The organism is Paraburkholderia aspalathi (genome assembly GCF_900116445.1).
GTDB lineage: Bacteria > Pseudomonadota > Gammaproteobacteria > Burkholderiales > Burkholderiaceae > Paraburkholderia > Paraburkholderia aspalathi.
The window spans coordinates 115344-172769 of record NZ_FPBH01000011.1; the positions used below are offsets into that span (position 1 = coordinate 115344).

Genomic DNA, 57426 nt, shown 5'->3' on the forward strand with positions numbered 1-57426 from the left:
CCGCGCGCCCTGACCGAGCCCCATGCCGCCACCCATCGAGATACCGTCGAGCAAGGCGACCACCGGCTTCGGAAACTTGTGCAACGCGTAGTCGAGCCGGTATTCATCGGCGAAGAACGCAAGCCACCGGCTGTCGTCATTCTTTGCGAGCCGGTACACCTCTCGCACGTCGCCGCCGGCGCAAAAGCCCTTGGCGCCCGCTCCTTTCAGCACGAGTGCAACGATACCGTCGTCGGTACGGCAATGTTCGACCAGTACGGCAAGCTCGCGCACCATCGCGTGCGATAGCGCATTGAGCACGGCCGGCCGGTTCAGCGTGATGATCGCCACGCGGTTGACGACCCGAAACAGAATTTCGCGCTCCGCTTCGACACCCGTGTCGACCGCGACGCTCTGCAAAGCGCTCATCGATGCGTCTCCTGCCCGGCGTTCGCGGCCGGCTCAGTTTGCGTCACCTGCCAGCGTGGCGCGCGCTTCTCGAGAAACGCATTGACGCCTTCGCGCTGATCGGCGCCGTCGAACAGATCGACAAAGCGCTCCCGCTCCACCGCCAACGCCGCCGCACGCGGCACGCCGTTGCGACCCTGGTGAATCAGCGTCTTGCTGAAGCTGACCGCTTGCGGGCTGAGGCTCGCGACACGCGCCGCCATCGTCAGCGCAGCCTCGCGCGCGGCGCCTTTTTCCACTACTTCTTCGACGAGACCGATACGCAATGCGGTCGCAGCGTCGACGCGTTCGCCGGTCAGAATCATCCGCTTGGCCCAGCCTTCACCGACCAGCCACGGCAGTGTCTGCGTGCCGCAGCCGCACGGCAGTAAACCCACTGCCGTTTCGGGCAAAGCCATCAACGCGTGTTGCTCGGCGATGCGGATATCACAGGCCAGCGCGCATTCGAGCCCACCGCCCATCGCGTACCCGTTGATCGCGGCGATCACCACCGGTCGCGCTTTCTGCAGAGTCTCGAACGCCGCGCCGAAGCGCGTTGCCGCCGTACGCGCGACTTCGCGATTACCGTCAGCAAACGTATTCAGATCGGCGCCTGCGCTGAAGAACTTCGGGCCGTCGCCCGTGATCACGATGGCCCGCACGCCCGCTTGGCCGTTCAGACGCTCCACCGTCTGCTGCAATAGCAGCAAACCGTCCGGCGTGAACGCGTTCGCTGGCGGCCGTTTGAGCGTCAGCAGCGCGACGGCGCCGTCGTGTGCGTAGTCGAGTTCGATCATTACGCGTCTCCGTCCTTGCTTTCCTTACGATAGAGCTTGATCACCGCCGAGAAGTCCAGACGGCCTGCGCCCTTCGTGCTCATCGTCTGATAAAGCTGTTGGGCCAAAGCGCCGAGGTACACCGGTTGACGCGCGAATTTCGCGGCGTCGGTGGCGAGGCCCAGGTCCTTCAGCATCAGATCGGTGCCGAAGCCACCAGAATAGCCGCGCGTGGACGGCGCGGTTTCGATCACGCCGGGCATCGGGTTATACGTGTCCGAACTCCAGCAGCGGCCCGTCGAGGTGTTGATGATGCCGCCCAGCACTTTCGCGTCGATGCCGAGCGCCTCTCCCAGCGACATCGCCTCGGCCACGCCCGCCATCGTGATGCCGAGCACGAGGTTGTTGCAGATCTTCGCGACCTGACCGGTGCCGGTGTCGCCGCAATGCACGATGTTCTTGCCCATCGCCGACAACACCGGCTTGACCTGCTCATACACATCCGCACTGCCGCCGACCATGAAGGTCAGCGTGCCTGCCGCCGCGCCGCCGGTGCCGCCCGAGACGGGCGCGTCGACAAAGGTATTGCCGCGTTGCTCGGCCAGTTCGGCAAACGCCTTCACACTCGCCGGATCGATGGTGCTCGAATCGATGATCGTCACGCCTTCGGCGATGCCAGCGAAAACACCGTCATCCGCGATCAGCACGCTGCGCACGTGAGTGGCAGCGGGCAACATCGTCACCACACATTCGGCGTCGGTCACTGCGGCTTTCGGCGAACTTGCGGCTTTGGCGCCCGCATCGACGAGTGCCTGCACCGCTTGAGCGTTGAGATCGAATACGTTGACCGCGTGGCCCGCCTTCAGCAGGTTGAGCGCCATCGGCGCGCCCATGTTGCCGAGTCCGATAAAGCCTATTTTCATGGTCGTCTCTCCAATAGACTGAATGGCTCAGCGCAGGCTGATGGTCGTGTTGACGCCGTCGTTGACGGTGTCGTCGTCGAACCAGCGGGCGGTAACCGTCTTGGTCTGCGTGTAGAACTGCACGACCTGTTTACCGTACGGCCCGAGGTCGCCGAGTTTCGAGCCGCGCGAGCCGGTGAAACTGAAGAACGGCACGGGCACCGGAATCGGAATGTTGATGCCGACCTGACCGATATCGATCTCGCTCTGGAATTTGCGCGCCGCCGCGCCGCTTTGCGTGAAAAGACCCACGCCGTTGCCGAACGGATTGCTATTGACGAGCGCGATCGCGTCATCGAGCGTGGCGGCATTCAGCACCACCAGCACCGGGCCGAAGATTTCCTGTTTGTAGATTTCCATTTCCGTGGTGACGTCCGTGAACACCGTCGGGCCGATGAAGTTGCCTTGCTCGTAGCCCGGCACCTTCACGTCGCGGCCGTCGAGTGCCAGCGTTGCACCCTCTTTCACGCCCGTTTCGATCAGGCCGAGAATGCGCTGCTTCGCAGCGCGCGAGACGACCGGGCCGACATCCGTGCCCGACTCATTACCCGCGTTGACCTTCAGCGTCTTTGCCTTCGCGACCAGATCGGGCAGCCATTGCTGCGCCGCGCCGACCAGCACGACCACCGAGGTCGCCATGCAACGCTGTCCCGCTGCGCCGAACCCTGCGCCAGCGAGGGCATTCAAGGTCTGCTCGCGATTCGCATCCGGCAGCACCACCGCGTGATTCTTTGCGCCCATCATCGATTGCACGCGTTTGCCGTGTTCGCTGCCGAGGCGATAAACGTGCGTGCCCACCGCCGTCGAGCCGACGAAAGAAATCGCCTTCACCAGATCGTGCGTGCAGAGCGCGTCAACCACGTCCTTGCCGCCATGCACGACATTCAGCACGCCCTTCGGCACACCGGCTTCGAGCGCCAGTTCGACCAGTTGCATCGTCGACATGGGGTCCTGCTCCGAAGGCTTCAGCACGAACGTATTGCCGCAGACGATCGCCATCGGGAACATCCACAAGGGGATCATCGCGGGGAAATTGAACGGCGTGATGCCGGCACATACGCCGATCGGCTGACGCAACGTGTAAGTGTCCACACCACCGGCCACGTTCTCGGCGAACTCCCCTTGCTGCAAGGTGCCGATCGAGCAGGCGTGCTCGACCACTTCGAGTCCGCGGAAAATATCGCCTTCCGCGTCGGGGATCGTCTTGCCCTGTTCGGCGCTCAAGGTTTTGGCGATACGCGGCGAATGCTCGCGAATCAGCGCCTGGAACTTCAGCATGATGCGCATCCGCGCACCGATCGGCGTGTCCTTCCATGTCTTGAACGCGGTGTGCGCGGAGCGGATCGCTTCGTTCACTTCATCGGCGGTGGCGAACGGCACGCGTGCGAGCACCTCTTGCGTGGCCGGGTTGACGATATCGCGCCATTCGGTGGTTTTGGATTCGACGAATTCACCGTTGATCAGCAGCTTGACGGTGGCGACCTTGTTCGATGCAGTTGCGCTCATGCTGAAACTCCTGTGCGGTGGCCGTGTATCGGCCGGCCAGTGACTGGAAATAAAAATAATCAACGCAGATCCGGGAAGTCTTCTTCCCAATACTCGCCCGGCAGGCGCGCGGGTTCGGCTTCGCGCTCCATTTCGCGGCGCCGCAATTCGACGCGGCGGATCTTGCCGGAGATGGTTTTCGGCAGCTCGCTGAATTGCAGGCGGCGAATCCGCTTGTACGGTGCGAGTTTTTCGCGCGAGAACGCGAAGACGGCACGCGCGAGTTCGGGGCTCGCTTCATAGCCCTGGCGCACGGTGACAAACGCTTTGGGCACCGCGAGGCGCAACGCATCGGCGCTCGGCACCACGGCGGCTTCGCCGATCGCTTCGTGTTCGATCAGCACGCTTTCGAGTTCGAAGGGGCTCAACCGGTAATCGGAGGATTTGAAAACGTCATCGGCGCGGCCGACGTAGACGTAGTAACCGTCATCACGGCGCAACGCGACGTCGGAGGTGTGGTAGAAGCCGTTGCGCATGGCTTGCGCCGTGGCGTTGGCATTGTTCGCGTAGCCGGTCATCAAACCGAGCGGACGTTCGGCCAGAGGCAACGAGATTTCGCCTTCGGTGACGGGTTGATCGTCCGCATCGAGGAGCTCGATTTTGTAGCCCGGCAGCGGACGGCCCATCGAACCCGGCACAACCGGTTGGCCCGGCGGGTTGCCGATCTGGCAGGTTGTTTCGGTCTGGCCGAAACCGTCGCGTATCGTGATACCCCACGCATGCCTGACGCGTTCAATGATCTCCGGATTCAACGGCTCGCCCGCGCCGACGATCTCGCGCAGCTTCACCGGATAGTCCGCGAGATGCTCCTGCACGAGCATGCGCCACACAGTAGGCGGTGCGCACAGCGTGGTGACATTGAAACGCACCAGCACGTCGAGCGTGTCTTTCGGCACGAAGCGCGGAAAGTTGAAAACGAACACGCAGGCCTGCGCATTCCACGGCGCGTAGAAGCAGCTCCACGCGTGCTTGGCCCAGCCCGGCGAACTGATGTTCCAATGGATGTCGTTCGGTTGCAGGCCGATCCAATACATCGTCGACAGATGGCCGATCGGGTAGCTCTGATGCGTATGCTCGACCAACTTCGGCTTGGAGGTCGTGCCCGAGGTGAAGTACAGCAGCATCGGATCGGTGGCGTGCGTGACGCCGTCGGGCGTGAATTGCGGCGCTGCGTCATAGGCCGCGGCAAGATCGATCCAGCCGTCGCGCGGCGTGCCAACCGAGATGCGTGTGAGCGGCACGTCGAGTGCGTCGAACTTGGCGAGCTCCGCGCTATCGACCACCACGAACTGCGCGCCGCCGATCTGCACGCGATCGCGCACGTCGTCGGCGGAAAGCTGGGTGGTGGCCGGCAGCACGATCGCGCCGAGCTTCATGGCGGCGAGCATCACGTCCCAGAGTTCGACGCGGTTCGGCAGCATCAGCAGCAAGCGGTCGCCGCGCCCCACGCCGAGACCGCGCAGGAAGTTCGCCATGCGCGACGAGCGCTCCGACATCTGCGCGTAGGAGAGGCGCAGGCCGTCGCTGGCCGGATCGTCGACGATCCACAGCGCCGGGTTGTCGTTGTCGCGCGCGATCACGTCGAAGTAGTCGAGCGCCCAGTTGAACTGGCCCGGCGTCGGCCACGCGAATTCGCGGTAGGCGCGGTCGTAGTCGGTTCGATGGCGCAATAACAGGTCGCGCGCTTCGAGAAAGCCCTTCGCTGCAGTCATCGTCGTCTCCAATTCCATGCTGGTGGCGCGGTATGCGCTCTGATTTTTGCCTGTGCATTTGCCCTGCCGGCAGGCTATTTTGCGCTCAAACGCCGTTTAATTTGCGTTTAGACGTGGCGCGCAATAACCATCCGCTGCACTTCGCTGGTTCCTTCGTAAATCTGCGTGATGCGAGCGTCGCGATAGTGGCGTTCCACCGCGTAGTCCTCGAGATAGCCGTAACCGCCGTGAATCTGGATCGCATTCGAACAGATCTCTTCGGCGAGTTCCGACGCAAACAGCTTGGCCTGTGACGCCTCGGACAAACACGGCTTGCCTTCCGTGCGCAGACGCGCCGCGTGGTGCACGAGCAGACGCGCGGCGTTCAGCCGAGTCGCCATGTCGGCGAGCATATTGGCGATGGTTTGGTGCTCCTTCAGCGCCTTGCCGAACTGCACGCGTTCGTTGGCGTAGAGGCGCGCAGCATCGAATGCGGCCCGCGCAATGCCGACCGCCTGTGCCGCAATTCCGATGCGCCCGCCCTCGAGATTCGACAAGGCGATGCGCAGGCCTTCGCCAGGTTCGCCGAGCAGATTGGCTTCGGGCACCGCGCAATCGTCGAACGAGATCGGGCAGGTATCCGAGGCACGAATGCCGAGCTTGTGCTCGGGCTTGCCGACGTTGAAGCCCGGCGTATCGGTCGGCACGATAAAGGCCGACAGGCCGCGTTTGCCGCGATCGGGATCGGTGACGGCAAACACGATCGCGATGTTCGCGCGTGCCCCGTTGGTCACGAACTGCTTGTTGCCGTTGAGAATCCATTTGCCGTCGCGCAGCACCGCACGGGTGCGCAGATTGTTCGCCTCAGAGCCGGCTTGCGGCTCGGTCAGGCAGAACGCGCCGATGCGCCGGCCCGTGGCGAGGTCTTGCAGATAGCGGTCCTTTTGCGCGTCCGTGCCGAAGTTCAGAATCGGCCCGCAGCCGACCGAGTTGTGCACGCTCATCAGCGTGGCGCAGGCGGCGCAGCCCGCGGCGATCTCCTCGAGGGCGAGCGCATAGGCCACGTAGTCCGTATAGGAACCACCCCACTCGGACGGCACGATCATCCCAAGAAAGCCCAGCTCACCCATTTGCGTCACGACTTCAGAGGGCAGTTTCGCGTCGCGATCCCACTGTCCGGCGTAGGGCGCGAGACGTTCGGTGGCGAAGTCGCGGGCGGCGTCGCGGATCATCCGCTGTTCGTCGGTGTAGAAGCTATCCATGGCTCGATCCTGTTGTATGCATCGCGTCGCAGCGACGAGGCGCTGCTCGTCATTTGCGGCTCATCGCGGGGGGATGACCGGCTTCGCCGTTGTGTCTCCGGGGCGAGGCGTCCCGCGATGGGTTCAGGCCAAGTGTAGGGAAGCTACTGGACAGGTTCGATGCTCAGCCCGATCATTCTGACTGAGCGCATTTGCCATACCGGTATCATACAAACCCGATTCCAACCGCGTTTTCAAAGCCTTAGCGAAGCGCCCCAAGGAAAATGTTGAGCGCATTTGCCAGATAACCATGAAAAACGTGAAAAACGCCAGGGACGACAAGGGCACGATTTCCGTCAGTCTCGTCGAGGAGGCCCTGACGCTGGCGCGAGCGCGCGGGTTCGAGGCGCTGCCGCTCGCCGAAGCCGCCGGCATCGCGGCAACCATGCTGGCGTCGCCGAAAAGCCGGGTCTCGTCGGCGCAGTACGGCGCCCTGTGGGCCGGCATCGCCCGCGCGCTGGACGACGAGTTCTTCGGCCAGGACTCGCACCGCATGAAGAGCGGCAGTTTCATCGCAATGACGCAGACGGCACTGAGCGCGCGCAACGGCGCGCAGGCGCTCGCGCGGGCGATCGGCTTCATGCGGCTCGTGCTGGACGACCTCGGCGCAGAGATCGAAACGGATGCGCGGCGCGTGCGCTTGCGGTTTGTCGAACGCGAAGGTGCAAGACCGCCCGCCATGTTCGCTTATGCGACCTACTTCATCGTGGTTTATGGCCTGCTGTGCTGGCTGGTCGGGCGGCGCATTCCGCTGATCGAGGCGCGCTTTCGCTGCGCCGAACCGCCCGCCGCGCATGAATACCGTCTGATGTTCTGCGACGACATGGCGTTCGATCAAACCGAGTCATACGTCGATCTATCGCCGGCGTTTCTCGAACTGCCTGTGATCCAGACCACGAAGTCGGTCAAGCCGTTCCTGCGCGATGCGCCCGGCAGCTTCATCGTCAAATACCGCAATCCCGGCTCGCTTGCCGCGCGCGTGCGCAAGATGCTGCGCGCGCTGCCGATGGCCGGTTGGCCGGCCGCCGACCAGATGGCGCTGCGCCTGCACGTCGCCGAAGCGACCATGCGGCGGCGTTTGAAACAGGAAGGCTATACCTATCAGTCGATCAAGGACGACTTGCGGCGTGACATCGCAATCGGCGAACTGCAGGACACCGATCGCACGATCGCCGACATCGCCACCGCCGTGGGTTTTGCCGAACCGAGCGCGTTTCATCGCGCGTTTCGCAAGTGGACCGGGATGCGGCCGACCGACTACCGGCCGGCGCGCGCGGATTTCACGCGCCGCGCGGAATCGGACTAAGCTGTAAGGAGCAGGCCAGCCTTTTTGGGGTATCGGCCCGCGCCGGTCGATACCCATCGGCATGGCGCGGCAGCCGTCAGCGATGAGCACGTATCCGCGCCTCCCGTTCCGGCAGTCTGGTCCGCGCTTTGCGCATATCCGTGGCGGAGTCGTGGGCCGGTTGATGCGCGGCATGACCGCGTTCGGCGCCCTGTTGGCGCTCGGGTTTGCATTGTGCGAAAACGCGCCGCGGGTTGGAGTCGCCGAGGCCGCCGTCGCGCCGAATAGCGTTGTCGTGATCCCGGTGAACGGCGCGATCAGTCCGGCCAGCGCCGACTTCATCGTGCGCAGCCTGCAGCGCGCCGCCGACGAACGCGCGCAACTCGCCGTGCTGCAACTCGATACGCCCGGCGGACTCGATACGTCGATGCGGCAGATCATCAAGGCGATTCTCGGCTCGCCGGTGCCGGTCGCGACCTTTATCGCCCCGAGTGGCGCGCGAGCGGCGAGCGCAGGTACCTATATCGTCTACGCCAGCCATATTGCGGCGATGGCGCCGGGCACCAATCTCGGTGCGGCTACGCCGATTCAGATGGGTATCGGTGGCGCGGAGCCGCCTGCGGGCGGCGGCGGGATGCCCGGTTTGCCCGGCACTGGAGGCGGCGCCGGCGCGCCAAAGAACGCGCCCGGAACGCAGGCCTCTGGGGATTCGGCGAACCCGGCGTCGCCAGCGAACTCTGCCAACTCAGCGAGTGCCGGCAACTCCGCCAGCGCCGCCCTCCCACTCGACACCCAATCCACCGAACTGCGCAAGCAGGTCCACGACGCGGCCGCCTACATCCGCGGCCTCGCGCAAATGCGCGGACGCAACGCCGACTGGGCCGAGCGCGCCGTACGCGAAGCCGTCAGCCTGTCGGCCAGCGAAGCGCTCGCGCAGCACGTGGTCGATCTGAATGCGCGCGACATTCCCGACCTGCTGCGCCAGGTGGACGGCCGCACGATCAACACCAGCCACGGCGACGTCAAACTCAGCACCGCCAACGCGCCGGTGGTCACGCTAGAAGCCGACTGGCGCAGCCAGTTTCTCGCGGTCATCACCGATCCGAACGTCGCGCTGGTTCTTCTGATGATCGGCATGTACGGCCTCTTCTTCGAGTTCGCCAATCCCGGCTTCGTGCTGCCGGGCGTTGTCGGCGCGATCAGTCTGCTGATGGGACTCTTTGCGATGCAGATGCTGCCCGTCAATTACGTCGGACTCGGCCTGATCTTTCTCGGCATCGCATTCCTGATCGGCGAGGCGTTTCTGCCGACCTTCGGCTCGCTCGGCTTCGGCGGCGTAGTCGCGTTCGTGATCGGCGCGCTGATGTTGATCGATACCGACGTGCCCGGTTACGGCATTCCGCTGCCCCTGATCGCGGCCGTGACGGTGTTCAGCGTCGCGTTCGTATTCGGCGTGTCGAGGCTCGCCTTGCGGGCGCGCCGCCGGCCCGTGGTGACGGGCTCGGAAGCGCTGATCGGCAGCCTCGGCGTCGTGCTCGACGGCGGCCTGTCGCCGGACGGTGGTCCGCTGCAGGGCGACGCAACAGCAAACGCGGCAGCGGGCGGCACGCTGGCCGGCTGGGCTCAGATACATGGTGAACGCTGGCGGGTGTCCAGCACGGCCCCGGTCGCGGCCGGTCACGCGGTGCGCGTCACGGCGCGCCGCGGACTGACACTGACCGTGGTGCCCGCGGAAGCACAACAACAAGGAGAACGCTCATGATCGGTTTCACATTCGGCTTCAGCAGCATTCTGATTCTGCTGGTGGCCGCGCTGATTGCATCATCGATACGGATTTTTCGTGAGTACGAACGCGGCGTGGTGTTCATGCTCGGGCGCTTCTGGAAGGTCAAGGGGCCGGGGCTCGTGCTGATCATCCCGATCGTGCAGCAGGTGGTGCGCATGGATCTGCGCACCGTCGTGTTCGACGTGCCGCCGCAAGACGTGATTACGCGCGACAACGTGTCGGTGAAGGTCAACGCGGTGGTGTATTTCCGCGTCGTCGATCCGGAAAAGGCGGTGATCCAGGTGGCGCGTTATTTCGAGGCGACCAGCCAGTTATCGCAAACCACACTGCGCGCGGTGCTCGGCAAACACGAACTCGATGACCTGCTGGCGGCGCGCGAGCAACTGAACGCCGATATTCAGAAGGTGCTCGATGCACAAACCGACGCGTGGGGCATCAAGGTGGCGATCGTCGAGATCAAGCACGTGGACATCAACGAAACGATGATCCGTGCGATCGCACGTCAGGCCGAAGCCGAGCGCGAACGGCGCGCCAAGGTGATTCACGCAGAAGGCGAATTGCAGGCCTCACAGCATCTGCTGGAGGCAGCGCAGACGCTGTCGAAGCAACCGCAGGCGATGCAGTTGCGTTACCTGCAAACCCTCACGACGATCGCCGCCGACAAGAATTCGACGATCGTTTTTCCACTGCCGATCGATCTGCTGAGCGCGGTGCTGGATCGCTTCAGCAAAACGTCGGCGTCCTGAACCGGGGGCGCGCCGCTTCGCGTTTGCCCGCTTTGGATCACGGGGTGAAATGGTGCATTGCCTGCAATCGACTTACTCGGAATGACCATGAAATTTAAAATTTAGGGGTTGTTTTTAACCGCTCCATAGGAGCCAATCATGAAAATCGTCTCTCTCGTTGGACTCGGCGCGTTGTTAGCCGCCGTGAGTATGAGCAGCGCGTTTGCGCAGACCTCGCGGCCTTACGACCCGTCGACGCCGCTAACGCGCGCCCAGGTGAAAGCCGATCTGGCAGCCTGGCGCGCAGCAGGCTACGATCCGCTCGACTGGATCGACTATCCGGACAACGCGCAACGCGCGGGTCGCATCGTCGCCGCGCGGCGAGCGCAGCAGATGGGTGGGAGCACGGCGCAGTAATCCGTCTCATCCTGGCCTTGAAGCGGCGGGCCGGACTGTTCGCGACTGCAAAGGTCGTAGGCGGCGCCGGCCTTGGATGCTCTGCACATCCCTGCTAGAACTGCCTGCCGTTTTAGCCCGAATCGTTCCAATTCACTCCTCCCCACCAGATTCCGCCTGTCCCCACGCCCCCGCAAGCCCACCGTTTCCAGCCGCAACATCGTAAATTCGCTTGCCGCACCGCCCCGCGCGCTGGCAAGGTATCATCTCGCCCCTTCGGCACAGCCCACAGTCACGCAACTCACGCAACTCACGCAAACCGGTGCGCCGCCAATCATGACTACAATCCGCCCGTAGGCTTCGCCGCGTAGTGCATCGGTGCCGTGTCGGACGGCACAGTCGCCCGCTTATTCGCGACGCATTGCCCGTATCAACCACAAGAAACGCTTTTGAACAACGAGAGACCCGCCTCATGGACTCCATAAAACGATACTTCGGCTTCGAAGCCGCCGGCACCAACCTGCGCACCGAGGTGCTCGCTGGGCTAACCACCTTCCTGACGATGGCCTACATCATCTTCGTCAACCCGGCGATTCTCGGCGACGCCGGCATGCCGAAGGACGCGGTGTTCGTCGCGACCTGCATTGTGGCCGCACTGGCCTCGCTGATCATGGGTCTCTACGCCAACTACCCGATTGCGCTCGCGCCCGGCATGGGTCTGAATGCCTACTTCGCGTACACCGTCGTGAAAGGCATGGGCTTCACGTGGCAAGCGGCGCTCGGCGCGGTATTCATCTCCGGCTGCCTGTTCATGATCGTCACGCTGTTTCGCGTGCGCGAGGTGATCGTGAACGGGATTCCGCATTCCATACGCATTGCCATCACCGGCGGCATCGGCCTCTTTCTCGCGATCATTTCGCTGAAGTCGGCCGGTGTGGTGGTCGGCAATCCGGCCACGCTCGTCACGCTCGGCGATCTGCATAACCCGCACGTGATCCTCGCGGTGATCGGCTTCTTCGCGATCGTCACGCTCGACTATCTGCGGGTACGCGGCGCGATCCTGATCGGCATTGTCGGCGTGACGGTGCTGAGCTTTTTCTTCGGCGGCAATCAGTTTCACGGCATCGTCTCCGCGCCGCCGTCGATCGCACCGACGCTGTTCCAACTCGACATTCGCGGCGCGCTCTCCGGCGGCGTGCTGAACGTGATCCTGGTGTTTTTCCTCGTCGAACTGTTCGACGCGACCGGTACGCTGATGGGCGTGGCCAATCGCGCCGGGCTGCTGGTCGAAGGCAAGATGTTCCGGCTGAACCGCGCGCTGCTCGCTGACAGCACGGCGATTCTGGCCGGCTCGATGCTGGGCACCTCGTCGACCACGGCGTATATCGAAAGCGCATCGGGCGTGCAGGCCGGCGGTCGCACGGGTGTGACCGCAATCACTGTCGCCGTGCTGTTCCTCGCGGCGCTGTTTTTCGCGCCGCTGGCGGGCGTGGTGCCCGGCTACGCGACGGCGCCGGCCCTTTTGTATGTGTCCTGCCTGATGCTGCGCGAAATGCTCGATCTGCCGTGGGACGACGCGACCGAAGTCGTGCCGGCCGCCCTGACCGCACTGTTGATGCCCTTCACCTACTCGATCGCCAATGGCGTGGCGTTCGGCTTCATCTCGTATGCCGGTCTGAAACTGCTGACCGGACAGGCGCGCAAAGTGAAACTGGTGGTGTGGATCATTGCGGCGATTTTCCTGTTCCGGTATTTCTACCTCGGCAGTGAATAAGCTGTGGCGGCAATTGACGTGAAGGCGCGGGAGTGAAAGCGCAGCGGCATCGTCGCCGCGTCGGTCACGGTTCGGTCTGGATCAACAATCATTTTATTGATGGGGCCCGTTCTGGTCGGGCACCCTTTATCATCTGATGATTGATAAAAACCAACGAACCGGTCACGGGAGTTCCCTGCATGTCTTCTTACAGCCACAGCCGCGCCACGGACCGTTATACATCGCCCGCCATCTTTTTCCACTGGGCGATCTTTCTGCTGATCGCGCTCGCTTATCTGGCAATCGAAATCCGCGGACCGAAAGGCTCCGACAGCCGGGTCTTCTGGAGCAGCGTGCATTTCTGGGCCGGTACCCTCGTGCTGGGACTGGCGGTCCTGCGCGTGCTATGGCGTCTGTGGGCCCGCGCGCCCGCGGAAATCGAAGGCAATCGCCTGCTCGCCTTTCTGGCGCGGGCTGCACATCTCGCCCTGTACATTTTTATCTTCGCGCAGCCGCTGCTGGGCATCCTGATGATCAACACAGGCGGCCATCCAGTCACGCTCGCCTGGGCCAACTTCAGCTTCACATTGGTCGGCGCGGATCCGCTTGCGCGGCCATTGCTCAAGACCGCGCACGAGTGGCTCGGCAATGCGTTTTACTGGGTAATCGGATTGCACGCGCTTGCGGCAATTGCGCATCACGTGGTGTTCAAGGATCGGACGCTGCGGCGGATGGTTTGATCGGTTTCCAGTCTTCGGCGCTTGCGTTTGCAGTATCTCCAACTTACAGCCGCACGAGCGCAGACCTGAGCGGCGCGAATGGCCGCGGCCAGTTGTTGACCCGTTGAGATGCGGACGCCGCGCCTGGGTTTGCGTCTCGTGTTGCTCTTGCGCGGCTGATTCTGCTTTCCTGCTCTACCCGCTCGTTGGGCTTACTTTTGGGCTTACTTTTGGACTGACTTCCGCGCTCTTTTCCGGGCTGACGCCGGACAAGCGCGGATTCGCTCAGTTGCGCCAGTTCGCCTCATAGAAGCGCACGTAGCCGCTTCTCAGCACCAGGCATTGCGCTCGCGTTTCCGATAGCAGGCGCCGTGTGGCCGCTTCGATCCGGGCCCGGTGTGCGTCGAATGCATCGACCATGTCCTCCAGACGCGGCGATGCGGCACCAAAGTGATCTTCCAGCGCCTCAGCGGTGATCATGCACTCCACCCTTTGCCCATCAACCATCGCCGGGAACGCCAAGGTAAGTTCGCGACCTGAATATTCAGGAGTTTCGTTCGGGAATAGGATCTGCATGGGAGTTCACCTGAAAGGTTGGGTGCTGCGCATGGGTCGATTGGTACTGCGCATGCTGGTTAAGACTGGTCGCACCTGCAGCGCGTGTCCCCCTTTTCGAATGCTGATGGCGCGGGTCCGTCACCCCATAGTTTCGCGAGCGCCATACTTCGCGCCCCGCGGAGGTGATTTGATTCACTGTAGACGAGTTCGGCCACTGCGCAAGTTTTCCTTTTTGTTTGCTTGATTTTGGTGCCTGACGTGGTCTTTTGAGGCACTTTTTCTCTCCCGCGCGACCTGGTTTTATTCATGCTGCGCGGCTTTCGCCAGGCTCCTGTTTCGTCCTGTAATATCGGTGTTCGGCCGCAGACGCGTATGTTGCACTGCGGAACGCAACGGCGGGCAACGCACCCGCCGGGTCCGATAACCGGAGACATGCTTTGAGCCATCGTTCTGCCACGCCGCCCACCGTTGGTCGGCCAGACGTCATCGCGCAAGCTCATGCCCGCTCGCTCGAAGTCGGCCTGCGAGCGTCGGAAACGCCGGACTTCCATCCGCTGCGCCGCCCCGCCCTGCGTGAACTCCTCGAACGAAACCAGTCGCTCTATACCCACGCGCTCCCGGTCATGGAGACGCTGCACGCGCAGATCGTCGACACGCAAAGCATGGTGCTGCTCACCGACAATCACGGCGTGATTCTCCACAGTCTCGGTGATAGCGACTTTGTCGAAAAAGCCAATCGCGTGGCGTTGTGCCCGGGCGTCTCATGGGCCGAAGCGGATCGCGGTACGAACGCGATCGGCACCGCGCTGATCGACGGGCAGCCGACCGTCGTGCACGCCGGCGAGCACTTCCTCCATGCGAACCGGATTCTCACCTGTTCGTGCGCGCCCATCGCTGATCCGTTCGGGCGCACCATCGGCGCGCTGGACGTCAGTGGCGACACGCGCGGCTTCCACAAGCACACGCTTGCGCTCGTGCGGATGTCGGCGCAGATGATCGAAAATCATCTGTTCTCCAATCAATTCGTCGATGCCATTCGCATTCACTTTCACGCGCGTGCTGAATTTATCGGCACGCTGTACGAAGGGCTCGCGGCGTTCGCGCCGGACGGCACCTTCCTGTCCGCGAATCGCAGCGCACTGTTTCAATTCGGGCAGCCGCTTGGCGAGCTGTTACGGCAACCGTTCGACGCGCTGTTCGGGATCACCTTTGCGAAAGTGTTGCAGCAGATCGCCCGCGCACCAGGCGAAAGCATCGAGCTGACGCTGCCGAGCGGCGTGCGTGTGATCGCACGCGGCGAATTTGCGGCGCCACGTTATGTTGGTTCATCAGAAGGCTTTGCTGACGTAACGCGTACGGCCACGTCCAGCGGCGCGCGTGCTGCGGCTCAGTCCTGCGAGGTGGCACCGCTCGCCACACTTGAAACGCTCGATACCGGCGATGCGGCGGTCGCGGCGATCCTGCGACGAGTCGCAAAGCTGCGCGGACGCGATATTCCCATTCTCGTGCTCGGCAAAACCGGTACCGGCAAGGAATGGCTCGCCCGCGCGATCCATCACGATTCGCCGCGGCGGCATGCGCCCTTCGTCGCACTGAATTGCGCATCGTTGCCCGACACGCTGATCGAGGCAGAGTTGTTCGGCTATGAAGACGGCGCGTTCACCGGCGCGAAGAAACGCGGCAGCGTCGGCAAGATCGTGCAGGCCGATGGCGGGACGCTGTTTCTCGACGAAATCGGCGACATGCCGCTCGCCCAGCAAGTGCGCCTGATGCGCGTGTTGCAGGAGCGCACCGTTGTGCCGCTGGGCGGCACGCGGGCGATTCCGGTCGATCTGCGCATTGTCTGCGCAACTCACCGCAACCTGCGCGAGATGATCGAAGCCGGCACCTTCCGCGAAGACCTGTATTACCGGATCAACGGGCTCGTCGTCACTTTGCCGGCGCTGCGCGAGCGCAGCGATCTGGCGAGGCTCGTCGAACGCATGCTGGCATTGCAGCCGGATGGCGAGCGGTTACCGCGTCGCGTGTCCGATGAGGTGCTGGAACGCTTTGCGCAATGCCGCTGGCCAGGTAATCTGCGGCAATTGGCCAACGTGCTGCGCACCGCCAGCATCATGGCCGAAGGCGCGCAGCAGATCGAACTCGAGGATTTGCCGGAAGATTTTCTGCAGGATTGCGAGGCTTCGCCGGTCAACGTCCGCGCCCAGGCGCACGGGGCGCTGTCGGACAACGTCAATGGCAATGGCGGCAACGGACGCGACAAGCCAGCTGCCGAGCCCGCGAATGCGTCGCCCGCGCGGATGGAGGAATGGCAGACCACATTGATTGCGCAAACGCTCGCGCGACTCGACGGTAATGTGTCGGCAGCGGCACGCGAGTTGGGGCTTGCGCGAAATACGGTGTATCGGTATCTGCGGCGTGGAAACACGACGCATTGAAATGGCAGCGCCGGAGCCTGGGCGTTTGGTGTGAACGTGTAAAGTGTGGCGCAATCCGTCACCGATTCACACGATGTCCGACTCTACCCGCCCACCTCTCGTTCGTGTCGAGCCGCTCGGCCAAAGCTTCGAAGCGCCCGATTCGCTGACGATCCTTGAAGCCGCCAGCTTTGCGAATCTGCGTCTGCCGCGCTCGTGCCGCAACGGCACATGCCGCACCTGCCTATGCAAAATGACGTCGGGACGCGTGCGCTACACGATCGAATGGCCGGGTCTTAGCCGGGAAGAGAAAGCGGAAGGCTACATCCTGCCGTGTGTGGCGATCGCGGAAACGGACGTGGTGATCGAGGCGCCGGACGCGGTCGAAATCTAGCAGCGAGTGGACTACGCCTCGCGCCGCCCGCATCGCATTCGGCCTTACCGACCGTTGCCCATCGCCCGGGCGATTTTCTTGTCGGTGTTGTACTGACTCAGCGCATACACCGACCAGATCGCGGCCGGGATCCAGCCAATCAGCGTGATCTGCAGGATCAGGCAGATGATGCCGGCAAAAGGCCGGCCGATCGTGAAGAACTGAAACCACGGCAGAATGATGGCAAGCAAAAGACGCATTCAGATTTCCTGTTTGTATTGATCTGGCGGCACACGTTCTTCGAGCGCAAACGTGATGACGATAACGATTGCCTGAACGGGGCAGCCTAGTTGATCGGTGCGAAGCGCGGCACCTCGGTGCCGTCGACTTCGACCAGCTCGAAAAACACCGAAGCCGGACGGGTCCAGATCGTACCATTGCTGGCTTTGTAGACGATCATCGTGACAGTCGGATCCGACTCGAGCGTGGCCTCGCAAACCAGTTCGTAAATGCCGCCTTTGTAGTGTCGATAACGCACCATTCAACTACTCCTGTCCCAGTCAACGGAATCTTTTATAAACGGGCCGACGTCCTCCGAAGCAGAGCACGTGGTTTTATTGCGGCTGCCATTGTAAACCTGTGCTGGACCGCGAAAGATCACTGATGCAGGCTTACGCTGTCGCCAACACTTGCAGAGAAACCTTCGCCCGGCACATTTCGACGCGTGCCAGGCCGTGGCATGTGCATGCGCTCAATCTTTTGACGTGACACCCAAGAGGACAATGATGACTCTCGCGATCGCAACCGCCACCTCGGACGCAGATTCACCCAACTATGTCGTCAAAATCGATGCGGGCACACATAGCCTGCTCGGCGATGAAGGGCCGCGCGAAGGGGGGCAGGATAGCGGCCCAGCTCCCTTCGAATTCGTCCTTTCGGGTCTCGCGGCCTGCACCGCGGCAACGCTCAGGATGTACATGCAGAAGAAAGCATGGCCGGGCGGCCGGATCAAGGTCGACACGCAATTGCACGTGGAGCGCGAAGGCGGTCAATACATTCGGCGCACCGTATCCGTCGATGGACCTCTCGACGATAGCCAGCGCAAGCGCCTTGGCGAGATCTGCGAGAAGACGCCGGTCACCCTGTTCATCAAGCGGGGAACACGAATCGACACGACGATGCAGTGGTGAGGCGGCCCACGATCTTTCCATTATTTTTGAAAATGATTCAAAAGGCACCCCAATTATCAAAAAACGCTCCAGCTCGCACAATGCGTCACGTCCTCAGAACAGTCCGGCGATCAAAAGCATCGAGTATCGATGCTTTTGACGGGCAACCTTAGATGGCGCACGCAACGCTAATGCAGGCTCATCCCGTAGCAAGGAGCAGAACATGTTTGTCTATCGCGGCTCGACCGCCCTGATTACCGGAGCCTCAAAAGGGCTCGGCAAGGTCTTTGCGGAAACGCTGGCCGCGCGTGGCATGAACCTTGTATTGGTCGCCCGCTCGGGTGACACATTGCAGGTTCTGGCTGAGGGACTTTCCGCCAGACACGGCGTGCGAACCGTTGCGCTCAATATCGACTTGAGCCATCCCGACGCCGCCCTCCAGATCGGCGAGGAACTCGAGCGCCGCGACATTCAGGTCGATCTGCTCGTCAACAATGCGGGGCTAGGTCTGACCGGCAGTTTCCTCTCGCACGATCCGACGAAAGAGCAGTCGCAGATTCAGGTCAACGTCCAGGCGCTCGTCGCTCTCAGTCATCGGTTTGGCAGCGGTATGGCGAAGCGCGGCAGGGGCGGCATCATCAACCTCGCGTCCAACGCGAGCTTTCAGCCCCTCCCGCATATGGCCACTTACGCGGCGACCAAGGCCTTCGTCCTGTTCTTCAGCGAGGCGCTGCAATTCGAACTCGTCGGCACGGGCGTGCATGTGATGGCCGCCTGTCCGGGACCTACGGCAACGAGCTTCTTCGAAGGCGTGTCGACCAATGTGTCGCCGAAAGACATGGACAGCTCGGAGTCCGTCGTTCAGGAAACGCTCAAGGCCTTCGATAAACGAAAAGCGGTTGCGTATCCTGGACGGACCAGCGTACGCGCTGCGACCTTGCTGTCACGCTTGCTTCCCAGGGGGCTTGTGGTCCGCGTCGCCGCCATGGCGAGCGGCAAAATGGGGCTGCATAGCTAAACGCAGCGGTTCTTCACGCGGTGCGGGCGTCATCTCCTGGGCGCATCGCCCCACTGGCGGACCCGGCGCTGGGCAGCGCTAGCCCACTACGATTTGCGGACCGTCAGCCGCCCTCTTTCATCTGCTTCAGAATCTTATAGACGGTAGCGCGGCCCATCGTTAGCACAGCGGCCACGTAGTTGGCTGAACTACGGCCGCGAAACGCGCCCTGCGCATGCAGCGCCTCGACGATTTCCCGTTTGTGTTCGCGCGTGAGTGCATTGATGCCGATTTGCCGCTCGCGCAGCCAGGTATGCAGGAACGTGTTGATGCGGTCCTGCCAGTCGTCGCGGAACAGTTCCTCCGCGGGCGCGTCCGTCAGATTGCCGCCTTTGATGAACAGATCGAGCGTGGAGCGCACATCTTCAAACACCGCGATGTTGAAGTTCACGCACAGCATGCCGGCCGGCTTGCCCTCGTCGTCGAACAGGATGTTGCTCACGCAGCGCATGCGGCGACCGTCCCAGTTGAGCTTCTCGTATGGCCCGATCGTCCGGCCGCGTGCCGCGTAGTGGACTTCGTCGAGCACCGAAGGGCCACCGACTTCGAGCTTCGACAGATTGTTCACGAGATACGCGATGGTCTGATCGCGCAGGTCGTGAATCACGACTTCGGCACACGGATAGAACAAGGCCGCGATGCCGTCTGCAATGGGTGCGTAGCGGTCCAGCAGCAGGTCTTTCACAGGAGAGACGGTTGAGTTGCGCATTGAGAAATCGCAGTGTTCCAGAGAGGCGCCGTCGCTTTAGCCTGATTGAGCAAAAAAAGGACGCCGAGGTTATGGCCGGCAGGCGAGCCAGGCAAAACAATGCCGGAAGCCGTGCGCTGCAACTCGCCATTGTAACGACCCCAATCGCCAGCGACGACCGCGGGGGCCGGCGCCGGCGCAGCCGTTATTTTATTGCGGGGCCGCATCACGCACCCGGCCTTGATGGGCGCTCGACGGCATACTGCCGCCCCCTTCCAGTTGTTGCATCCGCACCCGTGGATTTTTGTTCGCTTGGCATGCGATTTTTTTTCGTGCGATAAAAGAAGCAACTATTCCACGGAGCAACAGATGGCCACGCTCGAAGCGTTTCGCGCCGTGCTCGATGACGAAGGCACGCCTGAAATCATCCGCAATCACATCATCGATTCGCTGCAATACACGCTGCGCAATCACGGACAGATTTTTACCTCGAAGGAAGTCGAATGGCTCGCCGGCTGGGATGATGCGCGCATCCCGCTCGCGGCTTCACGCGAGCTGCAAAAGCGCGTCGCCGAAACCACCCGCTGAAACTCACCCGCCTTCACCCTCACGGCGCGACCTCACACCCGGCGTGCCGCTCATGCCCCGGCGCGCCGTTCGCGGCAACTCTTTTTCGCCCAAAGCCCAGCCGGCTGGGCGGTTTGCCCGCGCGCGGAACTTTTTGCTATCCAATTAGCCCCATTTAGTGCATCATATTGGAATAGCTGTATTCCGCATCCGCGCTATTGGGGATACAGCGCGGGAACACAAGCGGCAGTACCAAGCACAGTATCAATCGGCGTCTCCGCACCACCCCCGACTGTTCGACCGCTGCGTGTCAGCGATCCCGTCACTCCGGCAATGCGCCGCCTGCATTCGCCGTCGCGAGTTGTGCAGCTGAGTGGTTCAGCTTTTACGCGCCCGATGTCTGCGCGACATCAGCGTGTTTCTTCTCCATCGAATCCGCGATTTTGCGCGGCCGCGCTCATGCCCTTGCCATCGGGCCTGTGCCAACCTTTTTCCATGGCGGCGCGCCCCAAGGTGCTGCGCTGCCGGGTCTGTCGTGCCGCGCGTAACACGCGTGACACGGCGACCACGTAATACAGGACACGTGCTTCATGAATTCAGTTGTCAAGACGTACAAGGGTTATGAAATTCACCCGCTCGTCTATCCGCGCCGCCCGGCGGACGGTCAGACGGGCCGCAATCCGGACGCAGGTTACGACGCGTCGGTGCGCATCTGCCGCGTGGGCGCCAATCCGGCAGCCGACGGGCGTGTGTTCCGTCTGCAGTATCTGTTTCCGTTCGACGGCACGGGCAAGGCGCGCATTGCGTGCATGGCCCATGCCGAGCAATTGATTGACGGCCGTGTAGACGGCCAGTCCGTAGCCGATCTTTGAGCGGTACTATCAGCGAATCAGCTGGTGCCGCAGCAGCTGGCCTGAAAGCCGACTGCCAACCGTATCAGATGTTGCGCCATGCTTAACCGCGCGGCCAACACCCACTTATCCCATCGACCAGGAGTTATGCATGGCGAAAGAAGAACTGCTTGAACTTGACGGTATCGTCGACGAAGTACTTCCGGACAGTCGTTACCGCGTGACGCTCGACAACGGCGTCGTGGTTGGCGCTTACGCGTCCGGACGCATGCGCAAGAATCACATCCGTATTCTCGCGGGCGACCGCGTGACGCTGGAACTGTCGGTTTACGATCTGACCAAAGGCCGGATCAATTTCCGTCACAAAGACGAGCGCGCCACCGGTGGCGGCGGCGCACGCAATACGCAATTCCGTCGCCGTTAAGGCTGGCGGCACGCTGACCGTTTCCTGAGTTGTTTCATGGCCGGTCCGGGCGTGGTCAATTGTTGTTATCTGGTTGTTCGCGAAGCCTTTCGCGCGCCTTCTCCGGCTTGATTCGTTGACTCGAGCCTGAGCGGCGCGCCGCGGCGTCGCATGCGTTAACCCCTCCCTTCCTACACCCCGAACACCGCACCGAGATCTGCTCCTGCGGCGCTTTTGCGCACCTGTTCGACCACCCGCTCCTCCAGTTCCGACAGATGCTCGCGCATCGCCGCGAGAGCCGCGTGCAGATCTCCCGCGTCGAGCGCTTCGATAATCTGCATATGCTCGTCCGCGGAGCAGGCCGAACCCTTCGACGGGTCGAACAACGCCTTGTATAACTCGGTCTTTGCGACGAGCTGCCCAACCAGACCGAGCAATTCCGTCCCGCCCGCCAGTTCGGTCAACAACACATGAAACTGGCCCGCGAGCCGCACGGATTCCTCGATGGTGCCGGCGTGTGACGCCTTCTCTTCGCTGCGCACATGGGCGCGCAGGCGACGTTTGTGGGCCACGCTCAAACTCCCGCACAAAGCTGCAACGATGCCCGCCTCGACAATCTGCCGGGCGCGATACACCTGACGAATGTCTTCCTCCGACGGCGACGGCACGAACGCGCCGCGATTCGCCTCGAGCACCAGCTTGCCCTCGAAACCCAGCCGCGCGAGCACCTTGCGCAACGCGCCGCGCGTGCAGCCGAACGCCGCGGCGAGATCGCGCTCGACCAGTTGCGCGCCCGGCCGCAGACGGCCTTGCAGCAATGCCGCGGTGATCGACGCATAAATGCGCTCTTCGACGCTGATCGAGTCGTCTTCAGGCGCGCTGCGGATGGGTGTGCCGGTGTTGGCTGACGGCGTACGCGAGGAACGGGAGGCCATGAGTTCAGTATTGGAGAACGGAGCGATATCGCCCGGCATTGTAGCGACGAGGGGTAGCAGACGCCATCCGCGGGCGCTCGGACTTATACCGGGCATCAGGAAAATGGTCAACCATGCCATGATATTATGGTTAACCAAAATAGTCGCGCACGGTATTTTTCACCCTGTTCGCGCCTCGTCATCCGCCTTGCCGCCGCCGGTCGCGCAGCGCCCCGCAGCGTTCTCTTCCCGCTTGCAAGGTGTCGCCCACTCTCGCATTCAGGTCCCTTGTGAATTCGCACTCCAGCGCCAGCCCGACCCCAGCCCATGCCAACGACGCCTCCCACGCGCTCACGTGGCGAGACGCGCTATGGCTGGGCGCGATTGTCGTGATCGGCATCAATCTGCGGCCCCTGCTGACGTCGATCAGCCCGCTGATGACGACGATCCGCGATGCAACCGGCTTGAGCTTTTACGGCGCGTCGTTGTTGACCAGCCTGCCGGTCGTCGCGATGGGCATCGGCGCATTCGGCGCGGGCGCGCTAACCCGGTCGATCGGCGAAACGCGCGGCGTTGCGCTCGGTTTGCTGGCGATCGCGCTTGCTTGCGGCGCCCGCTGGTCGACCGCCGGCGGCGCTACGCTCCTTGCGACGGCAGCGCTCGCGGGCGTCGGTGTCGCGGCGATTCAGGCGCTGCTGCCCGCCGTCCTGAAGCAGCGTTTCCCTGCGCGCGTGCCGCTGGCGATGGGGGTTTTCTCCGCATCGATCATGGGCGGCGGCGGCCTCGGGGCACGCTTGAGTCCGTGGGTGAGTGCTGCGATGGGGTCCTGGCATGCTGGGCTCGCGGTATGGGCGATTCCCGCTCTCGTGGCCTTGCTGTGCTGGCTGGGTTTGAACCGCGGACCTTCGCACGGCTCAGCGGTACAGCGCGCTCCGGCAGATGCGATCGATTTTTCGCTTTGGCGCAAACGGCGCGCGTGGACGCTTGGCTTGTACTTCGGGATCGTCAACGGCGGTTATACGACGCTCGTCGCGTGGTTGCCGGCTTTCTATCAACAGCATGGCGCGAGTGTCGCGGAGAGCGGGTCGCTCCTTGCCGGCATGACGGTGTTTCAGGCCGCTGCGGCCTTACTGCTGCCTCTTGCTGCCGCACCATTCCGGGATCGGCGCCCCTGGTTGGTCCTCGGATTGTCGGCGCAACTGGTCGGCCTGCTTGGCTTGATCTTCTGGCCCGATGCCGCGCCGCTGGTGTGGGTCGCCATTGCCGGCGCCGGGCTTGGCGGCACTTTCTCGCTGACGCTCGTTACCGCTATGGATCATTCGGCACACCACAGCATGGCCGGCAAGCTTGTCGCGTTTACGCAAGGTGTCGGCTTTGTCGTAGCGGCCATTACGCCCATTTTCGCTGGCATGGTCCGGGGCTGGACTGGCGGGTTCGGTGCAGCCTGGGTCATGCTGGCCGTTAGCGTTGCCGCCATGATCGTCGTGAGCGTCTTCTTTTCGCCCCGCAGTTACGCGAAATGGAACTGATGCGTTGGCATGCTGCGCGTGCACGCGTCGACGGCCTTACACAGCCGGTAAATTTTCTGACCGAAAAATAGAAACGCCTGATTGTTTATATCAATCAGGCTATTTATTATCTTCATCAAGCTATTTATAGCGTCCAAACATAAGAACCTGACCGGCTGACTAACAGCCGCAGAAGGTCACGTACCACGCAGCCGTCACCAACGGTCATTAGTTAGGAATCTTAACTCGACGGCCCGAAAAATTGCCTGTGCCGGCTGGCCAAAGGACGGCCTATGGCTTTGGCACCGCTGATGACCGCCGTACGACTGCTTCATAAAAACAGGGGCAATCATTTCTGTATGTCGTACCGGGAATAAAACCGTGAAACAAAAGAAAGATGAGAGCGTGCGGAACGACTCTCGTAGAACAACGGCTCACGTTAGCGCGCTGTGGTCCAAAGGAGGTGCGCGCTACGCATTGAAAAACGCTGCCTGTATTTCGCTTTCGCTGGCACTTGCGGCATGTGGCGGAAACGTCGGCGACGATATGACGTCCGAACCAGCACCGCCCCTGGAAAAGACAGCGGCATTAGCGGCGGCATCAAACACTGTTCCTCTGCAATTGTCCTTAAAGATGAACACGAGCGGCCTGGCTTCCGACGCGTCCAACGACCGCTTCATTGTCAAATACAAAACCGGCACCGTTGAACGCGGTTCAGCCACCGCGGTCCAGTCAAGACTCGACAGGCTGACGAATGCCTTCCCTTCGAAAGCGCGCCATGTGCGCCGCATGGGCATCGGAGCCGATGTGGTCACAACGGAACGCAAGCTGAACGTCAAGGATGCCAAAGCATTCATGCGGGCCATTGCGTCGGACCCTGACGTCGAATACGTAGAGCCCGACACGCCGATGTCCGTGACAATGGCGCCAAACGATCCGGAATACAGCAGACAGTGGGGCTTAAGCTCGAACCAGAAACCTGGCGTCACCACTGCGGGCATACGGGCGGAGCCCGCCTGGGACATGGCTAACGGTTCCGGAACCGTGATCGCGATGGTCGACAACGGCGTGACCAGTCATAGCGATCTGAATGCCAATATCCTGCCTGGGTACGATTTCACCACGAACAATCGCGGCGGCGACGGCACGAATCCGGGTATCACGACAGAGACATGCGAAGTCGTGTGGCACGGCACTCACGTCGCGGGGATCATGGCCGCGCAGACCAACAACGGCATCGGTATAGCCGGCGTCGCGCCGGCGGCAAAGGTCGTGCCGGTCCGCGTCATGAATGCGTGCGGACGAGGCTTTACGTCAGATGTCGCCGACGGCGTAACATGGGCCGCCGGTGGCAGCGTGTCGGGCGTCCCGAACAACGCCTACCCGGCGAAAGTCATTAACGTGAGCCTCGGTGGTGCGGGCTCCTGCGGGATGACGTTTCAGAACGCAATTGACTACGCAGCCAGTCGCGGTGCCGTTGTCGTTGCAGCGGTTGGCAACAATGGCAACAGCGCAACGAATTTCACGCCCGCGAACTGCCGGAACGTTATCAGCGTCGGTGGAAGCAATCGTCCCGGCTTGAAGTGGGTTCTTTCGAACTACGGGCAGACCGTTGATATCGCCGCGCCCGGCGACTCGATCTGGTCCACCTACAACAACGGAACCGCCGCGCCGGGCAGTGAAGGCTATACGTATCTTGACGGCACGTCGATGGCCGCGCCGATGGTGAGCGGCGTTATCGCACTTGCTCAGTCAGTCGCGCCCACACCCCTGACCTCCGCTGAAATGAGAGCGTTGCTGACACAGAATGTGCAAGCGTTTCCCAACGGCAAACCGGATCAACCGATCGGCTCAGGCATTCTTGACGCGAACGCGACTGTCATAGCCGCCCGGTCTGGAAAAATTCCAGCGGCAGCGGATTTCACGTGCTCTGAAGCTACGACGATCATGCAGGTGACATGCAAGGACCTGTCCACTGCCAGAGGTGCGCCGATCAAGTCATGGGCCTGGAATTTCGGCTCAGGGGGGCCTGATATAGTGCGCACGCAATCCGTCGCGCCCTATATGAACTATGACTATCCGGGGACGTATGAAATCACATTCACGGTGACGGATAGCACCGGGGCCGTTAGCAGGCTGACGCGCCCGTTTCAGGTCATTCCTCCAACCCTTACGGACCTAAGCGCCGGTAGTCCGTTGACGATCTCAGCGAAAAACGGCGAGATGCAAAATTACGCTCTGATTGTTCCCGCGGGCGTCAAGAGCCTGACGTTCGCCCTGTCGCCAGAAACAGCCAGCCAGATCGCGACTCTGTATGTCAGAGCCGGTACGCCGTCCTCGCTTCGTCCCGACTGTGAGTCCGTCATGGTGAGAGGTGGCGCAGCCACCTGCACGATCACCAACCCGGTGGCCGGAACTTACTACGGCATATTGAGTGCCGGCTCAAAACTGAGTGGCGTTTCTCTCCTGGCTACCTACGCGCAATAAATCGGCTAAACCAGCGTTGCCCCTGTGCCGCGACCGCGAATCGCAGGGGCGTACTTCCGATAATCCACGAGGAAGCAATGAATCTCGATGACGCAAACGTGAGCGCTTTCGTCGCGCGCGCAGATGTCCATTTTTCCGCGCGACGTATGACCAAGGCGATGATCGGTTACCGCAAGGTGCTCGCCGTGCGCCCGCACGATGCGCACGCGCTGCACCGTATGGGACTCGCCTGTGTTCATACGGATGAAATGGATCAGGCGCGCGCATACCTGGAACAGGCGTTGCAGGCAGCTCCTGAGCGGGCTGAATTGTGGGAACACGCAGGTCTGCTTGCCGCGTTGAAGGGTGACCATGCAGCGGCTGAAGCGTCCTATCGACGTGCGATCAGCCTGACTGGTGGTACCGCCAGTCTTCATCGAAACCTTGCCGACTGCCTGCGAGTGTCCGGCCGTCTTAACGAGGCAATGGTCCACTACGATAAGTCCGTTCAGATTGATTCGCGAGGACACCACGCCGTTCGCGCGCTGGCCCGAATTTGCACGGAGCTCGGGAAGGTCCAGGAAGCTGCTGACTACTGGCAACGAGCGTGGATGCTCGACCCGGCAAACCTGCAAGACGGACTCGACCTGATCGCGGCATTAGCTAAAGCCGGCCATAGTCGCGCGCTCGATGATGCAATCGGACAGGTCAGAACCCGCATTGCCGACAATGCCGATACGCTTAATTCACTCGCCTACGTGTTGAACACCCACGACCGCTTCAGCGAAGCGCTCAGCGTGGCCAAGCAGGGACTTGCGATCAATCCCCTACACCCGCTTCTGCATCACAACGCAGCAAGAGCACTCAGCATCACCGGCAACGTCGCCGAAAGTCGACCGCATAGTATCGAAGCAGCACGGCTTCTGCCGGATAACCCATACCTGCAGTTTCATCTCGCTGGCGTGCACCTGGCCCTTGGTGAGTTCGAAGAAGGCTGGAAGAGGTACAGATGGTTTTACGAACTCCCCGGCACGGAACACGAGCGGATTCGCCCAGACTTCCCCGAGTGGCATGGCGAACCCGTCGCAGGGTGCCGGTTCCTGCTCGTCGGCGAACAGGGGCGCGGTGATGAAATCCAGTTCCTCAGATTCGCCGATTGGCTGAGTCGTCAGGGTGCAATGGTGGATGTGCTGGTCAGCCAGCCGATCGCGGGGCTGGCTGCGAGCATGGCAGCTGTGCGGACCGTGTTCACCACCCTGCCTCCCGGTCCATACGACTACTGGTGTCATATGCTAAGGATGCCGGAGCATATGAGCCTCGATTTACCCATGCTTCCGATTGCCATGCCCTACCTCGCGGCGACACCGGAAAAACTAAGTCATTGGCAGATTCAGATAGCAGCAGCTCCACAAGACACGACGCGCGCAAAAAACAAACGTGTCGGCATCGTTTGGGCCGGCAACCCGAACCACGTTCACGACCGTTACCGGTCGATTCGACTCGATACGCTAAAGCCCCTACTTGGGCTTGCCGGGGTAACCTGGTATTCAGTGCAAAAAGGCGCCCGCGAGCGCGAAAGCGAGGGCCTGACGCATGAATACGACTTGCACACGCTCGGCCCTGCAATCCACGATTTCACGGACACCTTGGCGATATTGCAGACGCTCGATCTTCTGATTACCGTCGATACTTCCGTCGCGCATCTTGCCGGCGCGGCCGGGCTCCCCGTTTGGTTGCTCGCGCCGGCCTACCCGGAGTGGCGATGGCTGACCAACAGAACCGATAGCCCGTGGTATCCGTCAATGCGTCTATTCCGGCAGCAGAAACTGGGCGAGTGGGATCCCGTTGTCAAAGAAGTGCGAGCGGCGCTGCAACTGTGGCGTGACTCCCCGGCAACCCACCTTTGCGCTCATTAAAACAATGTTCATATCTCATGCGCCGCTTCGGTGCATGCCTTGCGCATGCCCCGTACGGGTGCAGGCCCTGCTGTCTAAACTATTTATAAGCCCATGATCGCGTTGCCTTCAGCGTAATCGTCCTGCACTGGCATACACGTTGCTTTATCGGTAGTCAGCCGTCGATAAACCACACCCCATGCTGCGTGTTCTCCTCGTAACCGATACCGACAAGCCGATAGGCGATCTGCGCGACGCCCTCGCACGACTCGGCTACGAGATGCTGGCCGGTACGGCGACGCCGCAGGCGCTGCATCGCGTGGTTCAGAGCGAGCGGCCCGACGTCATCATCATCGACACGGAATCGCCGTCGCGCGACACGCTCGAACAACTCGCGGTGATGAACGCCACCGCACCGCGTCCGGTGCTGATGTTCAGTCACGACGCAAACCAGCAATTGATCCGCGACGCGGTCGGCGCCGGGGTCACGGCCTATCTCGTCGAAGGGCTCGCCACGGAACGACTGGCGCCGATCCTCGAAGTCGCCCTCGCACGATTCGCGCAGGAATCAGAGCTGCGCGAACGCCTCGCGCAAGTCGAAAACGAACTCGCCGAGCGCAAGCTGATCGATCGCGCCAAACGCCTGCTGATGGATCAGCTGAAGATCACGGAACACGCCGCCTATGCCAACCTGCGCAAGCGCGCAATGAATCAGGGCGTCAAACTCGCCGAAGTCGCGCGCGCCGTCGTCGCGGCGGCCGACTCGCTCAAATGAAGCGCCGCACATGAACTCTCCCACCTCCCTCTCCCCATCGTCCGCGCCTGCGTCGCTCGAGAAAACCCATCTGCGGCTCGGTTTCGTTGCACTTGCCGATGTCGCACCGCTCGTCGCCGCGAAGCTGCTCGAATTCGGTCACGCTCATGGCTTGACACTGGAACTGTGCCGACAGCCGTCATGGGCCGCCGTGCGTGACAAACTGCTGTCGGGCGACCTCGATGCGGCGCATGCACTCTACGGTCTCGTCTACGGTGTGCAACTCGGCCTCGGTGGTCCGCAAACGGACATGGCCGTGCTGATGGTGCTCAATCGCAACGGCCAGGCAATCACGCTTTCGAACCGTCTCACCGACGCATTAGCCGAACACGGCACCCTGCCTAAGGCTTTGGCGACGCTCGAGCGCAAGCCGGTGTTCGCACAGACCTTCCCCACCGGCACGCACGCCATGTGGCTGTACTACTGGCTCGCATCGCAAGGCGTGCATCCGTTGCACGATATCGAGAGCGTGGCGATTCCGCCGCCGCAAATGGTCGCCGCGCTCGCGGAAGAAAGGCTCGATGGCTTCTGTGTCGGCGAGCCGTGGAATGCGATGGCTGAAGCGGAAGGCGTCGGCAGAACGGTCGCTTACACGAGCGAAGTGTGGCCCGATCATCCAGAGAAGGTGCTGGCGTGCCGGCGAGATTTTGTCAGCGCGAATCCGAATACGGCGCGAGCGCTGGTGCAGACCATGCTCGAAGCGTGCCGCTGGCTCGACGGTGCGGGGCATCGCGAGGAGATTGCGCGCTGGCTCGCGCGGCCCGAATTTATCGGTATCGATGAAGCGTTGATTGCAGCGCGGCTCGGCAGCGAGATTGCGGCCTCAGCGCCACGGGGTTTGCCCATGCGGTTCTTTGATAACGGCGCAGTGAACTATCCGCGAACAACCGACGGTGCCTGGTTCCTCACCCAGTTCGAACGTTGGGGCATGATCGACCTACGCGCGGATTACGCGGAAATCGCGGCGCACATCAATCAGACGGAGTTATATCGTGAGGCGGCAGCACGCGTCGGCATCGTGGTGCCGGGCGACGAGCGCTCTCAAGTGCTGATCGACGGTAAGGTGTGGGGTAGCGAAACGGAATCCAAGGCTTACGCGCAGAGCTTCACGATCCGCGCGTAGCGATGCGGTTGCAACATGCTCGTCACGCGGACTTTAACGCCGGAAACAGCACGCTAACCACCAACCCACCACCGGACGCATCGCTCAACGCAATCACCGCGCCATGCACGCGCGTGATTTCCCGCACGATCGATAAACCCAGCCCGCTGCCCTCGACCGCTTGCGTCGCTTCGCTGCGATAGAAGCGCTCGAACACCGCATCGCGTTCACCGATGGAAATCCCCGGCCCGTTATCGATCACCTGCAGCAACGGTTGCTCAGCTTCGCATGCAACGCGTACGGTAATCACCGCCCCATCGCCCGAATAACGAATCGCGTTGTCGATCAGATTGCCGACCAGTTCCGCGAGCAGATCGGTCTGACCCATCACGTCGATCCGCACGTCCTGTTCAAAACCGAGATCGATACCACGGGAGCGCGCCACCGGCGACCAGTCGAGCGTGACGCTGCGCGCCACTTTATGCAGCGGCACAGCGGCATGCTTGACCGTATAACCGCTGTCCGCATCGAGCCGCGAGAGCGACAGCAATTGCTGCACGATACGCACCGCCTGCTGCACCGCGCGATTCAGCCGTCGCAAATGCACGCCTTGCCGAGCATTGCCGTTCGAGGGCTCATCGCCACCGTCGATATCGCGCAACGCCAGCTCCGACTCCGCCTGAATGATCGCAAGCGGCGTCTTTAACTGATGCGCCGCGTCGTTAAAGAATCGCCGGCGCGATAACTGCATCAACTGCGTGCGGCCGATGTACTGATTGATCGAATCGACCAGCGGCGCGACTTCACTCGGCAGGTCCACCGTATCGAGCGGCGTAGGATCGTCCTCGGCACGCGCGGCGACTTTCGCCGACAGGCGGTTCAGCGGCCGCAAGCCGCGCGCCACCCCCAGCCACACGATGCCCAGCGCGAGCACCACCAGCAGGAATTCCTGTTGCAGCGAGCCGATCAGAATCTCGCGCGCCAATGCCTGGCGCTGCTCGATCGTTTCGCCGACCCGCACCAGCACCACACGCGTCTGCGCCGACGGCACATCATGGACTGGCAATCTCAGCATCGCGACGCGTAACGGCCGTCCGCGAAACACGTCGTCGTAAAACTGCACACTGTAGGGCTCGGCAAGCGCCTTCGTACCCGACGGCAGATCCGGATAGCCGGTCACCACCCGGCCGCCCTCCTCGCGGATCTGATAGTAGATGTTGCCGCCGCCGTTGGATTCGAACATCTCCAGCGCGAGATACGGCAAGTCGACTTCGATCTGGCCGTCGCGCAAACGGATACCGTCGCGTATCGAACGCAGCGAAAACTCTAACGTTCGATCGAAGGCCGCGTGCGCCGCGTTCATTGCACGTTGATACGTGAGCCATGCATCGAAGGCGAGCAGCAGAAGCAGCGGCAGCAACAACCAGAGCGCGACGCGAACGCGCAGATTCGGCCGCGTCATGCGTCTTTCGCTTCCAGCAGATAGCCAAGCCCGCGCAGCGTCACGATGCCGACCGAACTGCGTTCGAGTTTCTTGCGCAGACGATGCACGTAGATTTCGATGGCATCGGCATTCACCGATTCATCGAGCCCAAAGATTTTCTCCGAGAGCGTGTCCTTGTTGATCGCGCGGCCGTTGCGCAGGATCAGCACCTCGAGCACCGAACGTTCGCGCGGGGTCAAGGCGAGCGGCTCGCCATTGAGGGTGAAGCCCCGGTCGACGCTGTCGTAAAGCAGCGTACCGCATTGCGCATGCAGCGGTTCCTGGCCGTGGCTCCGGCGCAGCAGCGCCCTTGCACGCGCCTCGAGTTCGGTAAGCGCAAAGGGCTTGGCGAGGTAATCGTCGGCGCCGAGATCGAGTCCGCGCACGCGCTCTTCCACCGAACCATGCGCAGTCAGCATCAATACCGGCACCGCGTTGCGCCGCGCGCGCAGACGGCGCAGCACTTCGAGGCCGTCGAGCTTCGGCAAACCGATATCGAGAATCACCAGCGCGTAGTCCTGTGTGCGCAAAACATGGTCGGCGGATTCGCCGTCGTGCATGCAGTCAACCGTGAGTTTCGCGCTGGTCAACGCATCGGTTAGCGAGCGGGAAAGGATCGGATTGTCTTCGACGAGCAGCACACGCATAAACAGAATCCCAGGGAAATCCATGAGGCGAATTCGACCATTGTGACGCATTTTCCTCGAAAACTGAAAGCATTCAGAAAGCACGCGTCTCTTACCATTCGCCTACACAAAACAAACACAATGTTTTCTGGAGGAAGACGTGCAAATCTCTTTGAAGTATCTCGCCGTAGCCGTTGCATTCGCCGCAAACTCAGCATGGGCGGCCTTTCCGGCCGGTTATCCTAGCGATTATCAGACCACCGTTGACGGGGCAAAGAAGGAAGGCAAGCTGATCGTGTATTCGGTCACGGACACGGCCCTCGTGCGCCCGCTCATCAAGGATTTTGAAAGCTTGTATGGCGTCAAGGTCGAATACAACGACATGAACAGCACCGAGCTGTACAACCGCTACATCAGCGAAAACGCGGCCAGCAGCACGAGCGCCGACGTGCTGTGGAGCTCGGCGATGGACCTGCAGGTCAAGCTCGTCAACGACGGTCTGATGGCGAGTTACGAATCGCCCGAAGCGAAGCAGTTGCCTCAATGGGCGCAGTACCAGAAGCAGGCGTACGGCACCACGTATGAGCCGCTGGCGATCGTCTACAACAAGCGCCTGCTGGCCGCAGGGGAAGTGCCGCAAACCCGCGCCGATCTGATCAAGCTGCTGCAAAGCAAACCGGATCAATTCAAGGGCAAGGTCACCACGTACGACATCGAAAAATCTGGTGTCGGCTTCAACTATCTGACGCAAGATGCGCGCGTCAATCCGCAAGTCACGTGGGACCTCGTGAAAGCAATGGGTGCAACCGGCCCGAAACTGCAATCGAGTACTGGCGCGATGATGGAGCGCATTTCTTCGGGTGAGAACCTGATCGGCTACAACATTCTCGGCTCCTACGCGCTCACCAAAGCGAAGAAGGACCCGTCGATCGGCTACGTCTATCCGAAGGACTACACGCTGGTGGTGAGCCGCCTCGTGACGATTTCGAAGAAGGCGCAAAGCCCGAACGCCGCAAAGCTGTGGGTCGATTACCTGCTGTCGCAACGCGGCCAGACCTTGCTCGCGAACCAGGCGAGCCTGTTCTCGATTCGCGCGGACGTCGAAGGCGAAACGTCGATGGCGGGTCTCACGAAACAACTCGGCGACTCACTAAAGCCGATCCCGATCGGCTCCGGCCTGCTGGTTTATCTCGACCAGTCCAAGCGGCTTGAATTCCTCAAGCAATGGCAACAGTCGATCAAGCGCTAAGCCTCGGCTGACCTGACGGCGTCCACGCTGAAACGCGCGGACGCCGCGCCTTCCTTCACTACCTGTCGATATGCGGCTTTCACGCTGCAGGGGGACACTCATGCTTTCCACTAGCGCCACCGGACACCGCGATGCCCCACCTCTCGCGGCCGACGGCGGCACGATAGGCGCGCTGCCGCGCGGCGGTCTGCAGCCGTTTGCGGGGCTGCTGCGCTGGCTCGTCATCGCGGTGCTGACCGTCGCGGTGGCGCTGCCGCTCGGCTTCATTCTGTTCCAGAGCGTGCTGAACGCGCCGTTCTTCGACGCCAAACGCACGCTCGGTCTTGCCGGCTTCGAATTCATTTTCAGCGACCCCGACTTCTGGTCCGCGCTGAAGAACTCTTTCGTCATCGCGGCAGGGATGCTGTTCATCTCGATCCCACTCGGCGGCATTCTCGCGTTCCTGATGGTGCGCACCGACCTGCCGGGCCGCCGCTGGCTCGAACCGCTGCTGCTCACCCCCGTATTCGTTTCGCCGATGGTGCTCGCATTCGGCTATGTGGTCGCGGCCGGTCCGGTCGGCTTCTATTCGGTCTGGTGGAAGGCACTGTTCGGCACCGCCGAAGCGCCATGGAGCGTGTACTCGATTCTCGCGATTACGATCATCGTCGGCCTCACGCATGTGCCGCACGTGTACCTGTATTCGTCGGCGGCGCTGCGCAATCTCGGCTCGGACGTCGAAGAAGCGGCGCGCGTCGCCGGTGCGCGACCGTTCCGTGTCGCGCTCGACGTCAGTCTGCCGATGACGTTGCCCGCCTTGCTGTTCGCCGGCGTGCTGGTGTTCTTCCTCGGCTTCGAAGTGTTTGGTCTGCCGCTCGTACTCGGCGACCCCGAAGGTCACCTCGTGCTGGCGACGTATCTGTACAAGCTCACCAACAAGCTCGGCGTGCCTTCGTATCACCTGATGGCCGCGGTCGCCGTGTGCATCGTCGCAATCACGTTCCCGCTCGTGCTGCTGCAACGACGCCTGCTGAAGAGCGCGAACCGCTTCGTCACGGTCAAGGGTAAGGCAGGACGTCAAACCGTACTGCCGCTCGGCGCATGGCGCTGGGTTGCGCTGGCGATCGTCGCGCTGTGGCTGCTGCTCACGGTGTTCGTGCCGCTCTCCGGCATCACGCTGCGCGCGTTCGTCACCAACTGGGGCGAAGGCGTGAATCTCGCCGAAGTGCTGACGCTCGCCAACTTCACCGAGTTGTTCGAACAGGACAACCTGGTCCGCGCGATTCTCAATACGCTCGGCATCGGCGTGCTCGGTGGCGCGCTCGCAGTGGGTTTCTATTCGCTGGTCGCCTTTGCCGGTCATCGCCGCAACGACTGGGCCACGCGCCTGCTCGACTACCTCGTTCTGCTGCCGCGTGCGGTGCCCGGCCTGCTCGCCGGTCTCGCCTTCCTGTGGATCTTCCTCTTCGTGCCCGGCCTGAAGGAACTGAAGAACTCCATGTGGAGCATCTGGATCGCGTACACGGTCGTGTGGCTCGCGTACGGCATGCGCCTGATTCAAAGCGCGTTGCTGCAGGTCGGCCCCGAACTCGAAGAAGCGGGACGCAGCGTCGGCGGCACCCGCGCGCGCGTCAGTCTCGACGTGACGCTGCCGCTCGTGCGTTTCGGTCTGCTCGCGGCATGGCTGCTGATCTTCATGATCTTCGAGCGCGAATACTCGACCGCCGTCTATCTGCTCTCGCCCGGCACGGAAGTGATCGGCGCGCTACTGGTGTCGCTGTGGGCGACCGGCGCGGTCGATCAGGTCGCGGCGCTTTCTGTCATCAACATCGCGATGGTCGGCGTCGGACTCGGCGTCGCCCTGCGCTTCGGAGTGAAATTGCATGGATAAGCTCTCGGTCGACAACCTGTTTCTCAGCTATGGCGACAACCCGATTCTAAAGGGCGTGTCGTTCGAACTGAACCCCGGCGAAGTGGTATGCCTGCTGGGCGCATCGGGCAGCGGCAAGACCACCCTGCTGCGCGCAGTCGCGGGACTCGAACAACCGTCTTCGGGCCGTATCGAACTGGACGGCAAGGTGTTTTTCGACGGTGCGTCCAAAGTCGATCTGCCAGTCGAACAACGTTCGCTTGGGCTGGTGTTTCAGTCGTATGCGCTGTGGCCGCATCGCACGGTGGCGGACAACGTGGGCTATGGATTGAAGTTGCGGCGCGTATCAAGCGCGGAGCAAAAAAAACGCGTGCAGTCTGCGCTCGACCAACTCGGCCTCGGCCATCTCGCCGCGCGTTATCCGTATCAGCTTTCCGGCGGCCAGCAACAGCGTGTGGCGATTGCGCGGGCGCTGGTCTACAACCCGCCCGTCATTCTGCTCGACGAACCGCTGTCGAATCTCGACGCCAAGCTGCGTGAAGAAGCGCGCGCCTGGTTGCGCGAACTGATCGTATCGCTCGGCCTGTCCGCGTTGTGCGTCACGCACGACCAGACCGAAGCGATGGCGATGTCCGACCGCATCCTGCTTCTGCGCAACGGCCGCATCGAACAGGAAGGCACGCCCGCTGAACTGTATGGCGCGCCCCGCTCGCTCTATACCGCCGAATTCATGGGCAGCAATAACCGGATCGACGCGCGCGTTGCCGCGGTCGACGGTGAACGCGTGACGCTGGCCGGCGACGGCTGGCAATTGCAAGCCCAGGCGCGCGAAGCGCTTACCACCGGGCAAAACGCGCAGGCCGTGATTCGCCTCGAGCGCGTGCAGGTCACCGATGGCCCAGGCGCAAACCGCCTCGAGGCCGACCTCATCACGTCGATGTATCTCGGCGATCGTTGGGAATACCTGTTCCATTGCGGCGATCTGCGCCTACGCGCCTTCGGCCATGTGCCGCGCGCCGCCGGCCGTCACTGGATCGAATTCCCGGCCAACGACTGCTGGGCCTTCGCACAGGCGGGCTGAAGCGAGTTCAAACGTGCTGATGGACCCAGCCACACCGTATCCCCAACCGAAGTGAATAAACCAAGCACAGGAGACTGTTGATGAAGTGGAGCATGACAAAGGCGACCCTCGGCGTGACGTGCGCCGGCCTCGCTGGATTTGCAGCAACGGCGCATGCGCAATCGAGCGTGACCTTGTACGGGATCGTCGATGCGGGCGTCGAATACGTGAATCATGCGAGCAAGGACGGCGGCGCTGCGCGCCTCGTCTCGGGCGGCAAGAACACCTCACGTTGGGGCCTGCGTGGCGTCGAGGACCTCGGTGGCGGACTGAAGGCCGTCTTCCAGTTGGAAAGCGGCATCAACGTCGCGAACGGCCAGTTCGACGACGGTCCCGGCGCGATCTTCGACCGCCGCGCCACAATCGGCCTGAAAAACCGCTTCGGGCAAATCACGCTCGGCCGCAATTTCACGACCACCTACGACTACATGCTGCAGTTCGACCCGATGGGTTACGCGCCGAACTACTCGTGGGCGACGTCATCCACTGCTACCGGTGGTCGTAAGGACGGCTTGTTCTCGCGCTCGGCCAACGCCGTGCGCTATGACGGCACGTACGCCGGCTTCAAGTTCGGCGCCATGTACGGCTTCGGCAACGTGCCGGGCAGCATGAAGTCGAGCTCCAAGTACGACTTCGGTCTCGGCTACGAGAACGGTCCGTTTGCCGTCGTCGCCACCTTCGACCGGCAGAACGGCGCGAACGACAGCGTGACGCCCGCGGATACCACCAACTACATTCAAGGCATCCACGCGGGCTTGAGCTACGACTTCGGCACGGTGAAGGCCATGGCCGGCTATCGCAACTATCGGCGCACCTTCCACACCGCCGCGCCGACCTTGCGCAGCGATATGTACTGGGTCGGCGGCCAATACGATGTGACGCCGTTCTTCTCGCTGTTTGCCGCGGTCTACCATCAGGACATCAAGGACGCGAGCGACGCCGATCCGACGCTGTTCTCGCTGCGCGCGCAATACGCATTGTCGAAGCGGACGGTGCTGTATATGGCGGGCGGTTACGCGATGGCCAAGCATGACAACGCGGTCAGTCTGTCGCGTGACCTGACTGGCGCGGCGGATACGCAAGCGGGTGTGACGGCGGGGATTCAGCACCGGTTCTGACGCATCATGAACGGATAACGCATAGAGGCGTGCAGGCATCCAAAGCGGAGCGAGGCGCGGCGAAGGTCAATCCTTCGCCGCGCCTCGCTCGTTTGCTTTTAGATGGATTCGGGCAGTCCATTCGCCTAGAATGGATCAGACAAACGGAGCACTCGCCGACAGGAGCCATGCCATGTCCCAGGTAAGCCGTGATACCCGTAAGACGCCTCGCCACGGCCTGCTGTGGTTCATTGCATTGTGGCTGCTTGGCGTCGGCGGGACGGCACTGCTCGTGCTTCCGTTTCATCTCCTGGTCGCTGCAGCAATGCATCACTAGCATCGGCATGGTCGCCGGCGCTTCTGCGTCCGTCCTTGCGCAATTCAAGAATGTTCAAGCGTTGGTGGCAACTGTCCAAGTTGCCGGAACACCGATAGCCAGTCTTCAAGATGCCACGTCTTCGCGATTAAATTTCCACGCATCTGATGGAAAGAGTGAATCGCGAAGCTGATGTGTTTGGAACTGGCAGCAATGCCCAGTAGCGTCCCGGTTTGCGTACCCGTGATCTCTGCGCGAACGCCCACCCGGTCTCCATGAATCAACACGTCGAGAATGGTGATTTTCATATCCGGCAGTGCTGTGGCGATGTTCGCGAATATTTGAACCATCTGGTCAGGTCCCGGCGCCGCCCCAGCGGGCTCAGGAATATATTCCCAATCGGGCGTAACGACCTTTCGTAACAACACGACGCTTTTCTGCTCGAAGGCGCGATAGAGCCCTTCAATCGCTTCACGAGTGGTAGCTTCGTCGGTAGATACGGCCATGTCCGGTTACTCCTGAAGAATGCACACGGTCAGGCAAGCGGTTTGCGAAACACACTCCCGCCGTAACCGAGCACGATATTGTCGACTTCAAACGGTGACGCCTCCTGCGCCTCGAGGATGAATGCCACGTGGCCCGGGGTCAGTTTGCCGGATATCGATGCGACCAGGTCGTCGTCGAACGTCGCCTTGATCGCATGCTCAGCCAGTCCACCGCTCGCCCCTATCGTGAAGCCAAGTAGCGCCCCTGCCGGTCCACCAAGCATCCCAATCAAACCGCCCGTCAGCGCACCGATCACTGTGCCCCAAAACGGCCGGGTTTGCTTGTCGAGCAGGACCAGCTTACCTGTTGCGTCCTTTTGAACCAGCACGCCACTTTCGATTTTGAAACCAAGGTCTTTTTCCTCAAAATTCCGGAAATCCCGACCGGCTCTTTCGGCGACGTCCACACTGTCGAAAACCGCGACGATCAACTGTTGTGCCATTTGATAGCTCCTTGACTCGGCTACGTTGTCTATCAAAGATAGTGATTTTCGCATCGCGTGCCATTTGTTTATTTCCGATTCATGGTATCGGTCGAGGTGGGCTTTGACCTCGGCGCGCGCTCTGCCGAGGATTTCCGGCGTGCAATGGTTTAGCATCGTCACAATCAGTTGTACCCGCATGGGTATCTGACGTTGGGTCTGACTCAGGAGATTCAGTTCGAATGGCGGCAGCTCGAATTCCGGCAGGATTCGGACCAGCTTGCCCGCGGCGAGCGCATCTACGCATGCCGGCTCTTCCAGCACCCCGATGCCGGCGTCCGACAGGATCATTTCATACATGGGCCGCCAATGACTGGTCTTGATCGCAGTACGGATCGGCGCGCTCTCCACAATGTTCGCCATGTGCCTGAGCGGCAACTGATCCGTGCCGAACATGCCCTGAACCCGAATAAACGGATGCTTGCCCAGTTCAGACGGTTCGGTGATCGGACCGTGCTGGCTGAGATAGCCTGGCGCGGCAACGAGAACCCGCCCAACCTGCCCCAACTGACGGGCAATGAACGCCCCTTCGCCAAGTTGTCCAAGACGAAACGAAATATCGACGCCCTCCGTCACCAGGTCGACGATCCGGTCGTTCAGGACCAGCTCCAGGTCCAGTTGCGGATAGGCTGCGCGCACCAGCGTCAACGCTTCCGGCACGACCGTCTCGCCAAAACAATGAGGCGCCGCGATACGAATCGTTCCCGTGAGACCCTGCTCGTCGCTCGACACTTCAGCGACCGCCTGTTCCACGGCGTGCAGAATCCTCTTGCTACAGTTGTAGAAAGTCACGCCCTCGGGCGTGCGATTGAAAGCGCGCGCACTACGGCGCAGGAGCCGGCAGCCAAGGTACTTCTCCAGCCGCTCGATGCGTTCGCTCGCGGCCGGCTGCCCGATATTGAGGTCCCGTGCCGCGCCGGAGATACTCCCACGCTCAACCACCCTGACGTAGATGCGCATGGCTTCGAGCAGATTCACCGCACCCCACCTCCATTCGCAATGCGAATTATCTGGCGCAGCCTTTCTTGCTGCGATAGACAGCCTTGAACGGATGGTAACGATATGACAGGAGAATAAAAGGCCGCCAGTCCGATATGAAGTATCGAATGAGAAGCAGAGATTTACGACAAAACTATGTCGAACTTTATCGGCACATGATCTCGCCTGACGCCGCTTGATACCTTGCCGGCCGGCCAGCATGCAAAACACAATCGGGTCGCCCGTCTGGCTTCGGAATGCCGCATTCGGACTCATCCAGATCCTTTGCCCTGTTTCCATAATGTGCCTGGGCGGTATAACATCTCTGGACGCATAGTTGAACATCGACAATGTCACGTATATCTGCGCACCTCCTGATGACGAAGCAACGCTTAATGTGTACTTGCGGCGGCTGCGGCAGCACACATGCCTCAATCATCCGGACGAAAAATTTGCGCGAGCCTTAGACAGATGATCGCGAAGGCGGAAAGACATTCGCTCCATTCCCGGAATCAATAACGGTTCATCAATATTCAATCCGATGCCCAAAGACACCCCAGAATCGCAAGCCGTCTGTAATGACATCACACGTAGCGCGATCTTCATCGTCGCGACCCTCGCGCCCGGCCAGGAGCCCGCTGAACAGGTGCGTGCGTGGTGCGGGGACGTTGCCGCCCTGGTACGCTCGGTCGGCAAGCGCGTCCCCTCCGGCAACCTGTCGTGCGTGGTCGGCTTTGGCTCCGAAGTGTGGGACACGTTGTTCGGCGCCCCGCGCCCGGCGAGCCTGCATCCGTTCCGCGAATTCGGCGCAGGCGAACGCCGCGCCGTGAGTACGCCGGGGGATATCCTGCTGCACATCCGCGCGGATCAGATGGATCTCTGCTTCGAGCTCGCCACGCAGCTGACAGGACGGCTCGGTACGGCGGTCTCGGTCATCGAGGAAGTACACGGTTTTCGCAACTTCGATCTGCGCAGCATGGTGGGCTTTGTTGACGGCACCGAGAATCCGCAGGGTCGCGAGGCTGTCGATTTCACCCGCATCGGTGACGAGGACCCGGAGTTCGAGGCCGGCAGTTATGTCATCGTGCAGAAGTATCTGCACGACATGACTGGCTGGAATTCGCTTTCCGTCGAGACTCAGGAGCGCATTATCGGCCGTACGAAACTGGCTGACATTGAGCTCGATGCAGCGGTCAAACCGACGTGTTCACACAGCTCGCTCACCACGATCACCGAGAACGGCGAGGAAGTAAAAATCCTCCGCGACAACATGCCATTCGGCCGCCCCGGCATGGGCGAATTCGGCACCTACTTTATCGGTTACGCGCGTTCGCCCGAGCCTATCGAGCAGATGATGGAAAACATGTTCGTCGGGCGGCCGCCGGGCAACTACGACCGGCTGCTCGACTACAGCCGCGCGGTCACGGGCAACCTCTTCTTCATCCCGTCGGCCACCTTGCTCGAAGCGCTCGCAGATCGCGATCCGCAAGCGGCCGCCGCCGTTGTCGAGCAACCGCTCGAATCAACTTCATCCGCCGAGTCGCGTCACGACGGCTCGCTGAACATTGGCTCTCTCAAGGGAATCTCTCAACATGAATAATCTGCATCGCGAGCTTGCCCCCATCTCCCGTGCCGCCTGGTCGCAGCTCGAAGACGAAGTGGCGCGCACGTTCAAGCGCAGCGTCGCCGGCCGTCGTGTGGTCGATGTCAAGGGTCCTGGCGGAACCGAACTGTCTGGCGTCGGCACGGGGCATCAGATCGCAATCGCCGCGCCGCAGCAGGGCGTCGTGGCGAAGCTGGCTGAGGTAAAGAGCCTCGTGCAATTGACCGTGCCGTTCGAGCTGCAGCGCGAAGCAATCGACAGCGTCGTGCGCGGCGCGAAAGACGCCGACTGGCAGCCCGCGAAGGAAGCAGCCAAGCAGCTCGCCTATGCCGAAGATCGCGCGATTTTCGATGGATATAAGGCTGCGGGCATTGGCGGGCTTCGCGAAGGCTCGTCGAATCCGTCGCTCGCGCTGCCGGCCGACGTCAGCGATTATCCGAACACGATCAGCAACGCGCTCGAAGAGCTGCGGCTTGCCGGTGTCGACGGACCCTATTCCGTGCTGCTCGGCGCCGATGCATATACGGCGCTCGGCGAGGCGCGCGATCAGGGTTATCCGGTGATCGAGCACATCAAGCGGATCGTGAATGGCGACATCATCTGGGCGCCCGCGCTTGCCGGCGGCAGCGTGCTATCCACGCGTGGCGGCGACTTCGAGTTGCATCTTGGCGAAGAGCTGTCTATCGGATACGTGAGCCATACCGATACCGTAGTGCGCCTCTATCTGTGCGAGACGCTGACATTCCTGATGCTGACGAGCGAAGCGTCGGTGTCGTTGACGCAGGCAGAGTAAGCGCCTTCCGATTCCTGCTATCGGTTGCCGGGGGTTGCCAGATATCCCGGCCTCAGCCATCGTTGCACGTTCAGGCCCGCAACGATGGTGTTAGAAGTGCGGACACATCATCGTCGGGAACTACTTCCAGGCGACTCGTCACTTCGCCGTAGTCGACGTGCGCCCGTTCGAGGATTTCCGACGTGCACTTTCTCAACATCGTCACCATCATCCGTACCCGTGGCGGCACCGGACGTTGCGCCTGAATCAGGACATTCAGATCGAAGGGCAGCACCTCGAATTCCGGCAGTATGCGTACGAGCCTGCCCTCCGCAAGCGCATCGACGCATGCCGGCTCTTCCAGCACCCCGATGCCGGCGCCGGACAGGATCATTTCATACATGGGCCGCCAATGACTGGTCTTGATCGCAGTACGGATCGGCGCGCTCTCCACGATGTTCGCCATGTGCCTGAGCGGCAACTGATCCGTGCCGAACATGCCCTGAACCCGAATGAACGGATGCTTGACCAGTTCAGACGGCTCGGTGATCGGACCGTGCTGGCTGAGATAGCCTGGCGCGGCAACAAGAACGCGCCCAACCTGCCCCAGCTGACGGGCAATGAACGCCCCTTCCCCAAGTTGCCCAAGACGAAACGAAATATCGACGCCCTCCGTCACGAGATCGACGATCCGGTCGTTCAGGACCAGCTCCAGGTCCAGTTGCGGATAAGCTGCGCGCACGAGGGTCAACGCTTCCGGCACCACCGTCTCGCCAAAGCAATGCGGCGCCGCGATGCGAATCGTTCCCTTGAGATCCTGCCCGTCGTTCGACACTTCAGCAACGGCCTGCTCCACGGCGAGCAGAATCGCTTTGCTACGCTCGTAGAACGTGACGCCTTCGGGCGTGCAATTGAAAGCGCGTGCGCTACGGAGCAGGAGCCGGCAGCCGAGGTATTTCTCCAGCCGCTCGATACGTTCGCTGGTAGCCGGCTGCCCGATATTGAGGTCCCGTGCCGCGCCGGAAATACTCTCGCGCTCAACCACCCTGACGTAAATCCGCATGGCTTCTAGCAGATTCATAGTGCCCAACCTCCCTTTGTACCGATCTCGCATGATTCGAACCAGTTTTTACGCATCGGAAGGCCCCTGCGAGGCGGCCTGGCAATGCGTATTCGATGGAGAACAGGTTAAGGCTGGGTCATCAGTCGCTGAGTGCACACATCGGGCCGACTCGGGTCAGTACAGTTCTGCTACGCTCCTTGCACCGGGCGGCGGCATGGCGAGTCGAGCGCTTGCCAGCCGGGGGAGAGGCCGATGCAACGTGCCGCTGCGGAACGCCAAGGGAATCGTCCGATGAATCTCTACGAGAAGCTGGCCGATGACATCGAGAAGCTGATCCGGCAAGGCGTGTACGGGCATGGCGAACGCCTTCCATCGGTACGGCAGACCAGCCAGCAGCACCGGCTCAGCGTGACGACCGTCATCCGCGCCTATTTGCTGCTCGAAAGTCGTGGTTTGTTGACGGCAAGGCCTCAGTCGGGCTATTTCGTCAACTTCCGGGGCGACGGGGGCGAACGGAAAACACTCGAACTCCGGCCATCGAAGCCAATTCCGATTTCGTCGCCGGTCGACGTGAGCCGGCTGGTGCTGTCCACCTTGCGCTCGATCGGTGTCGACGATGCCGTGCCGCTCGGTTCGCCCTACCCCGACCCAGGCCTCTTTCCCTTCGAAAGGATCAATCGCTACGCCTACGACGCGGGACGCGGCAAGACGCGCTGGGGCGTGACCGACGCGCTGCCGCCCGGCAATGCGGCGCTTGTGCGGCAGATCGCGCGACGCTACCTCGAGAACGGCATGGCCGTCGATCCGAACGAGATCATCATCACGGTCGGCGCAACTGAGGCGATCAATCTGTGCCTGCAGGCGGTCGCGAAGCCCGGCGATGTGATCGCGGTCGAGTCACCGACGTTCTACGCGATGCTCCATGCAATCGAACGGATGGGCATGAAAGCGATCGAGGTGTCGACGCATCCGGAGCACGGCATCGATATTGAAGCGCTCGCCGCGATCGTGGAGTCGCAGACCATCACGGCCTGCATGGTCATGCCGAACTTCCAGAATCCGCTGGGTTTTCTGATGCCCGACGAACGCAAGCGCGAACTCGTGGAATTCCTGACGAAGCGGGACATTCCGGTCATCGAGAACGGCGTCTACAACGAGCTTCACTATGACAGCACGCATCCCAGCACGTTGAAGTCCTTCGATACGAAGGGGCTGGTGCTGCACTGCGGCTCGTTCTCGAAGACCCTCACGGCAGCCTACCGGATTGGCTGGGCGCTGCCGGGCCGATATCGCGATCAGGTGGAAAAACTCAAGTTCCTGAATACGCTAACCTCGCCGTCGATTCCACAAATGGCGATTGCCGAATTCCTCGAACGCGATGGCTATGAGCATCATCTGCGAAGGGTGCGCAGAGCGTATGCGCAGCAGGCCAATCTGATGAAGGCGACCGTCTCGCGCTTCTTTCCTGAAGGCACCCGCATGTCCAACCCCGCGGGCGGATATGTGCTGTGGATCGAGCTGCCGCCCAAGGTCGATGCCATGCGGCTCTATAACCTCGCGCTCGAGCAAGGTATCACCATCGGACCGGGCTACATGTTCTCGGTCTCGGAGACGACCTATCGGAACTTCATCCGCCTCAATTACAGCAGTCCCTGGTCAAGCGAGATCGAACAGGCGGTGATTACTGTGGGCAAGCTCGTCGCGATGTGCGCCAGGTAACGGCTCGATTGGGATCTTGAAGGCAGGAGCCTCAGCCGCCCGTCACCGGAGGAAAGAACGCGATTTCGCTGTCCTCGCGTACGACAAAGGCGTCGGCGACCATCTCGTGATTGACGGCTGTGCGGAGCGGCCGGCCCACGCGCAGTGCCTCGGCCATCCGCTCGTCTCTCGACGCGAGCCTGACCCGCAAGGAGTCAACGGGGAGTTCGGGCGCGTCTATGTGCACAATCTCCTGCGAGATGCCGAGTTGTTCACGAACGCTAGCGAAATATCTGATGGTGAGTTTCATTGATCTGTTCCTGTTGCCGGCGCGATGTGGGCGCACGTTTTGAGCGAATCGCGCATCAACCCCACCGTAGCATCGCCTGTTCGTCGTGCGTCTTGGCTTCGACCCATGTGACTTCGCCGTCACGGCGGATTTCCTTCTTCCACAGCGGTGCATGGGCCTTCAGGAAGTCCATCAGGAATTCACACGCGTCGAATGCTGCCCTGCGATGCGGCGCGGCCACCACGACGAGCACCACCGCCTCGCCAAGCGCGACGCGGCCCACCCGATGCACGATCTTCACCGCCTCCAGGTGCCATCGTGCGATGGCCTCCTCGACGATGCTGCTGAACGACTGCTCCGTCATCCCCGGATAGTGCTCGAGCTCGAGTGCGACTACGTCGTCGAAATCGCCGCAATGACGCACCACGCCGAGGAAGTTCACGATGGCGCCCACGTTGGGATTGCGCGTGACCGGCATGATCTCCGACTGGATGTCGATCGGCTGAAGCTGGACCCGCACTTCGAAGCCCGACGCGATGGTGGCCTGAACAAGCGCAGGATCGCTTGCACGCTTGCCGGCATGCGCCGCGTCTGGCTGTATGCGATAGCTGGGCGACGGTGTGGTCATGGCAGAACTCCGGTCTGTGTCTGCTTCGCAAGGACTCGCCAGGCGTCAACCGCCGACCAGCGACATACGGACGGTGGGATAGGCTTTCCCCGATCCTGGCCGACGCGGCGTCGAGCGAAGCTCAGAGTAGCGATCGTCGCGCTGGATCCACCGGCCGCGGACAACCCCAGCCAGTTCCTCGACTGAAGCGGCCTCCGTGAGCCAGGCCTTAAGGTCCGTGCCATGTGTGGCGAAAAGACATGAGTAAAGTTGACCGTCGGCCGATACGCGAGCGCGCGAACACGACCCGCAGAACGGTTGCGATACGCTCGCGATGAAGCCGACTTCGCCTGTGCCGTCGGCATGGCGATAGTTGACGGCGGTGCCCGTCTGTTCACGAACCACGACAGGAACGAGAGGAAACGCCGATTCAACGATGGCGCGCGTTTCGCGAGCCGTGATCACCTTCGTGTTCGACCAGCCGCCCGCACCGCCAACGTCCATAAATTCGATGAAGCGCACAGCCACGCCCGTTCCCTTGAACTGCCGCACGAGCGGGAGGATCTGGCTATCGTTGACGCCTCGCTCGATCACGGCGTTGACCTTGACCGGGTCGAGTCCCACCGCGCGCGCGGCCTCGATCCCGTCCAGGATCCGCGACACAGGCATGTCCACGTCACTCATCCGGCGGAATATGGCATCGTCCACCGCATCGAGGCTCACCGTCACGCGACCGAGGCCGGCGTCACGCAACGAACGCGCCTTTGCGGCAAGCAGGGAGCCGTTTGTCGTCAGCGCGAGCTCCAGCGGTTTGCCGCTGGGTGTGGTCAGTTTCGCGAGTTGCTCGATCAGGGATTCGAGTCCACGCCGCAGGATCGGTTCGCCGCCCGTGATGCGGATTTTCTCCACCCCGAGCAGTGCGAACGCTTTCGCGAGCTTGACCATCTGTTCAAACGACAGACGTTCCGAAGACGGCAGGAACCGGTAGTCTGCGCCGAAGGTCTCCCGCGGCATGCAGTACGTACAGCGGAAATTGCATTGATCGATAACGGACAGGCGTAAATCCCGCAGTGGACGATCAAGCGTATCGAGCGTAGTCGTGACGGCACCGGCGGATATGCCATGGGGAGATGCAGTGTCGGCGAATATGGGCTGGTGGACGATGTTCACGATCTATCCGAAGGTGGGCGGCGGCATGTGGCGTTGGCGGCAGTCGATCTGTCTGACCGGGACGACCGCCGGTTCGCCAATGTCCTGTTGGCAGGATAGTGCGTCGGGCTCGCCCTCGGGACGCACAGTCTGTGCCGAATTTCAGGAGTACAGTTCGCGCGCCGTATCGGGTGCGACGAAGAACGCCCCCTAAGTCAACTGATACGCGCGCACCGGTACGACCTCCTCAGGAAGTTCGCAGCCGCAAAGCTCGAGAATCGAACGCTCGATGTTGCGCGTCATAGCATCAAGCGCCAGCGCATTCGGCGCGACGGTAAAAGGCTCGGCGACTTCGCTAGCAATCGCTTCGAGCGCAATGAGCGTATAGGAAATGAAAACACAAAGAAGCGGCGTGAAGAACTCCGTCGAATCGACCAGACCGAACGGCAACAAAACGCAATAGGCGTAGACAGTGCGGTGCAGCAGCACACTGTAGGCAAATGGAATCGGCGTCGATGCGATCCGTTCACACCCTCCCACCGTCTTTCCCAATTCGTTGATCTGCGCGTCCAGCATCCAGAGCTGGGTATCCGACATCAAGGCCCGAACTTGCAGATCGGCAAAGTCGCGACGAAGCTCATTGAGCAGCGCGGTCGGTTTGTAGCAGGTGTGCTGCAATGCCTCGGTGCGCGTACGTCCGAGAAAGCGAACGAGATCGGAAGTCGGGTCGGTCCCACGCAGTTGATGCTTCAACGCGTACACACTCGCAATCAGCGTATGAGCCATTTGAACGTGGTGATCGCTCCGCGGCACGTAACACAGCATCTGCGAAGTCAGCGCCCGCGCCGAGATCAGGATGCTGCCCCAAAGATGGCGCGCCTCATTGAAGCGCTCGTAACTCGCGTTATTGCGGAACGCCAGGAAGATCGCAAGCGCCAGGCCGAATAATGTGAACGGAGCCGTATTAAGTGGGATCTTCTCGCCGAAAATGCGCCCTTGCGTCACGACAGCAAGACTGCTGACCGCGGCCATAAAAACCAACTGCGGAATAATCGACTGCAACACGGAACCGTTCCAGACAAACAGCAGCCGGAACCAGTTCTGCCCTGGCCTCACAATCATAATGTGCTCTTCTAATGGTCTGGCTGCGCCGTCACCTCAGTGGTAACCGGCATCCCCTTCGCGCACCTTGCCCCGGAACACGCGATACTGCATGACGTTGTAGACAAGGATGATCGGCAGCACGATCACCGTGCCGACCAGCGCAAACAACTGGCTCGAGTGGCTCGACGATGCTTCCCAGATCGTCAGCGACGGCGGAACGATGTTCGGCCAGATGCTGATGAGCAAACCGCTATAGCCGAGAAAGCACAGCGCGAGCGTGAGCAGGAACGGCGTCGCCTCGTGCTTCTGGCGAAGCGAACGGAAGACGCCCCACACACAGGCGACGACCAGAATCGGCACCGGCAGGAACCAGCCGAGATTGCCGCTTCCGAACCAACGATGTGCAACCGCCGGCAAGCCGATTACCGTCCATAGACTCACGACGACCATCACCCCGAGCAGGATGCTCACAAGCGGCCGCATCACCTCACGCATCTTGTGCTGCAATTCGCCATCCGTCTTCAGGACAAGCCAGCCGCAACCGAGCGTCGCATACGTGGTGAGTACGCCGATTCCGCAGAACAGGCTGAACGGCGACAGCCAGTCGAACGCGCCGCCGGCAAAGCGGCCATCGACGATCTTGATGCCTTGCAGCAGCGACCCCAGCACGATGCCCTGGCAGAGCCCCGCGAGCGCGGAACCGCCAATGAAGGCGAGGTCCCACGCGTGTTGGGTCCTGACGGCCTTGGCGCGCAGTTCGAAGGCCGCCCCGCGGAAGATCAGGCCGATCACCATCAGGATCAGCGGGAGATAGTTCGCCGGCAGCAGCGTCGAATAGACCACCGGGAACGCCCCGTAAAGCCCGGCGCCGCCGAGCACGAGGAATGTCTCGTTACCGTCCCAGACCGGCGCGATGGTATTGAGCATCACTTGCCGGTCGCCCTTCTCCTCGAAAAACGGAAACAGCAGGCCGATGCCCAAGTCGAAGCCGTCCAGCATCACGTAGATAAAAACGCCGAGTCCGATGATCGCGGCCCACACAACAGGAAGATCGATTTGCATGGCGTCACTCCCCTTCCAGTGCGTCCAACGGACGATTACGCAGGACCGGATGCCGACGGGAATCGCGGCGCTCGACGTGCTCTTCAGGTCCGCGCTTCATCATCTTCATCATGTAGTAGAAGCCCATGCCGAACACGAGGAAATACACCAGCACAAAAATCAGCAAGGAAACGCCGACCTGCTGGGAACTGACCGGCGAGACAGAGTCCGCAGTGCGCAGGACACCGTAGACCGTCCACGGTTGACGGCCGACCTCGGTCGTTACCCACCCCGCCAATAGCGCCACGATTCCAGAAGGTCCCATGCACAGAACGAAACCTTGATACCAGCGCGTCTCATACAGACGACCACGCACTCTCAGCAGTAAGCCAAGCAGTGCCGTCAACAACATCAACATGCCGAGACCCGCCATGATCCGGAAAGTCCAGAACACGATCGGCGAATACGGACGGTCCTCGGGCGGAAACTCTTTCAGGCCGCGAATCTCGCCATCCCAACTGTGAGTCAGAATCAGGCTGCCCAGATGCGGTATCTGGATCGTGTATCGCGTCACTTCCGCATCCATATCGGGCAGGCCGACCAGATTGAGCGCGGTGCCCCCGTGCTCGGTTTCCCACAGGCCTTCAATCGCCGCGATCTTGGCCGGCTGATATTTGCGCGTGTTGAGTCCGTGCGCATCGCCGACGAAAATCTGTATTGGCGTCAGGAAAAGCAGAATCCACAGCGCCATCGAAAAACTACGCGTGACGGGTTTGTCGCGCCGACCCTGCAACAGATGCCACGCACCGCACGCGGCAACAATGAAGCCCGCGACGATGAACGCGGCAATCGTCATATGCGCGAGGCGATACGGAAACGAAGGATTGAAAATCACCTTCATCCAGTCGACCGGTACGATCCGGCCATTCTCGACAGCGAATCCTTGCGGCGTCTGCATGAAGCTGTTCGACGCGAGAATCCAGAACGTGGAAATGAGTGTGCCCACCGCAACCATTAGCGTGGCGAAGAAGTGCGCGCGTGGACTGACGCGTTGCCAGCCAAACAGCATGACGCCGAGAAAGCCGGCCTCGAGAAAGAATGCGGTCAGCACTTCGTAAGTCAGAAGCGGCCCCGTGACGTTGCCGGCCACGCTGGAAAAGCCACTCCAGTTGGTGCCGAACTCGTAAGCCATCACCACGCCCGAGACCACCCCCATGCCGAAGCCCACCGCGAAGATCTTCGACCAGAACTGGAACATCTCCTTATAGGCAACGTCGCCGGTGAGCAGCCAGCGCCATTCCAGCACCGCGAGGAAACTCGCCATGCCGATACTGATCGCGGGAAAAATAATGTGAAATGAAACCGTAAACGCAAACTGCAACCTGGCAAGGTGGAATGCATCGAAGATTTCCATAATTGATCAATGGCTCCAGGTGACAACCGCATTTGCGTAAAACGGCGTTCACGCCCGTTATCCTGCAGGCCGGTCAACTGGACGCGCACGTCCGGTTGATCGACCCGTCATCGCTCAAAGTCAGGCTTGTGCCGAGCGCACAACATGAACCGGAACAGACTTGTACGAAGGCGTGCCGCTCTCCTTATCGATAAAGTCGAGCGGCACCAGCACGTTCGCTTCAGGATAGTATGCCGCCACTGAACCCGGTGCGATGTTGTAAGCAATTACCGTTATTTTCTTCAAGCTTCGCTGCCTGCCCGCTGAAATCGTTTCAATGTCGACCAGATCGCCATGCTCGAGTCCACGTGCGGCAAGATCGTCTTCGTTCATAAACAGCACGTCACGGCGACCGAACACGCCCCGGTAACGATCGTCCATGGCATAGATGGTGGTGTTGTACTGGTCGTGGCTGCGGATTGTGATGAGTCGCAGCACATTTTCAGCGCCGAAAACGTCTGCATCTTCCTTCACCCCGCCGTACACCGAGAACATCGCCTTGCCTGACGGCGTGGGCCACACGCGTTCGGTCGGGGGAAGCGGCATACGGAATCCGCCCGGCACTCTGATTCGTGCGTTGAATGCCTCGAATCCCGGCACAGTTTGCTCGATCAGGTCCCGAATCTTGTCGTAGTCGGCAACCAGTTCCGACCATGCCACCTTGCTATTCGGTAACGCAGCTCTCGCAATACCGGCGACGATCGCAGGCTCAGATAGCAAGTGTTCGGAAGCAGGCTTCAGCTTGCCCGAAGAAGCGTGGACCATCGACATCGAATCCTCGACCGTAATGGATTGCCGGCCGGTCGCCTGGATATCCAGTTCCGTGCGCCCCACAACTGGCAGCACGTACGTTTCTTTTGCCACCAGCAGGTGCGAACGATTGAGCTTGGTACCGAGATGGACGCTCAGATCGAGCTTGCCCATGGCCGGAAAGCACTGCTCGGAATCAGGTAACGCAACAGCGAAGTTTCCACCGAGACAAATCAGCGCCTTGGCCGTACCGTCGATCATCGCCTGCATCGCCTGGACGGCGTCGTGTCCGTGCGCGGCGGGCGGCTTGAAGCCGAATACATCTTCGATTTGCTTGAGGAAGGTGGCGGACGGTTTTTCGGTGATACCGACCGTGCGGTTCCCCTGCACGTTGGAATGCCCGCGCAAAGGACAGATGCCTGCGCCGGGTTTGCCGATGTTCCCGCGCAATAGCAACAGATCCGCAATCAGACGGACATTGGCGGTACCTTTGTTATGCTGGGTAACGCCCATACCATACGTGACAATCGTCGCATTCGATTTTGCATAGGCAATCGCAACCTCGTCGATATCCTCGCGCGTGAGTCCACTGGCCTTTTCGATATCGTCCCATGACGTCGCTTCCAGATCGGCGGCAAACGCATCGAACCCTTGGGTATGCGTGGCAATGAACTCGTGGTCCAGAACGGTGTTGCCCTGTTCCGCGTCCATCTGCAGGAGCGCCTTCATGATGCCCTTGAGGGCGGCGGCGTCTCCACCGGCGTCGAGCTGAAAATAGGTCGACGCGATTCGGGTCGACGCGAAGGTCGCCATTTCGAAAACGCTCTGCGGATCGGCGAAACGCTCCAGCGCGCGCTCGCGCAGCGGATTGAACACGATGATCGGCACGTTGCGCCGCGAGCATTCGTGGAGTGTCCCCATCATGCGGGGGTGATTCGTGCCCGGGTTGTGGCCGATGGAGAGGATGAGTTCGGTCTTGTCGAAATCATCCAGCGATACCGTGCCTTTACCGATTCCGATCGACTGGGGCAAGCCAACGCTGGTCGGCTCGTGGCACATGTTCGAGCAATCCGGGAAATTGTTGGTGCCATATTCCCGCGCAAGCAACTGAAAGAGGTAGGCGGCCTCGTTCGACGCTCTGCCTGAGGTATAAAACTCGGCCTCGTCGGGCGAGGACAAGCCGCGCAGCACTTCACCAATGCGAGCAAATGCGTCCTCCCATTCGACCGCCCGGAATTTGTCCGTGGCACGGTCGTAGACGAGCGGGTGCGTCAGGCGGCCGAGATCCTCCAGTTCGTAATCCGTCCGTTGCAGCAGCGACGACACCGTGTTGTTCTCGAAGAACTCCGGTGTGACCCGCTTGGTCGTCGCTTCCCATGTGACCGCCTTGGCGCCGTTCTCGCAGAACTGGAACGTGGATTTGTGCTCCTTGTCAGGCCACGCGCAACCCGGACAATCGAAGCCATCAGGCTGATTGGTCCGCATCAACGTGATCGGCGCCTCGATGCTTTCCATTTGTGTTCGGACGGCCTGAGCTGTCGCCCGGAGCGCTCCCCAGCCCCCAGCGGGTCCGTCATACGGTCGGATTCCAGGCACTTCGCGTCGTGTGGTCATCTGAAACTCCATGGCCTTTATTAGGATGCCTGATGGCTATCCGGATTGAGGTTACGCCGCATCACGGCATAAAGCGTGGATACGAGATCAGTCTAATCAGGTTGATGCATTGTGAAAGGTACAGATCGATCCGTGGCGGGCGTGCACAGTACACACAGCACAAGCACTGTCACACCACCCGGATCGCCCAGGCTGGGACCCCGTACACCGTCGGCAATGACGTAGCGGTGGCTCCCAGCTGGTTATGCACCTCATTGCTTCGAGTGAGCGCTTTCCGTTTCCTCGGGGCTGCTGGCCTCTTTGGACGGTTTCTTCTTCGCACGTCCGTTGCTACCCTTCGCGCCCGTTGCCTTGGGCGTGGATGGCGCCTCGCTCTTGCTGAACTTCACTTTGCCGCTATCCTTGTCGTAACTGACATCGACGGTGTCGCCCGACTTCAGGACGTCGCCAAGCATCTCCTTCGCAAGCCGCGTTTCCAGTTCCTGGCGAATCTGGCGCTTCAACTCGCGTGCACCGAACTCCGGCCGGTAACCAGCATCGGCGAGGTGATCAACAACCGATTCGTCTATCTTGAGGGTTATGTCCTGTGCAGCGGCAGTGCGCACAACCCGTTCGAGCTGGATCTGCACGATCGAGCGGATGTTGTCGCGCGAGAGCCCGTGGAAGACGATGATCTCGTCGATCCGGTTCAGGAACTCAGGCCGGAAGTGCCCCTTGAGCACCCCCATCAATTCCTCGCGGATTGCTTTCTCGGTCTGGCGGTCCCCCTCGGGTTTTTCGAGGTTGTCCATGATGATCGACGCGCCGAGGTTGCTAGTCGCAATGATGATCGTGTTGCTGAAGTCCACCACGCGGCCCTTGCCGTCGGTCAGCCGCCCGTCGTCGAACACCTGCAGCAGCACGTTGTACACGTCGGGGTGCGCCTTCTCGATTTCGTCGAGCAGGATCACGCTGTAAGGGCGCCGCCGCACGCGCTCGGTCAGCTGGCCGCCCTCGTCGTAACCGACGTAGCCCGGAGGGGCACCGATCAACCGCGCGACCGAGTGACGCTCCATGTACTCCGACATGTCGATACGAACGACCGCCTGCTCGTCGCCGAACACCGTTTCTGCCAGCGCCTTAGCGAGTTCGGTCTTGCCGACGCCCGTGGGTCCGAGGAACAGGAACGTCGCGATCGGCCGGTTCGTCTGGCCGAGTCCGGCTCTTGACAGGCGCACGGCATCGCTCACGGCAATCACCGCGTCGTCCTGGCCGACCACGCGTTCGCGCAGCTTCTTCTCCATATCCAGCAGCTTCTGGCGCTCTTCCTGCGTGAGTTCCGTGACCGGAATCCCGGTAAGACGCGACACCACTTCGGCAATTGACTGCACGGTCACTTCGAGCGTCTCCGAACCGGTCTTGCGCTGCCATGCTTCCATCTGCTCGTCGAGTTTCGTCTGCTTTTCGCCGATAGTTGCCTCGAAAGCCTTCGCTTCATCGAAGCGTTTGCGCGAGGAGGCATAATCCTGCTCGCGCTTCGTCTGCGCGATTTCGGCTTCGAGTTCCTGGATGGCCGCGGGACGCGAGGTCGCGCCGATGCGCACACGTGCCGCCGCCTGGTCAATCAGGTCGATGGCCTTGTCCGGCAAAAAGCGCGACGTAATGTAGCGATCCGACAGTTCGGCTGCCGCAACGAACGCATCGTCAGCGAACGTCACCTGGTGGTGTGCCTCGAGCTTGTCGCGCAGGCCACGCAGGATGACGATGGTCTGCTCGACCGTCGGCTCCGGCACCAACACCGGCTGGAAGCGCCGCTCGAGCGCGGCATCCTTTTCAATGTACTTCTGATACTCGTTGAGTGTCGTTGCGCCGATCAGACTGAGTTCGCCGCGCGCAAGCGCAGGCTTGAGCACGTTCGCGATATCGAGGCCGCCCTCGCCCCCGCCTTGCCCCGCGCCCACGATCGTGTGCAGTTCGTCGATGAACAGAATCAGCTCGTCCTGCTTCGCCGTGACCTCATCGATCAGTTGCTTGGCGCGCTCCTCGAATTCGCCGCGATACTTCGCGCCCGCTACCATCGAGTTGATGTTGACTTCGACGAGCCGCTTGCCGCGCAGCACTTCAGGCACGTCGCCGTTGATGATGCGTTGCGCCAGCCCTTCGACGATCGCTGTCTTGCCGACACCCGGCTCGCCGATCAGCACGGGGTTGTTCTTCTTGCGCCGCGCGAGCACTTCGATCGTACTTTCGATTTCCTGCGCGCGGCCGAGCACCGGGTCGAGCTTGCCCTGACGTGCCATGGCCGTGAGGTCGCGCCCGAACTTGTCAAGGTTGGGCGTACCGGTTGGCGTGTCGACACGGCCGTCCTCCGCGCCTTTGCCCACCACTTTTACGACCTTCTGCCGCAACGCCTCTGGCGTCACGCCATATTTCTTCAGCAGTGTGCCCGCGATACTGTCCGGCACGGCAGCAAGCCCAATGAGCAGATGTTCTGGGCCGACGTATGAATGCCCGAGATCGCGCGACGCCTGGAACGCATACTGGAACGCCTTTTTTAAACGAGGCGATATGGTCATCTTGTCGACCGGCGAGTCAGGATCACCCTTTCCTTTTTGCGCATGCTGATCGATGTAAGCCTTGATGTCCTGCGGCGAGAGCTTGAGTTCCTTCAGCAACGCCGCACACACATCGGTGTCCGCAAGCACGTACAGCAGGTGTTCGGTGTCGAGTTCGTTACGGCCAAGCTCGTGTGCTTTTTCCGCGGCGCGCTGTAACAATTCGAGCGTCTGCTCGCTGAAAGCATCGGTGGCGTCGACCGATTCACGCGGCACTTCGGCATAGCCAGCATCATCTTCCTCGTCCCCGCCCTCCATGCCGCCGAAGAAGCGCGACAGGCCTCCGCCTCCCAGCAGTGAATCGAATGGGTTCTGCATGCTTTGATGTCGCATCAATTGCCGATAGTCGTAGTCGCAGATCGATAAGGACTTCCGCTCGCCGTTTTGCACAACGGTTACACGGGCGACAGCGGGACGGGCATTACAGATTTCGCAGAGAGCTGGCATCGGGAGTCACCTTTTCGGTTAAGGCATCCGGCTACGTAAAAGGTTATGGGGCACGGTCATATGGGTTGCGCGGGTTTTGACGGGCTTGGTGAACATGTCACCTGAGTGACGGTTGATGGCCCGTTTGTCTGGCTCAATAACCGGGGACACGTGATAGTGATAGCTCATCGAGCGCGGTTTAAGCATCGGCGCGGAGCAGCTGTTCGTGCCCGACGAGCACTGTCTGAACAATACGGATTGGTTACAACGGCGATATCAGCATGATTAGCATAACGAAATCCTGAATCCGCCATTGGATTCTATGAGGGGCTTGTGAATAATGGAACATTGGTTTTTCCGATGATAGGCATTGGCGCAATCTGCCAGCGGCACCTCATGGAACAGGATTTCGCCGCCCGGCTTCAGGACCGCATCAGGCCTTTTCTGACATCACAGTGGCGTCAGGCGTCATCATTTCACTTGCCGGTCTCGCGCCGGCTCTGCTCTTCAACGGTCAGGATCGCTTCCGGGGCGACTTCCAGACGGCCTTTCGGTATCGGGTCACCACTCTCATCGGAGAAACCGTAAGTCCCCTCGTCGATCTTCTGAAGCGCGCGCTCGATATCGCTGATGCGTTGGTCGTTCACGTCGTGCAGCGCCTGGTTGACCTCGTTCTGCGCCATGCCCTGCGCCTCGTCCTCGAACTCGTGCGCTTCGTCGCCGTGCTCCTCCTCGGCAGTTCGCTCGTCCGCGATCGTATTCTCCTCTCCACCCAATAGTTCCTGGCGTAACGCGAGGAGGCGCTTGCGCTGCTGCGCGATGAACTCGTCACTCAACGTACCCTGCTGCTCCGACATGGTTCTCTCCCTCGCCCGATATCATTCGACAGCGCGCTTTCAGCCAGCCTAAGGCAAGAATAGTACTAATTTGTAGAGATCAAAGTGCTATGTCGCGATCAGGCACCCAACTCCTGAAACGCATGGCCGTTGGCCTCGAGCCCCTTCAGGATGTCTGGCGTCAGTTCGCTTTGCCACACGTGTCCATTGAGTTGCCAGTCGCCTGTGTCGACGAGATCGGGCAGGCCCGCTCCCGCGCGCACATAGAGACCGAGCGTCGGCTTCTTCAGGTTGATGTAGAAATCGAATTCCTGCTGCATGGCAGCGCCTCATGCGAGATAAGGAGAATCAACTATCGTCGACGTTGTCCGCATAGTGGTCAATAGTGACTTTGCATTCGTCCACAACGACCTGAAGGAAAGCGGGTTCATTTCTTTCAACCCATCGTTCCACATGGAGAAAGCGTGCCGTTCCCAGATCGGCGATGCGCGCCTGATCCGACGTTGTGACATCGACTGTGACGATCCCGCGGTTG

General features: G+C 61.3%; 53 protein-coding genes and 1 pseudogene (2 of these 54 running past the window's edge). 26 read left to right on the forward strand and 28 right to left on the reverse strand.

Features of this window, described 5'->3' with window-relative positions:
• From BM438_RS18515 to BM438_RS18540, 6 genes are all read right to left on the reverse strand, one after another.
• Nucleotides 1-408, reverse strand: the start of a protein-coding gene (locus BM438_RS18515; protein WP_093635953.1) for an enoyl-CoA hydratase/isomerase family protein. 741 nt of this gene lie to the left of the window's left edge; only the first 408 of its 1149 coding nucleotides appear in the window; it begins with the start codon at nt 406-408; the stop codon falls past the left edge of the window.
• Nucleotides 405-1223 (reverse strand): enoyl-CoA hydratase, encoded by an 819-nt coding sequence (locus BM438_RS18520; protein ID WP_093635955.1) that lies wholly within the window; start codon nt 1221-1223, stop codon nt 405-407. The genes BM438_RS18515 and BM438_RS18520 overlap by 4 nt, the downstream gene beginning before the upstream one ends.
• Nucleotides 1223-2125, reverse strand: coding sequence for a 3-hydroxyisobutyrate dehydrogenase (gene mmsB / locus BM438_RS18525; protein WP_093635958.1), 903 nt, complete (start codon nt 2123-2125; stop codon nt 1223-1225). Before mmsB ends, BM438_RS18520 begins: the two co-directional genes overlap by 1 nt.
• 27 nt (nt 2126-2152) lie before the next feature.
• Nucleotides 2153-3670, reverse strand: a complete 1518-nt coding sequence (locus tag BM438_RS18530) for a CoA-acylating methylmalonate-semialdehyde dehydrogenase (RefSeq protein WP_093635960.1) — start codon at nt 3668-3670, stop codon at nt 2153-2155.
• A 59-nt stretch (nt 3671-3729) separates the two neighbouring features.
• Nucleotides 3730-5421, reverse strand: a complete 1692-nt coding sequence (locus tag BM438_RS18535) for an AMP-binding protein (RefSeq protein WP_093636161.1) — start codon at nt 5419-5421, stop codon at nt 3730-3732.
• Between the two features lie 107 nt (nt 5422-5528).
• Nucleotides 5529-6662: an acyl-CoA dehydrogenase gene (locus BM438_RS18540; protein ID WP_093635962.1), complete on the reverse strand. Its 1134-nt coding sequence runs from the start codon at nt 6660-6662 to the stop codon at nt 5529-5531.
• A 289-nt stretch (nt 6663-6951) separates the two neighbouring features.
• Here BM438_RS18540 and BM438_RS18545 point away from each other — a divergent pair, with 289 nt between their 5' ends.
• The 6 genes from BM438_RS18545 (at nt 6952) to BM438_RS18570 (ending at nt 13386) form a co-directional block, all read left to right on the forward strand.
• The gene (locus BM438_RS18545) at nt 6952-8007 is read left to right on the forward strand and encodes an AraC family transcriptional regulator (protein ID WP_093635964.1); all 1056 of its coding nucleotides are present in this window, start codon (nt 6952-6954) and stop codon (nt 8005-8007) included.
• 82 nt (nt 8008-8089) lie between these two features.
• Entirely contained in the window at nt 8090-9748 is a 1659-nt protein-coding gene (locus BM438_RS18550; protein WP_093635966.1) for an NfeD family protein, read from the forward strand.
• Complete coding sequence (locus tag BM438_RS18555) at nt 9745-10518, forward strand: slipin family protein (RefSeq protein WP_093635968.1); 774 nt, start codon at nt 9745-9747, stop codon at nt 10516-10518. Before BM438_RS18550 ends, BM438_RS18555 begins: the two co-directional genes overlap by 4 nt.
• Nucleotides 10519-10656: 138 nt before the next feature.
• Nucleotides 10657-10914: a DUF4148 domain-containing protein gene (locus BM438_RS18560; protein WP_093635970.1), complete on the forward strand. Its 258-nt coding sequence runs from the start codon at nt 10657-10659 to the stop codon at nt 10912-10914.
• Nucleotides 10915-11365: 451 nt separating this feature from the next.
• A complete protein-coding gene (locus BM438_RS18565) occupies nt 11366-12667 on the forward strand; it encodes an NCS2 family permease (RefSeq protein WP_093635973.1) in 1302 nt (433 codons plus the stop codon).
• A 179-nt stretch (nt 12668-12846) separates the two neighbouring features.
• Nucleotides 12847-13386, forward strand: coding sequence for a cytochrome b (locus tag BM438_RS18570; RefSeq protein ID WP_093635975.1), 540 nt, complete (start codon nt 12847-12849; stop codon nt 13384-13386).
• A gap of 264 nt (nt 13387-13650) precedes the next feature.
• Here the strand turns inward: BM438_RS18570 and BM438_RS18575 are convergent, their stop codons facing one another.
• On the reverse strand, nt 13651-13941 hold the full coding sequence (locus tag BM438_RS18575) for a DUF1488 family protein (RefSeq protein WP_074287282.1): 291 nt from the start codon (nt 13939-13941) through the stop codon (nt 13651-13653).
• 419 nt (nt 13942-14360) lie between these two features.
• On the opposite strand from BM438_RS18575, the gene BM438_RS18580 reads away from it, so the two are divergent.
• Both BM438_RS18580 and BM438_RS18585 read left to right on the forward strand, forming a co-directional pair.
• Nucleotides 14361-16361, forward strand: coding sequence for a sigma-54-dependent Fis family transcriptional regulator (locus BM438_RS18580; protein WP_093635977.1), 2001 nt, complete (start codon nt 14361-14363; stop codon nt 16359-16361).
• Between the two features lie 73 nt (nt 16362-16434).
• Nucleotides 16435-16734 carry a 2Fe-2S iron-sulfur cluster-binding protein gene (locus BM438_RS18585; protein ID WP_093636163.1) on the forward strand — a complete coding sequence of 100 codons (300 nt, stop codon included), beginning with the start codon at nt 16435-16437 and terminating at the stop codon, nt 16732-16734.
• Nucleotides 16735-16778: 44 nt separating this feature from the next.
• On the opposite strand, the gene BM438_RS18590 is transcribed toward BM438_RS18585, so the two are convergent.
• Both BM438_RS18590 and BM438_RS18595 read right to left on the reverse strand, forming a co-directional pair.
• Complete coding sequence (locus BM438_RS18590) at nt 16779-16973, reverse strand: YqaE/Pmp3 family membrane protein (RefSeq protein WP_028194701.1); 195 nt, start codon at nt 16971-16973, stop codon at nt 16779-16781.
• Between the two features lie 86 nt (nt 16974-17059).
• Nucleotides 17060-17254 (reverse strand): DUF1653 domain-containing protein, encoded by a 195-nt coding sequence (locus tag BM438_RS18595; protein WP_093635979.1) that lies wholly within the window; start codon nt 17252-17254, stop codon nt 17060-17062.
• 244 nt (nt 17255-17498) lie between these two features.
• On the opposite strand from BM438_RS18595, the gene BM438_RS18600 reads away from it, so the two are divergent.
• Together BM438_RS18600 and BM438_RS18605 are read left to right on the forward strand one after the other, a co-directional pair.
• On the forward strand, nt 17499-17903 hold the full coding sequence (locus BM438_RS18600) for an OsmC family protein (RefSeq protein WP_093636165.1): 405 nt from the start codon (nt 17499-17501) through the stop codon (nt 17901-17903).
• 202 nt (nt 17904-18105) lie between these two features.
• Complete coding sequence (locus BM438_RS18605; RefSeq protein WP_093635981.1) at nt 18106-18900, forward strand: SDR family NAD(P)-dependent oxidoreductase; 795 nt, start codon at nt 18106-18108, stop codon at nt 18898-18900.
• A gap of 103 nt (nt 18901-19003) precedes the next feature.
• Here BM438_RS18605 and BM438_RS18610 read toward each other — a convergent pair whose 3' ends face one another.
• The gene (locus tag BM438_RS18610) at nt 19004-19648 is read right to left on the reverse strand and encodes a helix-turn-helix transcriptional regulator (RefSeq protein WP_093635983.1); all 645 of its coding nucleotides are present in this window, start codon (nt 19646-19648) and stop codon (nt 19004-19006) included.
• A gap of 348 nt (nt 19649-19996) precedes the next feature.
• Between BM438_RS18610 and BM438_RS18615 the strand changes: the two genes are divergently transcribed.
• The 3 genes from BM438_RS18615 to infA all read left to right on the forward strand — a co-directional run bounded on the left by BM438_RS18615 (nt 19997) and on the right by infA (nt 21469).
• Nucleotides 19997-20215 carry a hypothetical protein gene (locus BM438_RS18615; protein WP_028194708.1) on the forward strand — a complete coding sequence of 73 codons (219 nt, stop codon included), beginning with the start codon at nt 19997-19999 and terminating at the stop codon, nt 20213-20215.
• 569 nt (nt 20216-20784) lie between these two features.
• Nucleotides 20785-21066, forward strand: coding sequence for a hypothetical protein (locus BM438_RS18620; protein WP_093635985.1), 282 nt, complete (start codon nt 20785-20787; stop codon nt 21064-21066).
• A 130-nt stretch (nt 21067-21196) separates the two neighbouring features.
• Nucleotides 21197-21469, forward strand: coding sequence for a translation initiation factor IF-1 (infA, locus tag BM438_RS18625; RefSeq protein WP_012427521.1), 273 nt, complete (start codon nt 21197-21199; stop codon nt 21467-21469).
• Between the two features lie 170 nt (nt 21470-21639).
• On the opposite strand, the gene BM438_RS18630 is transcribed toward infA, so the two are convergent.
• The gene (locus tag BM438_RS18630; RefSeq protein ID WP_200653680.1) at nt 21640-22383 is read right to left on the reverse strand and encodes a GntR family transcriptional regulator; all 744 of its coding nucleotides are present in this window, start codon (nt 22381-22383) and stop codon (nt 21640-21642) included.
• A gap of 269 nt (nt 22384-22652) precedes the next feature.
• Here BM438_RS18630 and BM438_RS18635 point away from each other — a divergent pair, with 269 nt between their 5' ends.
• The 5 genes from BM438_RS18635 (at nt 22653) to BM438_RS18655 (ending at nt 30168) form a co-directional block, all read left to right on the forward strand.
• A complete protein-coding gene (locus tag BM438_RS18635; RefSeq protein WP_093635987.1) occupies nt 22653-23891 on the forward strand; it encodes a cyanate transporter in 1239 nt (412 codons plus the stop codon).
• Between the two features lie 360 nt (nt 23892-24251).
• A complete protein-coding gene (locus BM438_RS18640; RefSeq protein WP_143131723.1) occupies nt 24252-26357 on the forward strand; it encodes a S8 family serine peptidase in 2106 nt (701 codons plus the stop codon).
• A 77-nt stretch (nt 26358-26434) separates the two neighbouring features.
• Nucleotides 26435-28252 (forward strand): tetratricopeptide repeat protein, encoded by a 1818-nt coding sequence (locus tag BM438_RS18645; protein WP_093635991.1) that lies wholly within the window; start codon nt 26435-26437, stop codon nt 28250-28252.
• 178 nt (nt 28253-28430) lie between these two features.
• On the forward strand, nt 28431-29006 hold the full coding sequence (locus BM438_RS18650) for an ANTAR domain-containing response regulator (protein WP_054036012.1): 576 nt from the start codon (nt 28431-28433) through the stop codon (nt 29004-29006).
• 10 nt (nt 29007-29016) lie between these two features.
• Nucleotides 29017-30168 carry a CmpA/NrtA family ABC transporter substrate-binding protein gene (locus BM438_RS18655; protein WP_093635993.1) on the forward strand — a complete coding sequence of 384 codons (1152 nt, stop codon included), beginning with the start codon at nt 29017-29019 and terminating at the stop codon, nt 30166-30168.
• A gap of 22 nt (nt 30169-30190) precedes the next feature.
• On the opposite strand, the gene BM438_RS18660 is transcribed toward BM438_RS18655, so the two are convergent.
• Both BM438_RS18660 and BM438_RS18665 read right to left on the reverse strand, forming a co-directional pair.
• A complete protein-coding gene (locus BM438_RS18660; RefSeq protein WP_093635995.1) occupies nt 30191-31609 on the reverse strand; it encodes a sensor histidine kinase in 1419 nt (472 codons plus the stop codon).
• Nucleotides 31606-32277, reverse strand: coding sequence for a response regulator (locus tag BM438_RS18665; protein ID WP_093635997.1), 672 nt, complete (start codon nt 32275-32277; stop codon nt 31606-31608). Before BM438_RS18665 ends, BM438_RS18660 begins: the two co-directional genes overlap by 4 nt.
• A 139-nt stretch (nt 32278-32416) precedes the next feature.
• Between BM438_RS18665 and BM438_RS18670 the strand changes: the two genes are divergently transcribed.
• The 5 genes from BM438_RS18670 (at nt 32417) to BM438_RS45545 (ending at nt 37908) form a co-directional block, all read left to right on the forward strand.
• Nucleotides 32417-33505 (forward strand): ABC transporter substrate-binding protein, encoded by a 1089-nt coding sequence (locus tag BM438_RS18670; RefSeq protein WP_093635999.1) that lies wholly within the window; start codon nt 32417-32419, stop codon nt 33503-33505.
• Nucleotides 33506-33605: 100 nt separating this feature from the next.
• Entirely contained in the window at nt 33606-35375 is a 1770-nt protein-coding gene (locus BM438_RS18675; protein ID WP_093636001.1) for an ABC transporter permease, read from the forward strand.
• A complete protein-coding gene (locus BM438_RS18680) occupies nt 35368-36435 on the forward strand; it encodes an ABC transporter ATP-binding protein (protein ID WP_093636003.1) in 1068 nt (355 codons plus the stop codon). Before BM438_RS18675 ends, BM438_RS18680 begins: the two co-directional genes overlap by 8 nt.
• A gap of 80 nt (nt 36436-36515) precedes the next feature.
• Nucleotides 36516-37592: a porin gene (locus BM438_RS18685; RefSeq protein ID WP_093636005.1), complete on the forward strand. Its 1077-nt coding sequence runs from the start codon at nt 36516-36518 to the stop codon at nt 37590-37592.
• A gap of 172 nt (nt 37593-37764) precedes the next feature.
• The gene (locus tag BM438_RS45545; RefSeq protein ID WP_167378415.1) at nt 37765-37908 is read left to right on the forward strand and encodes a hypothetical protein; all 144 of its coding nucleotides are present in this window, start codon (nt 37765-37767) and stop codon (nt 37906-37908) included.
• A 44-nt stretch (nt 37909-37952) separates the two neighbouring features.
• Here BM438_RS45545 and BM438_RS18690 read toward each other — a convergent pair whose 3' ends face one another.
• The 3 genes and pseudogenes from BM438_RS18690 to BM438_RS45555 form a co-directional block, all read right to left on the reverse strand.
• A complete protein-coding gene (locus BM438_RS18690; RefSeq protein ID WP_093636007.1) occupies nt 37953-38393 on the reverse strand; it encodes an ester cyclase in 441 nt (146 codons plus the stop codon).
• Nucleotides 38394-38422: 29 nt separating this feature from the next.
• Nucleotides 38423-38929 (reverse strand): DUF1269 domain-containing protein, encoded by a 507-nt coding sequence (locus BM438_RS46705; RefSeq protein ID WP_341865757.1) that lies wholly within the window; start codon nt 38927-38929, stop codon nt 38423-38425.
• A gap of 72 nt (nt 38930-39001) precedes the next feature.
• Nucleotides 39002-39892, reverse strand: a pseudogene (locus BM438_RS45555) (LysR family transcriptional regulator); the annotation flags it as partial.
• A 541-nt stretch (nt 39893-40433) separates the two neighbouring features.
• On the opposite strand from BM438_RS45555, the gene BM438_RS18700 reads away from it, so the two are divergent.
• Together BM438_RS18700 and BM438_RS18705 are read left to right on the forward strand one after the other, a co-directional pair.
• Nucleotides 40434-41492 (forward strand): Dyp-type peroxidase, encoded by a 1059-nt coding sequence (locus BM438_RS18700; RefSeq protein ID WP_093636011.1) that lies wholly within the window; start codon nt 40434-40436, stop codon nt 41490-41492.
• On the forward strand, nt 41485-42288 hold the full coding sequence (locus BM438_RS18705) for a family 1 encapsulin nanocompartment shell protein (protein ID WP_093636012.1): 804 nt from the start codon (nt 41485-41487) through the stop codon (nt 42286-42288). Before BM438_RS18700 ends, BM438_RS18705 begins: the two co-directional genes overlap by 8 nt.
• 70 nt (nt 42289-42358) lie before the next feature.
• On the opposite strand, the gene BM438_RS18710 is transcribed toward BM438_RS18705, so the two are convergent.
• Nucleotides 42359-43348: a LysR family transcriptional regulator gene (locus BM438_RS18710; protein ID WP_093636014.1), complete on the reverse strand. Its 990-nt coding sequence runs from the start codon at nt 43346-43348 to the stop codon at nt 42359-42361.
• A 273-nt stretch (nt 43349-43621) separates the two neighbouring features.
• Here BM438_RS18710 and BM438_RS18715 point away from each other — a divergent pair, with 273 nt between their 5' ends.
• Entirely contained in the window at nt 43622-45049 is a 1428-nt protein-coding gene (locus BM438_RS18715; protein WP_093636169.1) for an aminotransferase-like domain-containing protein, read from the forward strand.
• Between the two features lie 31 nt (nt 45050-45080).
• Here the strand turns inward: BM438_RS18715 and BM438_RS18720 are convergent, their stop codons facing one another.
• From BM438_RS18720 to BM438_RS18770, 11 genes are all read right to left on the reverse strand, one after another.
• Entirely contained in the window at nt 45081-45338 is a 258-nt protein-coding gene (locus BM438_RS18720; RefSeq protein ID WP_093636016.1) for a MoaD/ThiS family protein, read from the reverse strand.
• A 55-nt stretch (nt 45339-45393) separates the two neighbouring features.
• Nucleotides 45394-45945 carry a molybdenum cofactor biosynthesis protein MoaE gene (locus BM438_RS18725; RefSeq protein ID WP_093636018.1) on the reverse strand — a complete coding sequence of 184 codons (552 nt, stop codon included), beginning with the start codon at nt 45943-45945 and terminating at the stop codon, nt 45394-45396.
• A 45-nt stretch (nt 45946-45990) separates the two neighbouring features.
• On the reverse strand, nt 45991-47094 hold the full coding sequence (gene moaA, locus BM438_RS18730; protein WP_093636020.1) for a GTP 3',8-cyclase MoaA: 1104 nt from the start codon (nt 47092-47094) through the stop codon (nt 45991-45993).
• A 189-nt stretch (nt 47095-47283) separates the two neighbouring features.
• The gene (locus tag BM438_RS18735) at nt 47284-48195 is read right to left on the reverse strand and encodes a bestrophin family protein (protein ID WP_054036000.1); all 912 of its coding nucleotides are present in this window, start codon (nt 48193-48195) and stop codon (nt 47284-47286) included.
• A 36-nt stretch (nt 48196-48231) separates the two neighbouring features.
• On the reverse strand, nt 48232-49239 hold the full coding sequence (gene cydB / locus BM438_RS18740; protein WP_093636022.1) for a cytochrome d ubiquinol oxidase subunit II: 1008 nt from the start codon (nt 49237-49239) through the stop codon (nt 48232-48234).
• Nucleotides 49240-49243: 4 nt separating this feature from the next.
• Complete coding sequence (locus BM438_RS18745) at nt 49244-50632, reverse strand: cytochrome ubiquinol oxidase subunit I (RefSeq protein ID WP_093636024.1); 1389 nt, start codon at nt 50630-50632, stop codon at nt 49244-49246.
• 120 nt (nt 50633-50752) lie between these two features.
• The gene (locus BM438_RS18750) at nt 50753-53035 is read right to left on the reverse strand and encodes an FdhF/YdeP family oxidoreductase (RefSeq protein WP_093636026.1); all 2283 of its coding nucleotides are present in this window, start codon (nt 53033-53035) and stop codon (nt 50753-50755) included.
• Nucleotides 53036-53286: 251 nt separating this feature from the next.
• The gene (locus tag BM438_RS18755; RefSeq protein WP_093636028.1) at nt 53287-56076 is read right to left on the reverse strand and encodes an ATP-dependent Clp protease ATP-binding subunit; all 2790 of its coding nucleotides are present in this window, start codon (nt 56074-56076) and stop codon (nt 53287-53289) included.
• A gap of 455 nt (nt 56077-56531) precedes the next feature.
• Nucleotides 56532-56912: a TraR/DksA family transcriptional regulator gene (locus tag BM438_RS18760; RefSeq protein ID WP_093636031.1), complete on the reverse strand. Its 381-nt coding sequence runs from the start codon at nt 56910-56912 to the stop codon at nt 56532-56534.
• Between the two features lie 98 nt (nt 56913-57010).
• The gene (locus BM438_RS18765; RefSeq protein ID WP_093636033.1) at nt 57011-57211 is read right to left on the reverse strand and encodes a hypothetical protein; all 201 of its coding nucleotides are present in this window, start codon (nt 57209-57211) and stop codon (nt 57011-57013) included.
• Nucleotides 57212-57239: 28 nt separating this feature from the next.
• Nucleotides 57240-57426 carry the 3' portion of a hypothetical protein gene (locus tag BM438_RS18770; RefSeq protein ID WP_093636035.1) on the reverse strand. It continues 65 nt past the right edge of the window, so the window shows 187 of its 252 coding nt (coding positions 66-252); its start codon lies beyond the right edge, outside the window; it ends in the stop codon at nt 57240-57242.

Coding starts and splice junctions, on each gene's coding strand:
- BM438_RS18520 (WP_093635955.1), bottom strand. CDS start 1,223: ATGATCGAACTCGACTACGCACACGACGGCGCCGTCGCGCTGCTGACG.
- mmsB (WP_093635958.1), bottom strand. CDS start 2,125: ATGAAAATAGGCTTTATCGGACTCGGCAACATGGGCGCGCCGATGGCG.
- BM438_RS18530 (WP_093635960.1), bottom strand. CDS start 3,670: ATGAGCGCAACTGCATCGAACAAGGTCGCCACCGTCAAGCTGCTGATC.
- BM438_RS18535 (WP_093636161.1), bottom strand. CDS start 5,421: ATGACTGCAGCGAAGGGCTTTCTCGAAGCGCGCGACCTGTTATTGCGC.
- BM438_RS18540 (WP_093635962.1), bottom strand. CDS start 6,662: ATGGATAGCTTCTACACCGACGAACAGCGGATGATCCGCGACGCCGCC.
- BM438_RS18545 (WP_093635964.1), top strand. CDS start 6,952: ATGAAAAACGTGAAAAACGCCAGGGACGACAAGGGCACGATTTCCGTC.
- BM438_RS18550 (WP_093635966.1), top strand. CDS start 8,090: ATGAGCACGTATCCGCGCCTCCCGTTCCGGCAGTCTGGTCCGCGCTTT.
- BM438_RS18555 (WP_093635968.1), top strand. CDS start 9,745: ATGATCGGTTTCACATTCGGCTTCAGCAGCATTCTGATTCTGCTGGTG.
- BM438_RS18560 (WP_093635970.1), top strand. CDS start 10,657: ATGAAAATCGTCTCTCTCGTTGGACTCGGCGCGTTGTTAGCCGCCGTG.
- BM438_RS18565 (WP_093635973.1), top strand. CDS start 11,366: ATGGACTCCATAAAACGATACTTCGGCTTCGAAGCCGCCGGCACCAAC.
- BM438_RS18570 (WP_093635975.1), top strand. CDS start 12,847: ATGTCTTCTTACAGCCACAGCCGCGCCACGGACCGTTATACATCGCCC.
- BM438_RS18575 (WP_074287282.1), bottom strand. CDS start 13,941: ATGCAGATCCTATTCCCGAACGAAACTCCTGAATATTCAGGTCGCGAA.
- BM438_RS18585 (WP_093636163.1), top strand. CDS start 16,435: ATGTCCGACTCTACCCGCCCACCTCTCGTTCGTGTCGAGCCGCTCGGC.
- BM438_RS18590 (WP_028194701.1), bottom strand. CDS start 16,973: ATGCGTCTTTTGCTTGCCATCATTCTGCCGTGGTTTCAGTTCTTCACG.
- BM438_RS18595 (WP_093635979.1), bottom strand. CDS start 17,254: ATGGTGCGTTATCGACACTACAAAGGCGGCATTTACGAACTGGTTTGC.
- BM438_RS18600 (WP_093636165.1), top strand. CDS start 17,499: ATGACTCTCGCGATCGCAACCGCCACCTCGGACGCAGATTCACCCAAC.
- BM438_RS18605 (WP_093635981.1), top strand. CDS start 18,106: ATGTTTGTCTATCGCGGCTCGACCGCCCTGATTACCGGAGCCTCAAAA.
- BM438_RS18610 (WP_093635983.1), bottom strand. CDS start 19,648: ATGCGCAACTCAACCGTCTCTCCTGTGAAAGACCTGCTGCTGGACCGC.
- BM438_RS18615 (WP_028194708.1), top strand. CDS start 19,997: ATGGCCACGCTCGAAGCGTTTCGCGCCGTGCTCGATGACGAAGGCACG.
- BM438_RS18620 (WP_093635985.1), top strand. CDS start 20,785: ATGAATTCAGTTGTCAAGACGTACAAGGGTTATGAAATTCACCCGCTC.
- infA (WP_012427521.1), top strand. CDS start 21,197: ATGGCGAAAGAAGAACTGCTTGAACTTGACGGTATCGTCGACGAAGTA.
- BM438_RS18630 (WP_200653680.1), bottom strand. CDS start 22,383: ATGGCCTCCCGTTCCTCGCGTACGCCGTCAGCCAACACCGGCACACCC.
- BM438_RS18645 (WP_093635991.1), top strand. CDS start 26,435: ATGAATCTCGATGACGCAAACGTGAGCGCTTTCGTCGCGCGCGCAGAT.
- BM438_RS18650 (WP_054036012.1), top strand. CDS start 28,431: ATGCTGCGTGTTCTCCTCGTAACCGATACCGACAAGCCGATAGGCGAT.
- BM438_RS18655 (WP_093635993.1), top strand. CDS start 29,017: ATGAACTCTCCCACCTCCCTCTCCCCATCGTCCGCGCCTGCGTCGCTC.
- BM438_RS18660 (WP_093635995.1), bottom strand. CDS start 31,609: ATGACGCGGCCGAATCTGCGCGTTCGCGTCGCGCTCTGGTTGTTGCTG.
- BM438_RS18665 (WP_093635997.1), bottom strand. CDS start 32,277: ATGCGTGTGCTGCTCGTCGAAGACAATCCGATCCTTTCCCGCTCGCTA.
- BM438_RS18675 (WP_093636001.1), top strand. CDS start 33,606: ATGCTTTCCACTAGCGCCACCGGACACCGCGATGCCCCACCTCTCGCG.
- BM438_RS18680 (WP_093636003.1), top strand. CDS start 35,368: ATGGATAAGCTCTCGGTCGACAACCTGTTTCTCAGCTATGGCGACAAC.
- BM438_RS18685 (WP_093636005.1), top strand. CDS start 36,516: ATGAAGTGGAGCATGACAAAGGCGACCCTCGGCGTGACGTGCGCCGGC.
- BM438_RS45545 (WP_167378415.1), top strand. CDS start 37,765: ATGTCCCAGGTAAGCCGTGATACCCGTAAGACGCCTCGCCACGGCCTG.
- BM438_RS18690 (WP_093636007.1), bottom strand. CDS start 38,393: ATGGCCGTATCTACCGACGAAGCTACCACTCGTGAAGCGATTGAAGGG.
- BM438_RS46705 (WP_341865757.1), bottom strand. CDS start 38,929: ATGCGAAAATCACTATCTTTGATAGACAACGTAGCCGAGTCAAGGAGC.
- BM438_RS18700 (WP_093636011.1), top strand. CDS start 40,434: ATGCCCAAAGACACCCCAGAATCGCAAGCCGTCTGTAATGACATCACA.
- BM438_RS18705 (WP_093636012.1), top strand. CDS start 41,485: ATGAATAATCTGCATCGCGAGCTTGCCCCCATCTCCCGTGCCGCCTGG.
- BM438_RS18710 (WP_093636014.1), bottom strand. CDS start 43,348: ATGAATCTGCTAGAAGCCATGCGGATTTACGTCAGGGTGGTTGAGCGC.
- BM438_RS18715 (WP_093636169.1), top strand. CDS start 43,622: ATGAATCTCTACGAGAAGCTGGCCGATGACATCGAGAAGCTGATCCGG.
- BM438_RS18720 (WP_093636016.1), bottom strand. CDS start 45,338: ATGAAACTCACCATCAGATATTTCGCTAGCGTTCGTGAACAACTCGGC.
- BM438_RS18725 (WP_093636018.1), bottom strand. CDS start 45,945: ATGACCACACCGTCGCCCAGCTATCGCATACAGCCAGACGCGGCGCAT.
- BM438_RS18735 (WP_054036000.1), bottom strand. CDS start 48,195: ATGATTGTGAGGCCAGGGCAGAACTGGTTCCGGCTGCTGTTTGTCTGG.
- cydB (WP_093636022.1), bottom strand. CDS start 49,239: ATGCAAATCGATCTTCCTGTTGTGTGGGCCGCGATCATCGGACTCGGC.
- BM438_RS18745 (WP_093636024.1), bottom strand. CDS start 50,632: ATGGAAATCTTCGATGCATTCCACCTTGCCAGGTTGCAGTTTGCGTTT.
- BM438_RS18750 (WP_093636026.1), bottom strand. CDS start 53,035: ATGACCACACGACGCGAAGTGCCTGGAATCCGACCGTATGACGGACCC.
- BM438_RS18755 (WP_093636028.1), bottom strand. CDS start 56,076: ATGCCAGCTCTCTGCGAAATCTGTAATGCCCGTCCCGCTGTCGCCCGT.
- BM438_RS18760 (WP_093636031.1), bottom strand. CDS start 56,912: ATGTCGGAGCAGCAGGGTACGTTGAGTGACGAGTTCATCGCGCAGCAG.
- BM438_RS18765 (WP_093636033.1), bottom strand. CDS start 57,211: ATGCAGCAGGAATTCGATTTCTACATCAACCTGAAGAAGCCGACGCTC.